Origin of the sequence: Psychromonas aquimarina ATCC BAA-1526 (assembly GCF_000428725.1) — a bacterium.
Taxonomy (GTDB): Bacteria; Pseudomonadota; Gammaproteobacteria; order Enterobacterales; family Psychromonadaceae; genus Psychromonas; species Psychromonas aquimarina.
Genome location: NZ_KE386792.1, coordinates 54234 through 111904 on the forward strand (window position 1 = coordinate 54234; position 57671 = coordinate 111904).

The following is a 57671-nucleotide window of genomic DNA, read 5'->3' on the forward strand; positions in this document are numbered from 1 at the left end:
TCGGTCACAAATTTATAGATACTGTAATCACGGATGACAGTCTTGATTATGATGTTATTACTTTTTCAGAAGAATCGCGCCTTGCTTATGATCGTGTGCAGCTGAGCGGGTTTTTCTCCGGTAAAACAGCTGATGATTTAGCACTTACCGATGCAGGTTATTACCAGGAGCACGGTATTAACTTTGTGCTGAATGACAAAGTTATAGAGCTTGATACTAATAATAACCGGGTTATCACCAGCAGCGGGCGTATTGAAAGCTACGATAAACTAGTTTTAGCAACGGGTTCTTACCCGTTTGTACCGCCTATTCCCGGCAGCGATCAGGCGCATTGTCACGTATACCGCACCATTGACGACCTTGAAGCCATTACTGAGTCGGGAAAAGTCAGTAAAACCGGTGTCGTTATCGGCGGCGGTCTGCTCGGTCTTGAAGCGGCCAACGCACTGAGCAACCTTGGCTTAGACACACATGTCGTCGAATTTGCACCGCGCTTAATGGCTGTGCAGTTAGATAACGGCGGCGGTGCATTACTGCGTCGTAAAATTGAACAATTAGGCGTTAAGGTTCATACCGAAAAAGCGACCAGTGAAATTACTGTCGGCGAATTCTGCCGTTACCGTATGAATTTCGCCGACGGCAGTTTTTTAGAAACTGATACCATTGTTTTTTCTGCCGGTATTCGTCCGCAGGATGAGCTTGCCCGTCAGTTTGGATTAGAAGTCGGTGAACGCGGCGGCATTGTTATCAATGATCAGTGTCAGACCAGTGTGCCTAATGTTTATGCCGTCGGAGAATGTGCTCTCTGGCAGGGGCAGATCTTTGGTTTAGTGGCGCCGGGTTATCAGATGGCTAAAACTGCCGCCTCTCATATTAAAGGTGAACAGCTGTCTTTCAGCGGTGCTGATATGAGTACCAAACTCAAGCTGCTCGGTATTGATGTTGCCAGCATCGGCGAAGTGCACGGAAATACGCCGGGCGCTCAGTCATATACTTTCAGCGATGAAATTGAACAGGTCTATAAACGCCTGATTATTTCACAAGACGGTAAAAAACTGGTCGGCGCAGTGCTGGTCGGTGATGCGCAGGCCTACGGGACATTACTGCAGCTTCTGCTTAACGATATGACTTTGCCTGACAATCCCTCTGTTCTTATTCTCCCGGATACGGGAGAAGAAAACAGTGCTGGTTTAGGCATTGAAGCTCTTCCCGACAGCGCCTCAATTTGTTCATGTTTCGATGTAAGCAAAGGCGATATTAAGCAGGCGGTGGCCGCCGGCTGCTGCACTATGTCTGATTTAAAGGAAACAACCAAAGCCTCAACGGGCTGCGGCGGCTGTTCAGCTTTAACCAAACAGGTATTAGATGCCGAGCTGGCCGCTTTAGGTTTTACCGTCAACAACCATATTTGTGAGCATTTCGCCTATTCCCGTCAGGAGCTTACTGACATTATCCGTATCAAAAAAATCAGCACCTTTGCTCAGCTTCTTGACAGCTGCGGTACTGGTTTAGGCTGTGAAATATGTAAACCTGCCGTGGGCTCGATTCTCGCCTCTTACTGGAATGATTATGTGCTTGAAGATGCACATATCGAGCTGCAGGACAGTAATGATCTGTACCTGGGTAATATCCAGAAAGACGGTACCTACTCAGTTGTGCCGCGGATTGCCGGCGGCGAAATTACCCCGGATAAACTGATCACATTAGGTCAGGTGGCCAATGAATTTGACCTGTACACCAAGATCACCGGCGGACAGCGTGTGGATCTGTTCGGTGCACAGCTGCATGAACTGCCGGCTATCTGGAAGAAACTGGTCGATGCGGGATTTGAAACCGGTCACGCCTACGGAAAATCAGTACGTACGGTGAAATCCTGTGTCGGCAGCACCTGGTGCCGTTACGGCGTTGATGACAGCATGGCGCTGGCCGTTAATATTGAGAATCGTTATAAGGGCCTGCGCTCCCCTCATAAAATCAAATTTGCGGTTTCCGGCTGTACGCGGGAATGCGCAGAAGCACAAACCAAAGATATCGGCATTATCGCCACCGATAAAGGCTGGAACATGTATGTCTGCGGTAACGGCGGCATGCGTCCGCGTCATGGAGATCTATTTGCTTGTGATCTTGATCAGCAGACCCTGCAGTCTTACATCGACCGCTTATTAATGTTTTATATCCGCACCGCCGACCGTCTGCAGCGCACCTCGGTATGGCTGGAGAACCTCGAAGGCGGACTGGATTATTTAAAAGAGGTGGTTATTGAAGACAAGCTGAATCTAGCCGCCGAACTTGAACAGGAGATGCAGAGCAATATCAACAACTACCAGTGTGAGTGGAAAACGACGCTGCAGAATCCTGAAAAACTCAAACGTTTTAAGCACTTTGTTAACAGTGACACAACAGACAGCCATCTGGCTTTTGAACTGGAACGCGAGCAGCGCATACCGGTAAAAAAAGTACAGCAGCAGAGCATTAAAATAATTGAACTGACTGAATAAGGGCCAGGGTTATGAGGTTATGGATAACCGTTTATAACAAATTAATGAAAAACCCTATGTTTGCCGCACTTGCTGATGATAAAGGCAGTAATTTGTCTTTTATCAGCGATCAACAGCAGGGGGTGAAAACCGATAACCACAATAAAAGAGTTAAATCACAACAAAAGAGGAGATCAAAATGAACCAGTGGACAACCATTTGTAAGCACCAGGAGCTTAGCGAAAACAGCGGCGTATGTGTTTTGTTTGAAGAGCAGCAGGTTGCCGTTTTTTACTGCAAACGCAGCGCAGCTCTGTATGCAGTTTCTAACTTTGATCCGATTGCTCAGGCTAATGTTATTTCTCGAGGCATTATGGGCTCAACTCAAGAGCAGACTTATGTGGCATCGCCTTTATATAAACAGCGTTTTGACTTAAATACCGGTATCTGCCTGGACTCACCTGAGTTTGCACTAAAAACCTTTTCAGTACGTGTTGAAGCAGAGCAGGTGCAGCTGAAAAAAGCTGGATAAAGTCTGCGTAACAGCAGCTCTGATTAAGCGCCGCCTCGGACGTTTAATAGTATTTTTTGTATTTAAGAAAGGACCAAATTGTGGATAAAACGGCATTTAACATATTCTCTTTTTCAGGAAAGATGAAAACACTGCATTTAAGCTGGATGGCATTTTTTATTACTTTTGCAGTCTGGTTTAACTTCGCACCGCTGCTGCAGGCGGTAAAAGAAACCTTGGGATTAAACACCGAACAGATAAAAACACTGCTGATATTAAATGTCGCCCTGACCATTCCTGCCCGGGTGATTGTCGGTTCATTAACCGACAAATATGGTCCGCGTGTGGTGTACTCAGCACTATTGGCGCTTTGTTCCATTCCCTGTTTTGTATTCGCTTTTTCGGAAACATTTTTACAGGCGGCTGTTGCCCGTTTTGCTCTGGGTTTTATCGGTGCAGGTTTTGTAATCGGTATCCGCCTGGTTTCAGAATGGTTTCCGCATAATGAACTGGGCACGGCTGAAGGCATCTACGGCGGCTGGGGCAACTTCGGCTCGGCAGCCGCTGCATTTACCCTGCCGACTATTGCACTGCTGTTCGGCGGTGAAGACGGCTGGCGTTATGCCATGGCGCTTACCGGTCTGATCAGTCTGCTGTTTGCATTTGTATTTTATGCCAATATCAGTGATACACCAAAAGGGGCAACCTACTTTAAACCGGCCAACCTGACAGCAATGGAAGTGACTTCAAAAGGAGATTTCTTTTTATTATTAATAATGAAAATTCCTATGTATGCCGCTTTAGCATTATTAGCATGGAAATTATCCCCTGCAGGCATCGCCATAATTTCCACTACCGTTACCTATACTGTGTACGCCGTCTTAGCGGCTGTTTATATATATGAATGGTCACAGGTATGGAAAGTTAATAAATCCATTTTCAGTACACCGGTGGCGCAGATACACCAGTACAAATTCAAGCAGGTGGCAGTACTGAATATCCTCTATTTTGCCACCTTTGGTTCAGAATTAGCGGTCGTTTCAATGCTGCCTTTGTTCTTTTCTGAAACCTTTGAACTGACACCGGTAGCTGCCGGCATGGTGGCATCTGCCTATGCATTTATGAATCTAGTTTCCCGCCCCGGCGGCGGCTGGATTTCAGATAAATTCGGACGTAAGTCTACGCTGGTCATTCTGACCGCCGGTCTGGCCTTAGGTTACCTGCTGATGGCGCAGATTACCGGTGAGTGGACTCTTTGGCTTGCAGTGGCAGCTGCCATGTTGTGTTCGTTTTTTGTACAGGCAGGCGAAGGAGCCGTTTTTGCAACGGTACCGTTAATTAAACGCCGTATGACCGGGCAGATAGCAGGCATGACCGGTGCTTATGGTAATGTCGGCGCCGTAGTTTATTTAACTGTATTGTCATTTGTTGATTACCAGACCTTTTTCTACGTAATTGCAGTGACAGCCTTTCTCGGTCTGCTTACACTAACCCTGATGACCGAACCTGAAGGACAGATGGCAGAGGTTAACCAGGACGGCACTGTGACCCTGATTGATGTCAGTTAGAGGTATTAAAAATGAAGTCCAGCAATAGTCGGAAAAAACAGCACAAAGCAGAGCTTGAACTATGTATCGGCGGTTATTCCAGTCCGGGCAGACGGCAAGTTAATCAGGATGCTTTTGCGGTAAAAAAACCGGCTCTTGCTTCAGAAAGGAAATATAAAGGTTTTACCGCCTGTATCGCTGACGGGGTCAACTGCAGCAGCAATGCGCAGCAGGCCAGTCAAACCAGCGTGACACAATTTATTGCTGATTATTACAGCACACCGCAAAGCTGGAGCGTGCAGAAATCCGCCGGAAAAGTATTAAATTCGCTTAACTCCTGGCTTTTTCAACAGAGCGGCCGCAGTGATTTACGTCATAACGGACTGATTACCACATTCAGTGCGGTTATTTTCAAAGCCGCTAAGGCTTATCTGTTTCATGCCGGTGATACACGCATTTATCGTTACCGGGCCGGCAGTCTGACCCTGTTAACCAAAGATCACAGCCGTCCCCAGTACGGTAAAAAAGATTTTCTTATCCGCGCCCTGGGCATGGACTGTCATTTAGATGTTGATGTTCAGACCATAAAACTGCAGATCGATGATATTTTCCTGTTAACCAGTGACGGCATACACGACAGTTTAACGAACCGGGTCCTGCTGGAGCATATGGAGGCTGTCAATAACAACACATGCAGTTCAGGTTCATTTGAGCAGTCAGCCGAAAATATCAGTGAGCAGGCGCTGATAAACGGCAGTAAAGATAATTTAAGCTGTTTAATTATCGCTGTTAAACATGTACCGCAGGAGGATGCCGTATCGCTCTACCAAAGCCTGAAGCAGCTGACCATTCCACCGGCGCTGCACAGCGGAAATACAATTGACTGCTTTGTTATAGAAAAAGTGCTGCACCAGGGAGCGCGCAGTCATATTTATCTGGCCCGCGACCAGCGGGATAAGCAGCAGTACGTATTAAAAATGCCTTCTTTAAATTTTGCCGATGATCCTGTTTATCTTGACGGTTTCAGCCGTGAGCAGTGGGTCGGCACAAAACTCAAAGATGCGCGGCTGATGAACATTTTACCCGCAATAGATAACTCCCCTTTTCTCTACCATATTTGTCAGTTTGTCCCGGGTATTACCCTGCGTCAGTGGATTTATGACAACCCAAAACCTGCACTGCAGAATGCCCGGGAAATCATCCGCAGTATAGTCAGTGCAGTAAGGGTAATGCAGCGTGCTGGTCTGGTGCACCGGGATTTAAAGCCGGAAAATATTATGATTGCTCCGGACAATTCGATCACCTTAATCGATTTCGGTACAGTAAAAATTGACGGATTAGATGAAATATCGCCCGCTTTAAGCGATAACCTGCCGCTTGGGGATCTGAATTATATGGCGCCGGAATATCTGCTTCAAGGCAGGGCAGACAGCCAGTCAGATCTGTTTTCTGTCGCTGTTATTGCCTATGAGCTGCTTTGCGCTGAACTGCCCTATAAAAAAATTAATACGCAGTCACTGCAGCGGGCGAAACAATCACACTGGAAATATCAGAGCATCAGCCGCTTTCGCGAGGATCTGCCGTTCTGGCTTGATTATGCACTGCACAAGGCACTGCTGCCGGACACAAACAAACGCTGCCAGGCAATGAGTGAGTTTGTTACTGATCTCTATACACCGAATCCGAAACTGCTTAAAGCCCATGAAAAAGCCCCTTTAATTGAGCGGAATCCGCTGCGTTTCTGGCAGTTATTATCAGCAGCCCTGCTCCTGACCGCATTTGCAGAGTTTATTCTGCTCCTGAGCTGATAATTTTCCTTTCTCTCACCACTGTACAGTGCGCTCTCAGAAACCTCAGGCGCACACAAATCTAAAAAAAGACCTAAATTTGACCTCTGTTGCAGGTATGCCCTAACCTAAGCCGCAGTAATGGCCTACTCTTATTGTAAATTATATTTTTTCGATATTTTTCAATACTTAATACTAATATCTTTAAGCTCTACAGGACAGTTACAGCTTCAACATAAAGGATAAATACACTATGAAATTAACGATTAAAGCCCGACTTATTCTCCTGGCACTGCTGCCGGTAGTGGTTATTTCGTCGATAATTATGACCTTTACTTATATTGAGACACATAAGTTAAGCAGTGCGCAGATGGAAACAACACAGGCGCAGATGATGGAAATGAAACGCGCGGAGTTAAAATCCTATATTAGTATTGCCGAAACAGCTATCACTCAGCTCAAACAGGATAATGCCCCGCTGGAAGAGGTGGTTAAAACACTGCGCAATATAAAATTTGGTAAAAGCGGTTATTTATTCGGTTACACCTCCGACGGCGTACGTGTTTTACTCGGCTCGAGCGATAAAGGCATCGGTGATAATTTTTACTCACTACAGGACAAAGAAGGTAATTACTTAATCCAGGATATAATCAAAACAGCACGCAGCGGCGATGGTTATTCCGTGTATTATTTTCCAAAACCTAATGGAAGTGTTGCCCTGCCAAAGCTCGCTTACAGTATCTACTTGTCTCAATGGGATTTAAATATCGGAACAGGTTTTTATACCGATGATATCGATGCAGTACTGGCGCAGATGCAGCTGCATGCAGACGAACAAATGCTCGGCAGTATGACCACCATCGGGCTGATAACAGTTGTTGTGGCGCTGATCGTTGCCGCACTAGGCATTACTATCAACAAAAGCATCACCACCCCGCTGGAGCAGTTTGATGAGTCAATCCGCAGTTTTGCCAGCGGCGATGCAGATTTAACCGCCAGGCTGCCGAGCTTCAACATCCCTGAGTTTAATAACTTAAGCCGTAACTTTAACAAATTTGTGGTTAAACTGCATGAAATCATCGGCCATGTATCACATGTCAGCGATCAGGTTGTCAATGAAACCTCACAGATGACCGAACGTTCGTCACAGGTAAACAGCCTGGTGACCAGCCAGCGTTCTGAAACCGAGCTGATATCAACAGCCATGACCGAGATGACCACTTCTGCACACGAAATATCACAAAATGCATCGCAGGCGGCCCATTCAGCACAGGATGCCGATACGAATGCGCAGACCGCAATGAGCACAGTTAATGAAGCATCTGAGTCAGTAAAAACACTGGCTGCAGAGCTTGATGAAGCAAGTGCAGTAATTGCCCGGCTTGAAGGAGATGTACAGAATATTGCCGGAACCTTAACCATTATTCAGGAGATTGCCGAGCAGACTAACCTGCTGGCATTAAATGCAGCCATAGAAGCAGCCCGCGCCGGCGAGCAGGGGCGTGGTTTTGCAGTGGTTGCCGATGAAGTCCGCAAACTGGCCAGCCGCACTCAGGAGAGTACTGCGCAGATTCATGAACGTATCAGCGCATTAAAATCAGGCTCGGACTCTGCGGTGCAGGTAATGGAATCCAGTAAAAACTTCAGTACGCTGACTGTTAATAAAGCCGTGGCGGCCGCCGAATCTTTAGTATTAATTATTGATTCAGTTGGTAATATTATGGAAATGAATACTCTGATCGCTACCGCGACTCAGGAGCAGAGTGTTGTCGGGCAGGATATTTCCAAACGTATTGTATTAGTTTCGGATCAGAGTGCCGACTCGGCGGCATTAGCTAATGAGAACCGCGACGGCAGCCTGGTATTAACAGAAAAAGCTAATGAGCTGTCAGACTTAGTGGAGCGCTTCAAAATTTAAAAAAACTGAGTTTAGTTTAACCAGCGCCTTGATGTTCATCCGCTGAATATCAAGGCGCTGTGAGAGACAACAAATTACCTGCTGATTAACCGAGCATGCACAATCAAACTGTCTGTATAACTGAAACCGTAACCAAAACCACCGTCTAAAACGGTACTGGCATGGTGCGAACCGGAAGTGACAGGGACTATCGATACAACTTCAAAACCCTCTTTATTGAGCTGTGCTACCACATCGGACAGATCCTGGCTAAGGCGCTTCGAATCAACCTGACAGTCAGACTGATATTTGGTTTCCAGCCAGATGGTTTCTTCGATGGTACTGCTCAGCTCACCGTCAGCATGCAGCTGTCCGGTGGGAATTTTCAACGTTTTTGATTTTAATTCGTGGCCGAGGTAGGCAGGTACCAGCACTATCTTATCCATAAGTTGATCTTCCCTAGCTGTCTTTATAAGATAAGTTTAGCCGCTAATTATATTTTTATTAACCATACAAAAAAGGCGCCTGAGCAGGCGCCTTTTTAAATTATATTAAAACTTCAATTACATTTAACCTTCAACCGGGTAGGTAATTTCAGCATCAGCCATCAGCTGTGTTACTAATGCCTGGTAGGTTGCTTCTGATGTTGAACGTTCAAGGAGCTGAGTAATCTGCTCTTTTACCTGATTATCAGCAGCTTCAGGTTCAACAATTTGAGACAGTTCGATAACTGCAAAGTCACCGCTAGCCGTTGTAACCCAGTCACGTGAAACTTGATCAGCAGCTGGTTTAGCTAGTTTAAAGAGCTTCTGCACTACCTGGTAATCGTAGCTGCGGTTATCACGACCGAATGTCAGGTTAGAGCTGAATTCAAGACCTTTAGCTGCTAAGTCATCGGCAATAGATTCCTGTGCATTTAACTTAGCCGTTAACGACTCAACAAATTCTTTTGCCTGTGCCTGTGATTTTTCATCTTTCAGCTGTGACTGGATCTGTTCAGACACTTCCGCTAACGGCTGTTTAGATGCTTCTTTATAATCACTGACACGCACGACAATCGCTTTATTATCACCAAGTTCAATCAGTTCAGAGTTCATACCCTCTTCACGGAAGTTAAGATCAAATACCGTCTGCTGTACTGACTTGTCTGCTAATACAGCCGGAGCCTGATCAGCGGAGAAGAATTCAGTCTGCAGCACATCAGAATTAACGACACCGGCAGCTTCTTCTAAGTTGTCCGGAGACTCAAAAGCAACTTCACTTAAACGCTGCTGCAGTTCGTAATAAAGTTCACTGGTTTTATCTTTCTGCAGTGCAGCTTTAACCTGAACTTCTACATCAGCCAGCGGCAGTGTTTCACTTTCTTCAACATCTAGCAGTTTAATAATATGGTAGCCGAACTGGGACTTAACAACTTCAGACAGAGGTGCTTCTTTAGTTAATAAAAAAGCAACCTGATCAAATGCTTCATCCATCACGCCGCGTTCAAACCAGTCCAGCTCACCGCTGTTTTTAGCAGAGTAAGTATCTTCTGATTTTTCTGAAGCAAGCTGAGCGAAATCAGCACCATTGTTAATTTCAGTTAGAATAGCAGCGGCTTTCTCTTTAGCTTCTTCATTGTCACCCTGTACTAAAATATGAGCAACTTTACGACGTTCAGTACGCTGGTAATCAGACTGATGTGTGTCGTAGTAGTTTTCGATATCCGCCTGGTTAATACTTACCTGGTCCGTTAATGCCGCACCGTCTAATAAGACGTATTCAACACGTACCTGTTCAGGGTTCTGGAAGAACTGGCTGTTATTATCGTAATAAGTCTGCACTTCCTGCTCGCTTATCTCACCGATATCTTTAAATTTATCAGCACTTACCATCAGCACTTTTGCTACACGCTTTTGTGCCTGCAGTTCATTGACCAGATCAACTTCTGCCGGCAGAACAAACTCGCTGCCCACTAACATCTGTAATAACTGGCGGCGTGCTAAATCCTGTTTTAAACCGGCACTAAAATTAGCGGGAGTATAACTTGCACGACGTAACAGAGCTAAATACTGCTCGTTGTTGAATTTGCCGTCAACCTGGAACTCAGCCATTTTACGAATTTCATTTTTAACCTGTTCATCACCAACACGTAAACCCATGTCGTTGATTGCCTGTGCAATTAAACGCTCTGAAATAAGTCCCTGGGTAGCTTGTGCTCGAACCTGCTGAGCAAAATTAGGGCTGGAAGCGATAAGGTCAAACTGTTCGCCGTACTGCTGCTGTAAACGCGCTCGTTCATTATTATAAGCTTGTTCAACACTTGCCTGGCTGATCTCTTCACCATTAACCTTTACAGCAACAGCGGTGCTTCCGCCGCCTAAATAACTGCTTACCCCGGCTAAAGCAAAAGATAAGATGATTACTATTAATACAACTTTTGCAGCAACCCCTTGTGAGCCTTCGCGCATTTTATCTAACATAAATACTCTTCTCTGAAAACTTATAGCAATTGATTAAACAAAAAAGCGCATCATATGACGCGCTCAATTCATTACTCAACAACCAAACGATTAAGCGTTGATTGCGTCTTTTAATGATTTACCAGCTTTGAATGCAGGTACTTTAGCAGCGGCAATCTGGATCGGCTCGTTTGTCTGTGGATTACGACCAGTACGTGCAGCACGCTCTTTTACAGAGAAAGCACCGAAACCGATAAGAGAAACATTGTCACCTTCAACTAATGCATTTGTTACGCTGTCAATAAATGCGTCAAGTGCACGGCCGGCAGCTGCTTTAGAAATATCAGCACTTTCAGCGATGTTGTCGATTAGTTGTCCTTTGTTCATTTTAATATCCCCATATAATAATTATTGTGTTCACCTTTAACCAGGTGTTAAACACGAGTTGAAATGTAGTGGCGTTAGGCTACGTTGCTATTTAAACTGGTGCAAGTAAATTCATAAAAAACTCTGCAACTAGCCCATATTTTATGCGGTTTATCACCTATTTTGGTGCTTTCTCCAGAGAAAACCCTTTCAGACTGTCCTGCAGGGCAATTTCTAACACTTCATCAATCCAGCGAACCGGTTTAATTTCCAGCTGATCTTTAATATTCTCAGGGATATCTTCCAGGTCACGCGTGTTCTCAAAAGGAATTAAAACAGTTTTTATTCCGCCGCGGCGGGCCGCTAATAACTTCTCTTTTAAGCCGCCGATCGGCAGTACTTCACCACGTAAAGTGATTTCCCCGGTCATAGCAACATCAGCACGAACAGGAATACCTGTCAGGCTTGAAATCAGCACGGTACACATTGCCGCACCGGCACTTGGACCGTCTTTTGGTGTTGCGCCTTCCGGTACATGTACATGAATATCGCGTTTTTCATGGAAATCCGCATTAATACGCCATTGCTCTGATTTGGCACGTACAACCGTCATTGCCGCCTGGATTGATTCTTTCATCACATCACCAAGCGAACCGGTATAAGTTAACTTGCCTTTACCCGGTACTGAGGTTGCTTCGATAGTCAGCAGATCACCGCCGACTTCAGTCCAGGCCAGCCCCGTTACCTGACCAACCTGATTGCTTGAATCCGCTTTACCGAAGTCAAAGCGGCGCACACCCAGATAATCTTTTAAGTTATCAATAGTGACGTTAACTTTTTTAAGTTTCTTATCCAGTAAAATCTCTTTTACCACTTTACGGCAGATTTTAGAGATTTCCCGCTCTAGAGCACGTACACCGGCTTCACGCGTGTAATAACGCACGATACCGATAATCGCACTGTCATCAATGCTTATTTCAGTGTCTTTCAGACCGTTACGCTTAACCTGTTTACTGGTTAAATGCTCCTTGGCGATATTCATTTTTTCATCTTCGGTATAACCCGATAAACGGATCACTTCCATACGGTCAAGTAACGGACCAGGAATATTCATTGAATTTGAAGTCGCAACAAACATCACATCAGAGAGATCGTAATCCACTTCTAAATAATGATCATTAAAGGTATTGTTTTGTTCCGGATCTAATACTTCAAGCAGTGCTGAAGCCGGATCACCACGCATATCCGATGCCATCTTATCGATTTCATCCAGTAAAAACAGCGGGTTTTTAACCCCTACTTTAGTCATTTTCTGGATAATTTTACCCGGCAGTGAACCGATATAAGTACGGCGGTGACCGCGTATTTCAGCTTCATCACGTACGCCGCCCAGTGCCATACGTACATACTTACGACCGGTTGAGCGTGCAATAGACTGCCCTAACGAGGTTTTACCTACACCTGGAGGCCCCACTAAACATAAAATCGGCCCTTTGAGTTTGTTAATACGCGTCTGCACCGCGAGGTATTCTAAAATACGCTCTTTAACTTTTTCTAAACCATAGTGGTCGGCATCTAACACTTCCTGCGCTTTAGCAATGTTCTTTTTAACCGGAGAACGTTTTTTCCAGGGCACATTCACTAAGCTCTCAATGTAAGTGCGGATAACACTTGCTTCCGAGGACATTGGCGACATCATTTTTAATTTTTTAAGCTCAGATACCGCTTTGTCACGCGCTTCTTCAGACATGCCTGCCTGTTCGATTTTTTCAGCAAGCTGATCATGATCATTAGGGCCGTCTTCAGAGTCACCTAACTCTTTCTGAATCGCTTTCATCTGCTCGTTAAGGTAATACTCACGCTGACTGCGTTCCATCTGTTTTTTAACGCGCGAACGGATACGTTTTTCAACTTTTAGAATATCTTCTTCGCTTTCCATCATCGCCATCAGATATTCAAAACGTTCGGTAATTGAAGTTAACTCCAATGCAGTCTGCTTATCTTCCAGGTTCAGCGGCATATGCGCGGCTATGGTATCGGCTAGACGCTCTGCTTCATCTATACCGTTAACCGATGCCAGCACCTCAGGCGGGATCTTTTTATTCAGTTTGATATAGGATTCAAACTGCCCCATCACGCTGCGCAGTAAAGCTTCTTCTTCCTGTGCATCAATCGCTTCACTTTCCAGCAGTTCAACTTCAGCAAAAAAGTAATCATCATTGTCGATATTATTGATCAGCTGTGCACGCTGCACACCTTCAACTAATACTTTAACGGTACCGTCTGGCAGCTTCAGCAGCTGCAGAATATTTGCCACAGTACCTATGGTGTACAGATCTTCCAGTTTAGGATCATCTAATGAAGCCTCTGTCTGCGCGACTAATAATACTTTTTTTCCCTGCTCCATGGCAGCTTCTAAACAGCTGATAGATTTCTTTCTACCAACAAACAGTGGAATAACCATATGCGGATATACCACTACATCGCGTAAGGGTAACACTGGCAGTGTCAACTGCAGGTCTGATTCAGTTTTCATAATATCCCCAGAAAAATATTCGTCTGCTTTATAAGATTTTAAAACAAACAAACTTTATAAAATCGTAGGGATTAATACTGGGGATTATGTGAAATTTTTCAAGGCCGTAAATGAAAAAAGGGAGCATAAAGCTCCCTTTCTTAACAATTAAATGTTTAACTGCTTATTTATCAGACGATACCAGCTTAGCCTGCTCTTCTGAATAGATCATTATCGGCTTTGATTCACCTTTAATAACATTTTCATCAACCACAACTTTAGTCACATTTTCAACTGACGGTAAGTCGTACATTGTATCCAGCAGTACTGATTCAACAATTGAGCGTAAACCACGTGCACCGGTTTTACGGCTCATCGCTTTTTTCGCCATAGCGATCAGTGCTTCTTCTCTAAACTCAAGCTCTACATTTTCTAAACCAAATAATGCAGCATACTGTTTAGTAATTGCATTTTTAGGAGCCGTTAGAATTTCAACTAATGCGGCTTCATCTAATTCAGTTAATGTTGCCAGCACAGGTAAACGCCCGATAAACTCAGGAATTAAACCATATTTAGTCAGATCCTGCGGTTCAACTTTTTTGAATGTTTCACTCAAAGAGTCTTTTGAATCACTGTCACGTACCGTTGCACCAAAACCAATACCGGCACCGGTATCTACACGCTGCTCAATAATGCTGTCTAAACCGGAGAATGCTCCACCACAGATAAACAGGATTTTAGAAGTATCAACCTGGATAAACTCCTGGTTAGGATGTTTACGCCCGCCCTGCGGCGGAATCGAAGCAACCGTACCTTCAATCAGTTTAAGCAGCGCCTGCTGAACACCTTCTCCCGATACATCACGAGTAATAGACGGGTTCTCTGATTTACGGGTAATCTTATCGATTTCGTCAATATAGATAATACCGCGCTGCGCTTTCTCAGGATCGTAATCACATTTCTGGAGCAGTTTCTGAATGATGTTTTCTACATCTTCACCAACATAACCGGCTTCAGTTAATGTTGTTGCATCAGCCATAGTAAACGGCACATCTAATAAACGCGCCATAGTTTCAGCCAGTAATGTTTTACCGCTTCCCGTTGGACCGATTAACAGAATATTACTTTTACTCAGCTCAACACCGTCAGCAACATCACCATGTTTTAAACGTTTGTAGTGGTTGTATACGGCAACAGCTAATACTTTTTTAGCCGTATCCTGACCAATCACATAATCATCTAAATTGGCACGAATTTCATGCGGTGTCGGTAATTTTTTACTTTTATTGTCCGATTCAGCAGCACTTGTTATTTCAGCAATCTCTTCTTTGATAATATCATCACAAAGATCAACACATTCATTACAAATATAAACAGAAGGGCCGGCAATCAGTTTTTTAACTTCATGCTGACTCTTACCACAAAAAGAACAATAAAGAAGGCTGTTGTTATCACCTTTATCGCCATGTTTATCTGTCATTTGGTACCCTTTTAATTATTTTCTCTGCGTCAGCACTGAATCAACAATGCCGTATTCAACCGCTTCATCTGCGCGCATAAAGTTATCGCGATCGGTATCCTGCGCAATGATTTCAATATCTTTACCAGTATGAAATGCCAGTAACTCATTCATACGGCGTTTAGTCGCCAGAATCTCTTTAGCATGAATCTCGAAATCTGACGCTTGTCCCTGGAATCCGCCTAACGGCTGATGAATCATAACTTTAGCATTCGGCAGACAATGACGCTTGCCTTCCGCGCCGCTTGCCAGAAGGAATGCGCCCATGCTGGCAGCCATACCCATACATACTGTGCTTACATCCGGTTTAATAAACTGCATAGTATCGTAAATCGCCATACCAGCACTAATTGAACCGCCTGGAGAATTGATATAGATGTAAATATCTTTTTCCGGGCTTTCAGACTCTAAAAACAGAAGCTGTGCGGCAATAACGTTCGCCATATGATCTTCAACCGGGCCTGTTAAAAAGATAACACGCTCTTTTAATAAACGAGAATAAATATCATAAGAACGCTCACCTTTTGCTGTTTGTTCCACAACCATAGGAATAAGCGCGTTACTAATTGGATCGGTGTTTCCAGCAAATGGATTTGACATGTTCTTTCCTAGTATATGTATATAAGTTTTAAATTAGTCGGCATTATACCCGAAAACTTTAATATGCAGGGCAGCCTGGGTATATAAATAAAAATGGCCCGAGTGAAGTCACCCGAGCCATTGAAATGCCTAACTAGTTGTATTAATAGTAATTAAACTATTAAGCAACCGTTTTGTTCATAACTTCATCGAACGATTTGTTCACTTCGGTTACTTTAGCTTTTTCAATGATAAAATCAACAGCTTGCTCTTCTAATGCTACATTTTCCATGTTCTGCATCATTTCTTTGTTGTTTTTGTAGTACTCAATTACTTCAGTCGGGTTTTCGTAAGCAGATGCAGCAGACTCGATAAGAGCAGTTACTTTATCCTGGTCAACTTTTAATTCGTTAACTTTGATTACTTCACCTAGTAACAGACCTACTTTAACACGTTTTTCAGCTTGTTCTGTGAACAGTTCAGCTGGAAGTTCAGGAAGGTTGTTAGGATCCATCTGCTTGCCGTAACGCTCCATTGCCTGTTTACGTAAAACATCAACTTCACCAGAAACAAGTGCTTTAGGCACTTCAATTTCGTTACCTTCAACTAACGCAGTTAATACTTTGTCTTTTGCAGTGTTTTTAAGTACCTGCTCAAGTTCACGAACCATGTTTTGTTTAACATCAGTTTTCAGAGTTTCTAGTTCACCGCTTTCCACACCGAATTTTTGTACAAATTCAGGAGTGATTTCAGGAAGAATCTGCTCTTCAACTTTGTTTAAAGTAATAGCAAACTGAGCTGCTTTACCTTTAAGCTGTTCTGCATGGTACTCTTCAGGGAAAGTTACGTCGATAGTAAACTCTTCACCCGCTTTTTTACCTACGATGCCAGATTCAAAACCAGGAATCATACGGTTGCTGCCTAGTACGATCTGGAATGCTTCAGCTTTACCGCCTTCAAACAGTTCACCGTCGATTGAACCTTCGAAATCAAGTGTTACCTGATCATCGTTGGCAGCTTCACGTTCAACACTGTTCCATTCAGCATGCTGCTTACGCAGTGTTTCGATCATTTTGTCAAGATCTGCTTCAGTTACTTCAGCAGACTCTTTTTCAACTGCTAACTCTTCAAGAGCGGCTAGTTTAACTTCAGGGTAAACTTCAAACGTTGCAGTGAATACAAAGTCATCACCTTTTTTACGCTCTTTTGGTGTTACCTGCGGGCCGCCGGCAGGGTTTAATTTCTCAGCCATTACAGCTTCGAAGAAGTTACGCTGCATAAGTTCACCGGCAACTTCCTGCTCTACAGCAGCGCCAAAACGTTTAGTAATTACAGATGCAGGAACTTTACCTGGACGGAAACCGTCAACACGCTGAGTTTTTGCTAGATGACGGATACGACCGTCAAACTCTTTATCAAATAAGTCTCCAGCAACAGTGATTGTTAATGTGCGTTCTAGACCTTGTGTAGATTCAACAGAAACTTGCATTTTATTTCCTTTATCTTGTACGTTAAAAATTTAAATTAGCTAATTAAGAACACCATTTACGGCATTATTAACTTCTAAGGTGTATTAGCTTTAATAAGCCAGATAAAAAAATAACACCTCAGAGAAATTCTTGAGTTTAATTTCTATGGTGAAATTTAAGACGCGCCATTATAGACACTGTTTTATCGATAGTCGAGTTTTACAAATCAGCAAATTTTACGTATCAAGCACAGTTTTGACAAATATTTTCCTGCTGCAGACAGCTTCTCGGGTTTATCGCTGTTTATACTAAGGTGTTTATATTGATAGAAAGAGCCTTAAAATGATCTGAAAAAGTCAACTCCCGCCTGCCCTTTTCCACTTCATTACCCTTTTAATCCACTTTATCGTAAAGCAGTTGCCTGCCCGGAAGTCTTTTACCTACACTCTTCTCATCAACATAACAGTAGATATTAAAAGGACCTTAAAATGAAAACAACAATGCTTAAAACCCTGCTTTCAGCTGTGACACTTTCACTATTAATCAGCACAGCGAGTTCTGCAGCCTCCGGTCAACAAACCTGGTCAGCACTGATGGAGCAGTACACACAAACCCAGAATGAACAGTTTAATGCACAGGATAATGTCGACAGCTTCGAAGCTTATCTGGCAGAGCATCCGGATCACGCTTTAGCTGAGCTGTACACCGCCAGCAGTTACTGCTTTATCGGTCGGGATGCCTGGATGCCCTGGAACAAGTTAGATGCGGCTAATATCTGCATCGACAGAATGGAAGCTGCTTTAACGAATGTACAGCAGCAGTACCCGGTTAACAGCGAAGAACGTTTACGCAGTTATTTAACCTTTGGATTAACCAGCGCCGCCCTGCCGGACCGTTTTCAGATGCGCCAGGCCAGCCGGGACACATTAAGCAAAGCGAAAAATCATCCTGCATTCAACCACCTTCCCGAAAACCTGCAGTTACAAGTATTTACCGTTTTAGCAGACAAATAGTAAGCGCTATATTTATTGAATAATAGATAAGGAAGAATATATGCAGGCCGTTATCAATGTTAAACAGATCGGCAGACAGTTTCTGCAGGGCACGCAGACAATCAACGCATTAACTGCGGTCAGCTTAACTATCTGCAAAGGTGAGTTTGTCGCCATTAATGGTTATTCCGGCAGCGGTAAAAGCACTCTGCTCAATATTATCGGCACACTGGATAAACCCGGCAGCGGTGAACTTGAACTGTTCGGCGCCCCGGTTGATTTTAATGATGACCGTTCATTACAACAGTTTCGTGCACAGAAAATGGGCTTTATATTTCAAAACTTTAATCTAAACCCGGTGTTAACTGCATTAGAAAATGTACAGATGCCGCTGCTGCTGACCGATCTCAACAGCAGACAACGGCGCGAAAAAAGTACAGCAGTACTGACTAAAGTCGGACTTGCAGAGCGGATTAACCACAAACCCGGCCAGCTCTCCGGCGGTCAGCAGCAGCGGGTTGCAGTCGCGCGGGCATTAGTTTCCGATCCGCTCCTTCTTTTAGCCGACGAACCAACGGCAAACCTTGACAGTGAATCAACCGAGCAGCTGATGCTGGTGCTTAAGGAGATGAATGAACAGTCGGGACTAACCGTCCTGTTTTCCTCCCACGACGAGCGTCTGTTAAAACATATCAACCGCACCATTACCTTAAATGACGGCATGCTAATAACTCCAGGGAGTCAGCTATGAAATGGTTAAAATTAAGCTGGTTAAATGTACTGCGCAATACCAGGCGCTCAATCATTGCCGTTTCAATTATTGCTTTCGGTAGTTTTTCACTGATAATCGCTTCAGGTTATGTCCTGGCTTCCTTTGAAGGGTTACGTGAAAGCACAATTCAAGGAGGACTCGGTCATCTGCAGCTTGCGCAGCCCGGAGCATTTACAGATAAAGAGATTGATCAGGGTGGTTTTACCCCGCAGAAAAAGCTGCAGCTGCAGCGTGATATTGAAGCTATGCCGGAAGTTCGCCTTACCACTGAGCGTATCCTTTTCGAAGGTTTAGCCTCCAGCGGGGATATTACCATCGCGGTGATCGGTAAAGGCGTCAATATCAATAAAGAGCGCAAAATAACCCTGTTTACGCCGATCATCGAAGGCGGCAATCTGCCGAATATTGATCCGAACAGTAAAACTGAAACAGCGGAGCAGATCTATACAGCTGTGATTGGTGAAATTCTTGCCCGCGACTTAAAAGTTAATGTGGGAGACTCAATAACATTATTAGCAACGACCAGTTATCAGGGGATCAATGCCATTGATGTTACTGTTGTCGGTATTAACCGCTCCGGTATCCCTGAATATGATCAGCGCAGTGTAATGATTCCCGTTTCTGCAGCAAAAATACTGCGCGACTCGGACACGGTTAACCGTTTAGTGATATCACTGCGTTCAACCGCAGATACCGGCTTAATCAGCAGCAGAATTCAATCCTCATTTGTAAATATTGAACAAAAAACCTGGCTGGAGCTGTTTCCTTTTTACAGCAATGTGGTGTCTCTTTATAAAAATATCTTCGGGGTAATGGGCTCGGTTATTCTGCTGGTGGTTTTAATGTCGGTAAACAATACCATGGTAATGGCGATTATGGAGCGTGTTGCAGAATCGGGCACCCTGCGCGCCTATGGATTTACCAGCCGCAGGATCAGCGGCCTGTTTGCTAGCGAAGGCATGATTATGGGACTGTGCGGCGCGCTGCTGGGCACGGTCTTGGCGGCACTAGTTATAATCTTTATTAATGTCAGCATGTTTGAAATGCCGCCGCCGCCGGGAAGAAGTATCGGTTATCCGCTGGTTTTAAACTGGAATATTTATGCCGTTACCCTGATCAGTCTGGCGATGATCATCAGCTGTACGGCCGCAGCCTGGCTGCCGGCGAGAAAGATGCTTAAAAAGAACATTATCGATGCAATAAATCATCATTAAGAAAGGAATCAAACATGCACTATTCAGTATATTTAGTATTAGCTTTGCTTACTACACAAGCCGGTGCACAAAATACAGCGCCGGAGTATTCCCAAGCGCAGGTTAAAAACTGGCTGATTAAAGCGGACAGTTATCGTCAGCCCTTTAAAAGCGGTGAACTTAAAACATCACTGACTGTGTATAAAGAAAATAAGCAGGCAGAAAGCAGCAGTTTCTTTGTGCAGCTCAATGAATCCGGCGATTCACGTGTCACCATGTTAGATACACGCAGTAAAGGACAGAAAGTGCTGCTCACTGAAAGCGCCATGTGGCTGTATATACCGCGTACCCGCAAAGCGATCCGCATTACTCCGATGCAGCGCCTGATGGGCCAGGCAAGTTACGGGGATGTATCATCATTAAGCTGGCAGCATGAATATCAGTGGGATAACAGCCCGGTAATAGAGAAGCAGAGTAATAACACAATAAGTATCTGCTTCAGAGTGCAGGCAGCACGTAAATCTGCGACTTACCGGTCTATCAATTTGTGTTTAGATAAAGACTCTTTACGCCCGGTTAATGCGGACTTTTATCTGGCCAGCGGTAAGTTAATGAAACAGGCTGTCTATCTGAGTTCCAGTGATACACCCGATATGATTGATCAGACTAAATTTATGCAGCCCGGCAAAAGTAATCAGCATACCATGATGAAAAATACAGACTACTTAGAAAAGCAGCATAAAAAGAGCATTTTCACTCGTCAGGGTTTTATTAAAAAATAACGGATCACCAACAGCTATGCTTATTCGTCAGCAGTTATGGTTTTTAATATTATCTATTCCCACGCTGTGCAGTACTGCGCAGCCGGTCTTCTGGGATGAACTGGATAACCGCTACACACTTGCCAGTCGTTTATTCACTTTTGATCACAGCCAGCACAGAGGTGACTATTTAAATGAGAATGCTTTTCTCGCTTATCATAGTTATCAGGAGTGGGTGCTGGCATGGCGTGTCGATAACCAGATTTATCAGGCGCCCGCTGATGATCATTTAAGCGCTGAGACACAGTTTGAATTAAGTGAATTATCCTGGTCGCATAGCTTTTTAAGCAGTGAAGATGATTTATGGCAGGTAGGAAAATTCAATCTGCCGCTGGACCCCGGTTATGCATTTCAAAGCACCGCTTTCTTCGAATCAACTGCTGACCCTTTTGATGACTTTGCTTCCAGTGAAGGTATTAACATGCTCAGCGGCTCGTTATGGATGCGGGATTATTATTTAACTGCCGTTTTTGCTTTGGCGGGACAAGATAAAACTTATCAGGATAAAAAACAGTGGGCCGTGATAGCGCAGCGCGATTTTGACGCTCTGTCCAGCAGCTTTATACTGCAGCAGTACCAGGACAGTAATCCTGGTGCCGGTACAACATTCACCTATGTTAACGGTGAAAGCTGGGAGCTGCACGGCAGCGCTTTTATACGCAAAGGCAGCTTATGGTTAAACTCATTCCGGGAAGCTGTACCCGATGGTGCAGATATTGAAGATGATTTCAGCAGCAGAGAGAATCAGTGGCTCCCGGAAATTATGCTCGGCAGTGTATGGTCCGGTCTGTCACAGCAGTTTTTAGTTGAATGGAGTTATCAGAAAGAGAAGCTTTCAGCAGCCGAAATAAACAGCCTTTATCAGCTCAGCAGCAGTCCGAGAACAGAGACAGATACTAACAGCTCCCCTTTTAGTAAAGAGGTTAGCGGCCTGTACCAGCAGCGTTATCAGCAGCAGTATCTGTTCCTGCAGTACCAGTATACCGTGACAGATCACACTATTACGGCTAACTCGTTGATAGGGCAGGATCAAAGTGCATTATCACAAGTGAAGTATGAATATCTGCCGAATCTAGATATAAGCCTGTGGTTAGCTGTTGAGCTGACTTCCGGCAGCGGACAGACGGAATTCACTCAAATCCCCTGGCAGAAAAGTTTACAGGCAGGTTTACAATGGAAAATATAATCGTCAGCAGAGAGGATCTGCAGGAAGTTGTACAGTCAATCAAGATTACCTTTGTTATCAGCAGTCTGATTGCGGCTTTTAACAGTCTGCTTATTGCCGGAACGACTTTTATTACGCAGTTTTTAGCGGCTCAAAGTATCGGTTTAACGATTGTCAGCATCTATGGTATCGCTAATATCCTTTATCCGCCTCTGATGAAAAAATTTATATACCAGTATTATTTTCTACCCTTTCCGGTGTTAATTGCCGCATTAATCGGTATGAATTTTCTGCATGAATACAGCACTTTTTTGCAGCTGTATACCTTGATTCTGATCGTCAGTTTACCCGCCCTGCTGGTTTTTCATTATCGAAACACCAATAAAACTGCAGCAGCTTCGCTCAAGGAGGAAAAACAAAAAAGAGATATCAGTGAGAAGCAGCTCCTAGAAAGCAAATTACTGTTATTACAGGCACAGATAAACCCGCATTTTCTTTTTAATACCCTGGCTAATATCGACGCTTATATTGATTACTCACCTGAGCAGGCAAAAATGTTGCTGCAGAATTACACCAATTTTTTACGTCAGAGCCTAAGAACAACACAAAGCATGCAGGGCACACTAGTCGATGAAATCAACCTGATTAATGCTTATATGAGTATTCAGCAGACCCGCTTTCCGCAAATTCAGTTTTTTGCAGATATAGAAGAAAATCTGTTAAACAGCCCTGTTCCGCCGCTGCTTATCCAGCCGCTGATTGAAAATGCCATTATTCACGGCCTGGCTCCCAAAGGTAATCAGGGCCTGATCACTTTAGAGATTAAAAAGATTAATCAGCACATTATTATCAACGTCAGTGATAACGGTGTCGGCCTGAGTTCAGATAAAAGCACTAATAACGGTATTGCTTTAGAAAATATCAAAGAGCGCCTGCGCCTGTATCAGGGGAAAGCGAGCTTCACTCTTACACAGAGCCCATCAGGAGGTGTTAATGCACAACTTAAACTGCCGCAGTGAAAGCGGCAGAAAATACCGCGCGATCATTGCCGAAGATGAAGCGCCGCTGGCACACGTATTAGCCAAAGCTTTAAATGAATTATGGCCGGATCTGGAACTGGTCAAGATATGCAGCGACGGCAGTCAAGCCCTTAGCCTGTTAGAAACAGAGTCCTTAGACATCGCATTTTTAGATATCTCTATGCCCTATAAAACCGGGATAGAAGTTGCGCAGCAGTGTCTTGCTGAAAAAATTCCGACACTATTAGTATTAGTTACTGCCTACCCGGATTATGCACTGCAGGCATTTGAGTTTAATGTCTGTGATTACCTGGTAAAACCGCTTTGCCGGGAGCGTTTAGCTGAAACTATTAAACGCCTGCAGGATCGTTTACAAAGCCCTTTACCAGACACTGCTCCTGAGCCGAAACATTTACAATTTCTGGCGGTACAAAAAGGGGCTGTTAATCGTTTAATTTCTGTTGATGATGTCTGCTATTTTGCCAGTGATCAAAAATACGTACAGGTAGTCACCAAAGATGATTCATATTTAATCAGCAAAACCCTGGCTGAATTAGAAAAAGAGCTCGATGACAAGCAGTTCTGGCGGGTACACCGCAGCAGTATCGTTAATATCAGGCAGATAGAACAGAGCAGGAAAACCCTCACCGGACGCTTAGAGTTAACGCTGAAAGAGTGTCAGGATCACCTCACGGTCAGCCGTAAGTATCTGCATCTGTTTAAAGCAATGTAATCCTGCTAATTCAATAGAGTACATATCAAACTCTTCAAAAAAACATAAACAAAACATTTCACCGCTGATAGGATAACCTTGTTATTCAGGAAGTTATTTTGTTCAACTAACAAATATAATAAAGGTAGAATATGAAAATAAGAAACATGTTCAGCAGGGGATCCGCAGCGGCTGCTCTGCTGCTTAGTTTAGCAGCCTGCTCCAGTAATACAGAACAGGCTAGTGATAACTGTGAACAAGCCGCAGGAATCTGGACAGTACAGCAAGTCATCGATGACACTCAATGCGGCGGTATGGGTATAATGGAAAAACACAGTTATACGGTCAGCCAGGTGAGCTGTCAGATATCGATAGCAGAAAATGGAGCAGTCGGGCAGATGATCGGCTCCGAAGTTCACTGGCCTGCTTACTCTTACCCGATTAACGGCGGCACTACTTATATTGCAAAATCAATCACCAGAGTTGACGACGACAAATTAACCGGGCAGAGCCACTGGACTTGGAGTAACGGAACTCAGGAGTGTTCAGGAACAAGCGAAATGAACGGATATATGAACCAGGCTGACGGACAAAATACAGCTGATAAGAATAATCCTCTGCTCTCCCCGGCAGAGGGCACTTTTGAGCACATTTTTTCTGTAAATGCACCAAATGCCAAGCAGGTCTATCTTGCCGGTGAGATGACCGACTGGCAGCCTAATATACTTAAAATGAAAAAAGGCCCCGACGGTGTATGGTTTTTACCTGTGTATCTGGAGCAGGGAGCCTGGCAGTACAAGTTCGTTATTGACGGACAGTGGATCTATGACAAAGCCAATCCGGTCACCACGGACGATGGGTTTGAGGGTTACAACTCAATTATTATATTAGGTGAAGAGGATGCTGACTCTAAGGCAACTGCTAATATTCCTCACGGCACAGTGGAAAAAGTTAATATACAAAGCAAAGCCTTAGGAACAAACAGCCCGTTTATGGTTTACCTTCCACCGGGATACTCGCAGAACAGTGAAAAAAACTACCCGGTTTTGTTTCTGCTGCACGGTTATGGAAATAATGAAGGACAGTGGACCCGCGACGGAAAAATCCACAACTTTATGGACAACTACCTGGCTCAGGGCTGGATCCAGCCTTTTATTCTTGTGATGCCCTTCGGTGATACCAGCATGTATGTGGGAGACTATGAAACACATATTTTAAAAGAAGTGAAGGCTTATGTGGACAGCAGCTACCGGGTGAAAACAGGCAAAGCTTCCACGGCTGTTTCCGGCATGTCCATGGGAGGATTCGGCGCTTTTTATCTCGCACACCGTCATCAGGATGTGTTCGGTTTATCAGTTCCTCTCAGCGGCTATTTCGATATGAGTTTATATCCGGAGCTGGGCAAAAGTGAAAAAATAACCATGGACTCTGAACTGCATTTTTACTGTGGTGAAGACGATACCATCAGCTTTGCTTCCAATGAAGCCTTAGTAAAAAGACTGCAGAAAAACCATGTTAACTTCACTTATCAAACAACAGCCGGCGGTCACACCTGGCGGTACTGGAACGGCATCAGTAAAGACTTTTTAAAGGTGGTTTCTGACTACTTTGATAAGTCGTGAATACGCAAAGAGTCTGCATATAACACAAGAGCAGGAAAGCAAAATTTTCCTGCTTCAGCCCAGCTCAAAAGTAGTAATCCCGTAGATCTTATTGTGCTCAATATCCGGAAGCCCTTTTTGATACATACGCATAGTCGCAAATACCTCCTGCATGGCGTTTTCACGGGCGAGCGTCATGGCGGCAGGGTTGTTTTCCGGAACGTCCAGAATCACTATCTCCCCATGAATGTCCTGCTGCAGCGCCTTGAAAAGCTCACGGGCTATATGGATATTATCTGCAAACAGCGGACCTATCTTATATCCCTGCTGGCATTTTCTGCGCACAGCAAAACCTTTTATTTTTCCCTCAAAGCTATAAAACAAAGCTCTGCCTTCCGGCTGCTGAATCCATTGCCGTAAAAAGATCTCTCGCTTAGCCGGAAAACACTGGCGGTCATAGTTAATAATTTCAGTTATGTGCTCCTCAGAGATCTGCTCAATAGATTTGTTATCAAAATCCTGCACAGAGGCTTCCGTTTGAAAGCGGTGATTCATATAAAAGGGTTTATAACCCACCCGCTGATAAATCTCGACGTTCTCCAGCACCCCGTCAATGCCGATATTGCGATCCCCGCACTGCTCAAGACGGGCTTTGGTCAAAGCAAGCCCTAAACCGCGCCCTCTAAACTCTGGAGCAACAATATAAAGACCGCAAAAAGCGTAGCTGTTGTCATAACATACGGCACTGCCCACTGCGGCAATGCGTCCGTTTATCTCTCCGGCAAAAAATCCCTGTGCATCTGCGTTAAAAAACAGCTCTGCGTCATGCAGACCTGGATTCCAGCCTTCTTTAGCGGCCCAGTCAACGGCCAGCTGCAGTTCATCTTTACTCATCTTCCTGATACGGTAATTATCCATGCTTAATCCTTAACTGCTTTGTTCCTGTCCTGCTAAGCTGTGCTTCATCCATTAACAGAATCTCAGCATCAGTACATAAAGCCCGGGCAAGCAGCCGGGCATTAATCAGGCTTACAGTTCAGATAACGCCTGTTTCACTTTTTCTGCAGTTTCAGGGCTAACCCATTTTAACCAGATATCTTCATTGTTGAGCAGAAACTCTTCCGCGGCTATTTCACCATCGGCCTGATTATCCTCCATCCAGGCCAGCAGCCCGTTCATCTGAACATTAGTGTAAGAACGGGCAGTTATATAAGCAAGAGCTTCAGGCGCTCGTTTAGCAAAGCTTTCTGTCACAATCGTACTGACTTTTGAAGGCGGGAACATGGTCGGTTTCGGATCCATACAGTCTGCCTTGGTGATACAAGCACGATAATGGGCTTCATCGGTACCTGAGCCAAAATCAACCTTTACCATTTTATATTTTCCAAGTACACCTGTCGGCGCCCAGTAATAACCCAGCCATGGCTGCTTACGTTCATAAGCTTTAGCAATCGAGCCGGCAAGGCCCGCACCTGAGCCTGGATCAATTAATTCAAAACCGGCATCTTCTAAGTTCATCGCATCAAACAGATGACCGGTAGTGATCTGGCAGGTCCATCCGGCAGGACAGCCCATAACGGCTGATTTATCCGGATCTTCAGGGTGTTTAAATAGTTTTGCCTGCGCTTTGATACCTGCAATGGTTGCCAGTGACGGATCTTTTTCAACCATATATTCCGGTATCCAGAAACCTTCCTCGCCGCCGTCAGACAAACTTACTCCCGCGTAACGGATTCGCCCCTCTTTCACACCGGCATCGAGCGATTTTTTCGCCGAATTACTCCACAGCTCAGGTGCAATATCCGGTTCACCTTTCTCAACCATGGAAGTGCCCGTCGGCATCGTATCCCCCGGCACGAGCTCGGCTTCACAGTCATAACCGTGTTCAAGAATGAATTTATCAACGTTAGCGATCAGCGTCGCAGAGTTCCAGTTCATATCTGCAATAGTCACTTTACCGCATTCACTGCCCGATGCAGAAAATGAGACAGACGCAAGCATAAGTGATGCAGTGAGTATTTTTCGCATATTTATATCCCTAATAGTTTTTGTTCCGTTAGCAGTAGAATCAAGGTCACATACCGTTAACAATTTTGTTTTTCGTATACTAAGTAATTATTGCTTTAGTTGCAAAAATGACTATCCCAAAATCAATAAGTTATCCTATTATCCGAATTTAGGCTGTTTAATGTTCTCATTTCTGCCGGTTATTTTTCATCACTTGTTCCCATGTTCGAGCAAGGTTCACTGCACATATGTAGAAATAAAAGATTAACCATAGACAGCCGGCAGTCAGCTATAGTATTTCAACTGCACTTGTGCGAACAAAAATGTAATAGTTGAAAATTCACAGCAGCACTTTGTTAAACCTGATTAGGCAGAGAGTTAACTTTAAAAAGAGAAGCGGCTCAAAAAATAGTTTTTTTCGAAAATATACAATCACACTCCCTTAATACACTAGAAAAAGGAATGCTTATGTCTGCCCATAAAAAAATAAACTATTTAGAATTTCCCAGCAGAGATTTATCTAAAACCAAGTCTTTTTTCAGCACGGTTTTTAACTGGCAGTTTGAAGATTACGGGCCTGAATACTGCGCATTTTCCGGCGAGGATGCAGGTATCAACGGCGGTTTTTATCTGTCGGAGCTTAGTTCAACTACAAAAAACGGCAGTGTTTTAACTGTGATTTACAGCAGTAACATTAATCACACAGAGCAGAAAATAAAGCAGGCCGGCGGCTTAATTATTAAACCTGTTTTTGCCTTTCCAGGCGGAGTGCGTTTTCATTTTGAAGATCCAAACGAAAATGAATACGCGGTATGGTCAGAAAAGCAGTAACTAAACAGCAGGCTGCTGTCATTTTATTTAAAACCTGCAAACGGAAGTAATAATCGGATTCAACGGTTACCACGAAGTTTGAAAAACATAAACACGGCCAGCCAGGCCATAAGCAGACCGGCCAGCGGTCTGCCGATATGCTCTAAATGAATGCCGTTCACTAATACAGCTTCTTTGGGTTTATCCGGATTAACATAAACCGTAACCGCTGTGCCCGCAGGAAAGCTATCCACCCAGTCCTGGGCGCCTTGCCGGTTGTTTTGGCATTGATAGCCCGAATAGAGCAGATCACCATTAAGCTCATAGCCATTTAAAGAATAGCGGTAAAAAATATCAGCGCGGTACTCTTTGGAATTCAGCCCTTGACCACGCCCGCAGGAACGAACTTCAGAAGAGATAATAACCCCCTCTTTTTCATCCCAAAGATATGATTTAAGACCCGACCAGGCATCCACCAGCCCGACTCCCGTCAGTATCAAACCACCGGCAAAAAAAATGGCGGCCATTAGCAGCTCTGATTTTTTACCCACTATGTCCTCCCTGGAAAATGGAATTTAACGGCTTAAAACAGAAAACCTTTAATACCGGAAAATATAATCTGTGCGCCGATCGCCGAAACAAATAAACCGGTTATTTTAGGCAGTACCGCTAACCCCTGCTTACCGATTAAATGCTGCAGCTTATTAGAAAGCAGCAGCACACCAGCCAGCGAGATAACTGCGGCTAACAGTGACAGAACAACTATCAGCGTGCCGACAATGGTGTTTACCTCAGCACCGATCACCATCAGAATACCTATCATACCCGGGCCGACCGTTATCGGTATTGCCAGCGGTACAATTGCAAAATCACTGCCTGATTCGAGTTTCTCCGCAGGCACCTCGCGGCCGCCGCGGATCATATCCAGCGCACTTAAAAACAGTACAGTTCCCGCACCGATCTTAAACGCATCTAAGGTAATGCCGAACAGGTTGAATATATATTTACCAAACAGTAAAAAGATCAGACTTGAGATAACAACAGCAACTGACAGCTTGAAAATGACGCTCTTTTTCTCTGGTTTGGTAAGGTTTTTACTCAAACTAAGAAACACAGACAGCACAAAGAACGGAACCATCATAAAAAACAGTTTTAAATACAGGGTAAAAAACTCTTCCAACATCTCAGCATCACTTTCAGGTTAATTAAAAAACGTGATGCTAACACACTTATTCAGCGTTTAAACAGCAAATAATCATTAACTTTTACTGCGCCAGAACAGGCGCAGAAACAAAGGCTGCTCAGAGACATAATTCAACAGCAGATGCATTTAATACACGTATTAAATCCTGCGGATTTAACTCAATATCCAGCCCCCTTTTACCGGCGCTGACATAAATACTCGGCAGCCCCACTGCACTGATATCCAGCAGCGTTGTCAGACGTTTTTTCTGCCCTAAGGGGCTTACTCCACCAAGTACATATCCGGTAGAACGCAGCACATCATTTTTATCTGCCATCTGTGCTTTTTTAGCACCGGCGGCTTTAGCAGCATGTTTCATACTGAGTTTTTTATCTACAGGTAATAACGCCACAACAAGCTGCTTTGTATCTAAACAGACAACTAATGTTTTAAATACCACTGAAGCCGGTAACCCCAACTTTTCAGAAGCCTCTAAACCATAAGATTCACTTCCTGGCTGATGATCATACTCATGTACCTGATAGGGGATTTTTTGTTTTTTGACAAAATTAACTGCCGGGGTCATAGATATTTAACCTTTTAATGCGTATTGAACTGCGCTGTGTGCATGGATTGCAGTGGTATCGTATAAAGGCACTGTTGTGTCGCCCTCTTTTACTAATAAAGCAATTTCAGTGCAGCCGAGAATAACCGCCTGCGCCCCCTGTTTAAACAGCTTGTTTATTATCTGCACATACTGGCCGCGTGAAGAGTCAATAATGTGGCCGTTACATAATTCATTATAAATAATGTCATGCACTATGGTCTGATCCGATTCGCAGGGCACAACAACATCAATCGCAAAATTATCCGTTAAGCGCTTTTTATAAAAATCCTGCGCCATGGTAAAACGCGTACCCAGCAGTCCTACTTTAGTTATATTATCAGCCACGAGCTTAGATGCAGTGGCATCAGCTATATGTAAAACAGGGATATCAATACAGCTGTCAATTTCTGAGGCTACTTTATGCATAGTGTTAGTGCAGATCATTAAAAAGTCTGCGCCCGCATGCTGCAGTGATTTTGCGGCTTCGCTGAGGATATCCGCCGTCTCATTCCATAACCCTGCATGCTGAAGCTTTTCTATCTCTGCAAAATCCACACTGTTAAGAATAATTTTAGCAGAGTGTAAACCGCCTAGCTGCTCGTTCACCCCCTGATTAATTGCCTGATAATAACTTACTGTTGACTGCCAGCTCATCCCGCCTAATAAACCTATTGTTTTCATTGTATACCCATCTTGTATTCGACAACGCAGTTGCGTCCTTTCTGTTTTGCTTTATATAACAGTTTATCCGACAACGCAGTTGCGTCCTTTCTGTTTTGCTTTATATAACAGTTTATCCGACACGCAGTTGCGTCCTTGCTGTTTTGCTTTATATAACAGTTTATCCGACAACGTAGTTGCGTCCTTGCTGTTTTGCTTTATATAACAGTTTATTCGACAACACAGTTGCGTCCTTTCTGTTTTGCTTTATATAACAGTTTATCCGACAACGCAGTTGCGTCCTTGCTGTTTTACTTTATATAACAGTTTATCCGACAACGCAGTTGCGTCCTTGCTGTTTTGCTTTATATAGCAGTTTATCCGACACGCAGTTGCGTCCTTTCTGTTTTGCTTTTATATAACAGTTTACCCGACAACGCAGTTGCGTCCTTTCTGTTTTGCTTTATATAACAGTTTATCTGCCCGTTTGACCAGCTCATTGATACTTTCATTAGCCGTTAACTGAGCAACACCAATACTGATGGTAATACTGTCTCCCTCAACGTTGAGGTTTGACTGAATATGCCCCCTAATACGATCACAGACAAGCAGTGCTGTTGGTAAATCTGTTTCAGGTAACAATATAATAAACTCTTCACCTCCCCAGCGGTAAATCATATCAATATTACGCGTAATATCAGTAAAAAGGCTGACCAGTGATTTTAAAACCTGATCCCCGACATCGTGTCCAAATTTATCATTAACGGCTTTAAAAAGATCGATATCAACAAAAGCAAGGCACAGGTTACGCTGATGGCGAAGATGACGTTCCCGTTCCAGATCCGCATTAGTTTCAAATTTTCGGCGGTTTCCCGCCAGAGTTAAGGGATCATGCAGCGCTGCATCTTCGGCCTCCTGGCGTAATAACTCGGTTAATGAGTTTGCGGCCTGCAGTGCATCTGCCCGCTGTTCAATTTCACTTTCAAAGCGGCGCTGCAGCAGCCACAAATATGCCAGAACAAAAGCCAGTGAATAAGCCATTAGAACCAGCATAGTGAACTGATGTAAAAGGCCGGCGTAGGCAAAATCTGAACTCACCATTCCAGCGGCAGTCACTACCGCACGCAGAACCATAAAACCGGTAAACAGCATGATCAGGCCGGCAGTGTATTTATTCTCAATCGCCGATGAATTGCTGTGCACCGGTTTAACCAGATCATTGACGCTGAGAATTGAAAAAAATGTAACATACAATGAAAAAATAATAACCCGTATATCGGTATCAAAATAGATGTAGGTAAAATAAAGAGATAAGCAGATAAATACAAACAGTGCACCTAATACTTTCCAGACCGGGAAAGCTAACCTTTGGAAATCACGTATTGCCCGCCACAGGAAAACCACCCATAACAAAAAAGCCGTATTAGCAATAATAATGGAGGAGAAATAGGGCAGGGAATCGCGGGTTGAAACTAAGAATGTCCCGAGAGACTGGCAGGCGAATGCCAGCGCAATCCAGCCCAGGCTTAAGCTGGATTTTTGTGTACGCCAGATAACAAACATTACCAGGGCAATAATGAATGTTTCTATGGTATTAATGATAAACAGCGTATGAATATCCAGATTCATATGTTTACCTTCATGGTTACAGAAGAAGGACTCTCTGAATATGATTATAGCCGTCAAATATCATTAGCATAAATATCAGGAGCAGAAAGCTGCTGATATATTCTATAAATCTGCAATAGAACGGCTTTTAATACCGTCATCTACCTGCTTTATAAAAGAGCTGTCCGCACCGGTATTCTCAGCAATCTCCTTGCCGAAGGATATTTTCATAGCCTCAGGCCAGGTATCACTCTGCCATGTTTTACTGCGCAGCAGGGCTTTACCACAATGGAAATAAGCATTATTCACCGTTACTTCCATCACCAGCAGTGCATTGTGCGACAGCGAGGCCATCTGTTTGCAGATAAGCTCACCGCTTAGCAGACGGCAGGTTCCATGCACTCTTAATGTTTCAGTGGTACCGGGCAGAATAAAAATCAGCGCCACTTTATTATGTTCAAGGATATTAGTTAATGAAAATGCCAGCTTGTTACCCCGTAATTCAGGAATGAGCAGCTTATTATCCTGGGTAACTTTCACAAAACCGGGTTTATCTCCTTTCGGAGAAATAGTCGGAAAACCGTTTTCATCAAGGGTAGACAGCATCAGCAGCGGAGACTTGCAGATAAAACTTTTCATGTGCGGATTAAGGTGATCATAAATCTTCTTGGCCGCAACAGGATTAGGCTTTCCAATCGTTTCTCTTAATGTTTTCTGGCTTTTAATCTGCTGCATGACTATTTCTCTTTAGCGTTTTGTAAACGCTCAACTAAACGACTGAAGCGCTGTGTTTTATTGCGGATCGCACTGGCCGTTAATGACAGATCTGCAAACAAAGTCAGCTCTTTTTTAGCGCGGGTGATACCGGTATAGATCAGCTCGCGAGTCACAACCGGTACCGGAGTTTCAGGCAGGGACAAAACGGTATGCGCAAACTCAGAGCCCTGGCTTTTATGCACCGTCATCGCAAACACGGTTTCGTGGCTAGGCAGACGGCTTGGCTGAAAATCTGCAACACTGCCGTCTGCCATCTGGAAATACACACGCAGCTGATTTTTTTCATCACTCAGACATAAACCAATATCACCGTTATATAAACCCAAGTGGTAATTATTCTGGGTGATCATTATAGGACGGCCCACATACCAGGTGCTCAGTTCGCCAGCCGTCTGAGAAGACAAGCTGTCTATCAGACCGGCTTTGTGCAGTACTTTCTCACAGCGCTGGTTTAATCCGTTAACACCCCACTCGCCTTCACGAATCGCACACAAAATTTTAAACTGGTTAAACAGCTTGAGCAGATTTTTGGCACTGTCACGGTTGTCTGCACCGATCACGCATAAAGCTTGTAAATAAGGCCGGTAACCGCTGAGCATCAGTTTCTCAACAGCCGGAAGACCCTGCTCATTATTCGTATAATGCTGCAGATCCGCATAATCACTGCACAGCTGTACAAGCTGTCTGCCTCCGGCCCGGCCGCTGTTAATCGCTTTGGCTAAAAAACCAATACCTGAATACTGATCAAAACGATAACTTTTGCGCAGCAGACACAAATTATCCGCCATCGTCTCACTGCTGTGCCTGTCTTTCAGCAGAGATGAAAAACCCGTGAGCTCAGATAACTGCCGCGCTTTTTCAGCACTGTATCCGGACTCAATAAAAGAACAGATATCCCCAAGAACAGCGCCGGCTTCAACCGAGGCTAACTGATCTTTGTCGCCTAATAAAATCAAACGCGCATGATCCGGCAGCGCCGTCAGTAATTTTGCCATTAACGGTAAATCTACCATTGAGGCTTCATCCACCAGGAGCAGATCTAAATGTAATTTTTTATGCTGGTCATGGCGAAAATGGTTACTGTTAGCTTTCACGCCGAGCAGACGGTGAATGGTACTAGCTTCACTGGGAATTTTATCTTTTAAACTCGGATCAATATTGAGTTCGTTCAGCGCACTGCTGATAGACTCAGTTAAACGCGCGGCCGCTTTACCGGTCGGTGCGGCCATTTTTATCAACAGCTCGGGCTGCGCATTTATCAGCAGCGCCAGCAGTTTAGTTACTGTGGTTGTTTTACCCGTGCCCGGACCGCCGGAGATAACACAGCGTGCAGAGCTCAGTGCCAGGGCCGCACTCACTTTCTGCCAGTCACAGCGGCAGCTCTCCGGAATTAAGATCTCCAGCGCCTGCAGCACATCACTGTTCTGTGCCTGCTTAAACAGGGTTTCCACCGGTCCCCAGTCAATCGGAGCAGATTCCACAATATCCAGATACTTCTCACATAACAGAGACACAGACTGACTTTTATCTGCGCACCATGCCTGCCAGATATATTCATAATTAACCGCAAATAAAGCGTCCAGCTGGCCTTTAACATTACCGCTTAAAATAACCTGCGGCTGATGCAGCAGTTTATCGGCAATCAGCTGCTCAAACTGCGCGTAACGGGCAAGATACAAGGCATTAAACTGTAACTGCAGCGGTGCATTTTCACCGACACACAGCGAGTCACTCAACAGCGCATGGGCCTGTTCATTATTCTGCAGTAGACAGTCAATATCATGCTTCTGACAAAACTCCGGCAGATTTATCTCCGATATCAGACACTTTTCATTAAGGTGTGCGGCTATCTGATCAACAGGCAGACAGATATGGCCAAGCCCTAAATACTCACTGGTAAAAGCAGCACATAACTGAGTCAGGGGATCCGCCCCTAAATCAGCCGTAAATTTTGCAAAATGATAATCAATTGAGCGCAGTAAGCCCTGCTCTTTCCACTGTTTAAGCTGCTCTAACATAGCGGCTCCTGTTGTACCTGTGCTGTGCTGTTTTGTCCGGAAAAGAGCTTATCAAGGCCGTCGATTAAAGCAAAACTAGGTTTATTAAAATATACACCGAACTCGTTTTCTCCCTGCATACCGCGCAGGAAAGTATAAATAACACCGCCAATATGCTTGTCATAATCATAATCCGCTAAACGCGACTTAAGCAGGCGGTGCAGTGCTAAGGTATAGAGCTGATATTGAAAATCATAGCGGTGCTCAATAAGGGCATTTTTAATATTTTCCTGACTATAATCCTGTAAATTATCACCGAGATAATTCGATTTATAGTCCAGTACATAATACTTCTTATCCGCCACAAAAGTCAGATCGATAAAACCTTTTAAGAATCCCTGAACTCTATGGAAGAGCAGCTCTCCAGCAGCAGCCGATAACGGATCGTGCTGCTGAATCAGTTTATTAACCGCACCGGCATGCACCGGCGCCATAGGAATAAAGAACTGCATTTCGACCTTTTTCTGCTCTGGAGCTAAGTGTCTTAATTTCAGCTCTGGACTTAACTGCTGCCCTGCTGACAGATCATGCTCTAAAATCTGTTCAAGCCAGTTTCCTAAAACCGGAGCCCACAGCTCGCTCTGCTCATAATGGCGTTTATCTAACTGCTCAACTAACCACTCATTTAAAGACTCACTGTCTGCAGATTCAAAATCAATCTGCTCAAACAGCTCATGCAAAAATGTCCCGTGTTTAGCGCCCCGCGGGAAACTAAAGGGGGTCTGCTGCGGTGCGCCTGCTATTACCGGCAGATTATCTAAAGCCTCTAGTTCAGATTCGACCTGCGGCTCGGACTGCGGTGCAGGAGCATGTAAACGCGACAGCGAGGAATAACTGCTTATCCACCAGTTTTTTTCCACAGCGCCCGCAAAAACCGGCGGCGCCTGCAGTATCTGTTCGCCACGCTGCACCACATAGGGTATCTCATTTAAAAGCGGCGTGCTGCGCACCGAAATATTATTCGATGTTTTACACATTTTTTCGAGATGACTGTTCAGCAGTTCAGTATTACCGGCAAGCAGATCTTTCCCTCCCTGCAGACAGATATAACCAAGCGCACTTTTGGCCAGCGGACTGTTTTTTACCCGTCCGGTTTTATAACTGGAAATACCGATATAGCAGCGGTAAACACTGCGGGTCAAACCCACATATAATAAACGCAGATCTTCTGCCAGCTGCTCTTTTTCTGTTAATTCAAAATGACTTTTACCGCCCTGCAGATCATAAACAAGGCGATTATTTTTAGCCGGATCATGATATAAACACTGCCTCGCTTTCTGATATAAGCCGGTAAAGGGCATAAATACAATATCATATTCCAGCCCTTTAGATTTATGCAGCGTACTGACCTGCACCAGATCTTTTTCGCTTTCTAAACGCTGCTTCTGTTCGCCAGGATCCCCGTCGGCCTGTTTCAGCTGTTCACTGAACCAGCGCACTAAAGCAAAATCACCGTCATAATCTACGCTGTTTTTCTGCAGTAATTCAGCAAGATGAAGCAGATCTGTAAGCAGACGTTCGCCCTGCATATTCTGCAGTAAATAGCTGCTTATACCCTGTTGGTGAAATAATTTATGCAGCATTGCCAAAATACCACTTTTTGCCCAAAGCGCGCGATACTCAATAAACTGCCCGATTTTTTCTTCCCATAAACGCGTATCCAGCAGCAGCTGATGAACCTGATAAGGGCTTAAAGCAAACAGCTTACAGGCGACTGCGGCACGTAATAAACGTTCATTTTCAGGGTGCAGACAAGCCTGCAGAATACGCAGCAGATCCTGTGCAAGCGGGGTTGCGTAAACACTTTCTTTGAGTGATAAATAAACACTGTTAATATTTTCTTCAAACAGTGCTTTACGGATCAGCTGTGCTTCTTTACCGGTGCGTACCAGCACCGCAATATGATTTGCACGGACTGCAGTCTGCCCGCCGTCTTGATCTTCAAGATAAGCTTTACCCTGCTGCGCCAGGAGCAGTATATTTTTTATTTCATTCACGCAGCCCCGGGTTATTGAGTCTTTAAATCCCTGCACATTTTCACCGCCGACCGGATGAATAAACTGTAAAGCGGTCTGCGCGCTGTCATCGCGGTTGGCAATCACCAGCTTTTTACGTTTAATATTAGGTGCTTCTACCCTGGAAAAAGGAATATCGTCTTCGTAGATAAAAGGCGCCGGACAAAACTCAAAAAAGGCATTAGCGGCATTTATCATTTGCGGCGAGGAGCGGTAGTTATAATCCAGGCTGTAATGCGCACTGACATTCTTTCTCGCCTGCATATAAGTAAATATATCTGCACCACGAAAACTATAAATAGCCTGCTTAGGATCGCCTATCATAAACAGGCCGGCACTTTTATCTGCCTCAGCCTGCTCTTCAGTCTGTTCGGCCTGCTGATAAATAGTCTGGAAAATACGATACTGCACCGGATCGGTATCCTGAAACTCATCAATCAGGGCAATCGGGTAGGCAGCTTTAATCTGCTCTGCCAGATGGTTATCCGGCGAATTCTGCAGGGCATCATCTAAGCGCGTAAGCAGATCATCAAAACCTAACAGCATGTGCATTTTTTTACTCTTGCTCAGATGCGCACGGATCCAGTTGGTAGCTTTAATCAAAATCGTATTCTGCAGCGATAAATCCTGATCAAGGATTCTCTCAACCGCAGTAAATACCGGATGGCTGGGAATAGCCCCCTTCGGCGTTTTCTCATCTAGGGTCTTCTGGGAAAACTTCACCAGGTTTTTAGGCAGATCTAAAGAGTGACCGGACTGATTCGCCCACTGATTAATTTCAGTTAACCAGTTTGGCAGATTCTTCTTGGTATAACTGCGTTTTGATACATCGGAATGACTGATAATATCAAAATAGTCATCGGCATCCTTCAGCCAGCTCTCTTTTAACTCTTCAATTGCCTGCAGGCTGTTTTCATATTTTGCTTTAAAATCAAAGTCCGTAATCTCAGGAATAAAGGTCAGATCATTACGTGATAACCAGCCGCGGAGCTCATTCTTTAACTGCTCAGGGTTCTGCCAGTAACTAAAAATCAGCTCAGTCAGCGGCGTGGATAAATCATAGAAAAAAGTACGCCAGAAATCATTACAGGCCTGCAGCAGAAGATGGGCATCATTTTCCAGCAGAGTCTGCTGAAAAAGACTGCCCGATTCAAATGCATTCTGCATCAGCATACGCTGACAGAATCCGTGAATAGTATAAACAGCGGCTTCATCCATCTGCAGTTCGGCAAAACGTAATAAGCGGATAACACCAGGGTGATCATCACTTTGATTAATCAGTGTCTGGGTAAAAGGGTCGCGGCTGCTGCCCTGCACAAAATCTAAACGCACCAGCTGAATACGCTCGCGGATCCGCGAGCGCAGCTCTGCGGTGGCGGCTTCGGTAAAGGTCACCACCAGAATTTTATCCACAGTTAAGGGCTGCTGATGGGCATTACTGCAGGCACCATGCTCGGCATTAGCCAGACGGTCACCGTGACCTAATAACAGACGAATAAATAAACTGGCAATGGTATAGGTCTTGCCGGTACCGGCAGAGGCTTCAATTAAACGCTGGCCGTATAAGGGAAAGGTTAATGCGTCCAGCGGCTCAGCCGCGGCGCTGTTTTGCTTGTTTGTATTCAATTGTTCCATTACTCTTCACCATCCCATGCGCTGTATTCGATGGTTGATATATTGCTTAAAACAGGTTTAAAAATCTGCATCGCCAGCGTTTCAAACTCTAACCAGTGATCTTCAAGGTTTTCATAAATACGGGTGATATAGGGATCTTTACCTTCGGCATAGCTGCGCTCATTGGCAAAAATATCCAGGGCGGCTTTCTGTGCTTCAGCGCGTGTATCAAACTCTACATCCTCAAGCACAAAACACTCCGGCTGCTGATAATGAACTAAGGTGCTCCATGCAAATGCACTCTGGATAAAGAAAGGCAAAGGAAACTGCAGCCCCTGCTCATATAAAGCAATTAACTCTGCAATTGTCCGATAAGCAAAATCGGCGGGCACCTCTTCAAAATAGATACCGTTATCCTGACCAAATAAACTGGAGTTTAAGTTCTGCCCGTGTGCAATACAGTAACAAAGGTGCTCTAACCATAAAGATAAAATATCCTTGCCTTTAATACCGCCGGTTTTAACCCGCACTAAACCGTTTTCACAGTGATCGCTTAATTCACCTGTTAAGCGCTTTTCGGCAAATTTAATATCAATACTGATAGTTTCTATTTCACCAATAAAATAACTCGCGGTTAAATCCGCAAGATCCTCCATGGCCTGCAGGTCTTTATTAAAGATCAGAGGTGCAAATTCACCCAGGGGCAGTTCTCCGCCGGCTTTAATTTCAACAAACAGTTCATCCAGCGATCTGCCCTCTAAGGCATATTCAAACTGCTGGCTTTTAAGGTGATAATGCTGCAGATTATCCAGTGAAAACGGCTCATCATTATCCTGTTCACTGTCGTCAATTTCAAAATAGACATCTAAACGCTGGTTGAAAAAAGCTTTGCAGGGATGCTTAAGAAACTGTTTAAGCTGGATCAGCTGTACTTCCAGCAGGGGTTCATCAAGGGCTACCGGCGAGCTGCTGTCGGACAGTTCGGTTTCACGATTATTTAAAGCCAGCCACCAGTTACGGTTATAGGTTTTAACATCCTGCAGATAATAAGAGTCACTGAAACTCTGCATCGGATAACTGTGTTTAATAAAGTCCAGCAGCGCTTTTTCAGCTGCATTAGCCGTATCTTCACGGTTCTTTTGTAAAACAAAACTCTGCTGACAGTAATTAAGCAGTTCCGAAACTAATACCGAGGCCGTTTTTTCGCTGTTATCGTTAATATCCCGACCGATATAACTGATATAGAGATTATCCTGTGCCGAGAGCAGTGCTTCTAAAAACAGATAGCGGTCTTCTTCACGGCGGGAGCGGTCACCGCGATGACGATGACCGACCATCAGATCAAATCCCATGGGTACAATACTGCGCGGATACTGACCGTCGTTCATGCCTAATAAACACACCACTTTAAATGGAATCGAGCGCATCGGCATCAGAGTACAGAAGTTAACCTGTCCGGCTAAAAAACGCTGGCTGTTAGACTGAGCGGAAAGGTGATTTTCCAGGTGCTCAATCAATACAAAGAGTGACAGCTCCTGCTCAAATTCAGCCTGCTGGGTATGCTCTAAAAGAATATCAAGCTGTTCCCGGATCATGCTTAATACCGCAGAATTGTCATCATCTTCAAGGTAAAAATCATCAACCAGCTGATAAACAAATGCCTGCCACTGAGCCGCGTTGTAGGATTTTTTCAGCTGTGTTTCCAGCTCAGTCAAGGCATCAATAAAATCGATAAAACGCCCCAGCAGATCGCCCTGCAGTCCCTGCACTTCATCGTAGGGAGAAATACCGGCAAACATGCTGTCACCCATGGCATAACCCAGGAGCATACGTCTTAAACCAAATAACCAGCTGTTCTGTGATAAGTTCGGCAGATCCCACTGGGCGGCGCTTTTCTCATGCAGCCCCCAGCGGATACCGCTTTCATTGATCCACTTCTGGAGCAGAATAAAATCATCCTGATCCAGTTTAAAACGCTGCAGAATAGCCGGGACTTCTAGCAGGGCAAGGATATCTTCACGAGTATAACGGCTCTGATTTAAATTCAGCAGCTGCAGAAAACTCACCAGAATCGGATTTTCCTGCTGCGCGCTGACATCTGAAATACTGAACGGGATATAACGGCTGCTTTCCACGCTGGCAAAAACCGCCTGTACATAGGGAGCGTACTGATCAATATTCGGCACCATCACGATAATATCTTTTGGTGTTAATGCCGGATCCGCTTCAAACATAGCTAACAGATTATCGTGCAGAATTTCCACTTCACGCATCACGCTGTGCGCAAGGTGCACAGTTAATGACTGATCATCAAGATCAACAGCAATACGCTGTGAAGCATCTAAACTCAACACCTGACTGCTGTCCTTAAGGTCTAAAATATCCGCCTGAATATTATGCAGCAGAGTGTCGCGGTGAATATCAACAAAGGCATCCACCTCCTGCTGCTCTAAGGAATACAGCTGATATAAAAAGTCGCGCCCCATTTTTCCCATGGAAGCTAACAGAGGATTACCTACTTCACTGTCAACGTCCTCACTGACTGCCCATTTAAGATGCTGTTCATCTTTCTGCCAGCTGGAGTCCGCGAGGTTTTTCACCTGACCTTTTTCTACGGCGAGCTTAGGACGGCTCTGCGCAAAACGTTTGGCCAGCAGTTTAGGATCAACAATATCCCCCCAGTAATAGCGGCAGGGATTGGTTAATAAAAAATGCACATCACAATGTTTAGCTAAACCTAATAATGCCTGTAGGTAAGACTCAGGAAGTGCAGATATGCCGAATACAAAAATACGCTTAGGCAGATGGCTTAAGTTTTCCTGTGTACTGAGTTTTTCCAGAAAATCTTTATACAAACCGGCCCGGTGATAAGCTTTACCATGCTCGGCAAAGCTCTGCTCAATGGTTAACGTCAGTTTTTTCCACAATTTGGCCTGCCAGCGCTGCTCGTCAATCCACTGCGGCACGGACTGGCTGTTTTCGCTGTTCCAGGAGCTGATCTCCTGCTCATCGGCATTCTGCCAGGTCTCAACCCAGTCCGGCCGGTAAACTAAATACTGATCAAAAATATCGGCTATTTTCTGGCTGAGCTGAAAGCGTTTGCGTAAATCAGCATCATCTTCAAGGTAGTGTAATAACGAAATAAAATCTGGATCCTGCAGACACTCCGGCAGCAGCTTCATAATCTGCCAGGTCATGGACATCTTGTTAAACGGGCTTTTATCAGGCACATCCTGCAGAACATGTTTAAACTGCTGCCAGATAAAACTGGCCGGCAGCGGGAAGTCAATATTGGCACAGATCCCGGTTGACTGTGCAATCTGCAGCTGCAGCCACTGTGCCATGCCCGGACTCTGTACAAGAATGGTTTCATTTTCAAAGGGATCTTCCAGCTTATCGCCCTGCATGAGCGCAGCTAAAAGATCTTTTAAAAGCTCAAGCTGATTAGAATGATATACCTGAAACACAAACGCCTACCTTTTTCTTATAATTTACAGCCATAATACTTCAAGATACAAAGTCAGCAAGACAAACTGCCTGATATAAGACAGGATGACTTTTATCTGCCCGTATTGCTTTTATTTTGCTTAATTTTTAATAGTATAGCGCTGCTTAGAGCTTTTATTTACCAGTCATTTCACAAAATGGTTGTTATAAAACCAGTATAATCATTCATCTTATTTAACTGCATATTCAAAAGGAGGTGAGGATGCTGCAGAGATTTCTTTATATTTTACAAATTTTTTTATTACTCTTCACCGTTCCGTTTTCATCTGCAGAATACAGCCTTTATGAAAGTTTCAAGGTTGTGGTTTCCAGAGATGTCAGAGATGACTATTTTCGTTTTATAGCCGGACGAGATCCGCTTTCTGTCACGGATTTCTCCGGTGCTTTCAGCCGCCGCGATGTGGTTGAACTGGTACTGCTGCAGCAGGCGCTGCATTTGGGCGGTAACAAATATCCTTATCAGTTAATCTCTGTTGACTCAGACCACACTACCATTGATTACCTTAACAAAGGGGCAGTATTATTAACCGGCACCTCAGTATGGCAGTCCATGTTCACCATGCAGAATGAAATCTATTTTTCTATTCCAATTATTAAAAACGGGCAGTTTGAAGCGGGTTTATATACCCGCCCCGACAATGCAGAGATGCTTAAGGTTAAAAACAAACAGCAGTTACGCGCTTTCAGCGCTGTATCAAACAGAATATGGACAGCGGACTGGTTAACACTACAGTCATTAAAAATCAGCAATGTTAAACATACCGATAAATGGGCATCAATGGTCGATATGGTACACAGCGGCCATATCGACTTTTTATTAGCGCCTTTTCAGTCAACCGAAGATCTTTCATTAACCTATAACGGCATTAAACTTATCCCGGTGCCTAACCTGAAAGTCGCGCTGCACGGTACCCGCCATTTTGCCATATTTAAAAAATCTAAACATTCCAAGCGCATTCTGCAGCAGTTAAACAGCGGCCTCACACAGCTGCAGGCCAGAGGCATTATCGATAAAGCCTACCGTGAATCCGGTTTTTTTAATGACCAGGTAAAAAACTGGAAACGTCTTAACTAATCGGGCCAACTGCGTCAGCCCGGCTTATTCATTTCCTTACAAACCTTTCTGATACTGACTGTTAGTTGTCTGCCCAAGCATATTATGGAGCCGCTCAGCCGCGTCCACCTGCCCCTCAATCAGCTCCCTAAAGCCTCTTATAATCGAAGTTTTATCTTTTTCGCGCGCCTCTGTTATACCGATATCAGTTAAATCGATAAAGAAAGCGCTGAACTGCTCCGGTGCATCACTAACAATATCCGTATTAAGAAAATGCTCATTGCTGTACATATTCACATAATCACCCTTTTGTTTATTAATAGCAAAAGAGGTGCCTTTAAGATTAATAATAGAGGCCGACTTTTCACACTTATCCAGACACTTGGCGTCCATAGCGGCTTTTTTACAGCCGACCGTCTGATGAAACAGACACTGCCTGCTGCTGAGCAGTAAAAGCGGGTGGTAAATACTGTAATAGAGCTGGACATTTTCCGGGCTGCGAACGGCTTTTATCTGCTTTTTATTAATCTCATTAGAGATAAATGCACCGCTGCAGTTAAACTTCTCTTTAAGGCAGGCCAGACTGAAGGAGTTAGTAATATTCAGGTACGGCCCGGCAGTCCAGTCGATGCCCAGCTGATAAGCCAGATAAGCAATACCGGTATTATTGGTAACAATTTTTTTCGGAGACAGTTGTTTAAGCAGCTGTGCAGCCGCCTCATAATCAGCGCCGATCAGAACTGACGGAAACCAGGGGATCAGTCCTTTATTATCAGCAAACAGATCCACATATTCCGCGCAGCCCTTTCGGAAACTATCCGGCAGCTTATAATAAACATCGACTCCATCTACACTGCACAGAGGCAGATCCTGCTTACTAGAAATCAGAACCGATAACTTCGCTTTAGCTGTCTGCGGGGGTGCATAGTTTAAAACAGGAAGTTCAACAGGTGAAACAGCTTCTTTTGCACCGTTTAACTGATATAAGATGCTGTTTTTTATAACGGTGAGCTCTTTAAAGGGAATAAACAGATCGGCATCCAGGCAGCGCATGCAGATAGACTCGATGCAGGTTAATGCATTATTCAGCCCTTTCCATCTTTTATCTATCGCGCTTCGATTAAGCGAAGCATTTTCTGTATGAATAAGCTTACTTTGCGAGCGCACCATAAATACACACTCAGGCGTGCTTACCGACACGCATAACGGTTGACCGGACTGACCTGAAAGTGTAATGGTTAAAGGTATTTTATCCGTGTTTAAGTGCTTAATTTTTTCTGCAACCTCTGCCGCCATCGCAGTTTTCTGATCATAAAGGTCCTGTTTGGCCTGCTCAATCTGCAGATGACTTAAACCCGCATTACTCTGCTCAACATGTTTGAGGGTATTATCTCGCGGGTTATCGATAAACATCAGCTTATTGATGGTGCCCTTTAAATAAGAGTTTGAGAAATCACGGTTAAACACTTTATAAAGCGCAGAGTTATCCGAAAGTAATTTTCCCTGCGAAGAATAACTCAGCAGCTGCTTTTTCCAGCTGCTGACTACGGTGTGAACGTAACTCGGCCCTTTTATCCGCCCTTCTATCTTTAATGAATAAACCCCGGCATCAATCAGTTCTTCAAGATCAAAAAATGCCGAATTATCTTTAAGATTCAGCGGATATTCTTTACCGGCATCGGTCGGCAGATATTTATCCCTGCACGGCTGACTGCATCGTCCGCGGTTACCGGAGTTGCCGCCGTGAGCAGAGCTTATATAACACAAACCGGAAAAACCGATACAGTATGAGCCGTGCACAAAAACTTCTGATAAAACATTTCGCTCAAGCCCGAACTGAGTTAAGGATTTTATCTCCTTAATATTCAACTCGCGCGATAAATTAACCCGGGAAGCACCGAGTTTATTTAAAAACTCTATCTGTCCCCGGTTATGGGTTGTGACCTGCGTGGAGGCGTGGATATCAAGGCTTGGAAAGTACTCTGATAATAGATAAAAAAGCCCTAAGTCCTGAACAATCACCCCGTCAACAGCAGTGTTAACCAGTTTATTGAGTAAAGTCAGCAGCGGTTTTATCTCATTTTCTAATATGATGATATTAAGCGTCAGAAAAATTTCGCAGTTATGCTGATGAGCAAGCTTTATCACCCGGTTAAAATCATCAAAGCTTAAATTAACGGCGCGCTTTCGCGCATTAAAACTGTCCAGACCGCAGTAGACAGCATCCGCGCCGGCGGCAATCGCAGCCTTAATAGAGTCAAGATCACCGCCGGGTGCCAGTAATTCAATTTTTTTGTTCATAACCTGTTTTTCAGTTTTAGTTTTTAATGGCCGGATTTTAACTGCCTTTCTTATAAAAAGACAGGATAAGCGAGCCGGTTAACATTTCCAAAATTACAGCAGAACATATGCGCATTAGATAAGTTAACAGTTACTTTATGTGTTTAATGCATAGATTAAATGATTAAGTTTCACTTTTATCATAATCAATTCAGCACTACACTGCTGTTATTAAAACATCCCTATATATCTCTCGGAGACTCCTTATGTTTAAAGCGCTTATTCTGGATCAGCAAGACAAAAAAACAACCGCAGAAATTCGTCAAATCGATGAATCACTGCTGCCTGAAGGTGAAGTATTAATTGCTGTTGATTATTCTTCTTTAAACTATAAAGACGGTTTAGCGATTACTGGTAAAGGCCGTATTGTCCGCCAGTTTCCTATGGTTCCCGGTATTGATTTGGCGGGCAGCGTTATTGAATCAACAGATTCTCGTTACCAGGCTGGTGACAATGTAGTACTAACCGGCTGGGGAGTAGGCGAAGGTCACTGGGGCGGCATGGCAGAAAAAGCCCGTCTCAAAGCAGACTGGCTGGTTCCCCAGCCGCAGGGCATCAGCAGTAAACAGACAATGATGGTCGGCACAGCGGGTTTAACCGCCATGTTGTGTGTGCAGGCATTAGTTGATGCCGGTGTTAAACCAGAAAGCGGTGAAATCTTAGTAACCGGCGCAAGCGGCGGCGTCGGCTCGGCTGCAGTTACTTTATTAGCGCAGCTGGGTTATAAAGTTGCAGCTGTCACTGGACGTGCGCAGGAAAACGGCCCGCTGTTAAAAACACTGGGTGCACAGTCTATTATTGAACGCAGTGAATTTGAACAGCCTGCCCGTGCTTTAGAAAAACAGTTATGGGCTGGTGCAGTTGATACTGTCGGCAGCAAAGTACTGGCCAAAGTATTAGCACAGATGGATTACAACGGCGCTGTGGCGGCTTGTGGTTTAGCAGGCGGCTTTGATCTGCCGACTACAGTTATGCCGTTTATTTTACGCGGCGTTAAATTATTAGGTGTCGATTCCGTTGCATGTCCTTATCAGAAACGTGTTGATGCCTGGGATCGTTTAGTAGAACTGCTGCCACAGAGTTTTTATCAGCAGGCCTGTCGTGAGGTTGGTTTAGAACAGGCGGCAGAATGCGCTGAAGCGATTACCCTGGGTCAGGTAACCGGCCGTACCGTTATTAAATTATAATAACTGATTTATTCTGTTGATGAGAGGCCTGCTTATGCAGGCCTTTTGTAATAACAATAAAAATTAGTGCTCATTCAAAGCTGGAATACGGGCCGCTGTTATTTTAAAAACCAGCGCCATAATCTGCTTCCTTTCCTGAGCAGATAAAGCAGATAAAAACTCCTCATTACAGGAGCCGGCAATAGCGGCGGCCTGTTTTTCCAGCTGCCGCCCTTTCTTTGTTAAATAAATCAAATGCACTCTTCTGTTAGTCGGATGCGGCCGCCTTTCAGCCAGCCCTTTACTTTCCAGAGTATCCAGTACACGTGTTGTTGTATAATTTGCCGTGCCGCACTGCTTAGACAACTGTGCCTGAGTCAGTCCCTCTTCTTCCCACAGTGCAAACAGTGTCGGCCATAGCCCTATATGTAAACCTATCTCTTTCAGTCTCAGGTTAAGCGACTCAGTCATATCCGCCCCCAGCACTGCAATTAACCAGCCAAAACTTGTATGCCTAGGTAATTTCGGTTCGTTTACATCTTTCACCAGTTTCTTCCTTTTTAACGAGCTGTACCGCCGCAATCAACAGCAAAGCTGAATAACATCCTGATTCACCAAACATAAGGCGAAGTATTAATTGTAACAGACCGCCGGCCGACATCTACCCTGTAACTATAAATATCCATAAAGTAATACGGGACAGACTGCTGTGCAGAAATATCAATTTAACAACGTTTATCACCACGCAGTCATAATAATAGCAATTACAACCTTAGCAATTGCAATAATATCATTTGCAATCTATGATGCGCGCCAGTTCAATCCGGCAGCAGAAACTGCTGGATAATCCGCGCCCGCCGATCAGCCAGTGCTGCTCTGCAGACAAATCGGGCGTGATGTTTTTAGATATTACAAAATATTAGCGATAGAGAAACATATGAAACAAATAAAATTAGCGGCGGCGGCCGCCGCGGCGGCTGTATTAATCAGCGCGTGCGGCAGCGGCTCTGAAAGCAGCACCGCCGGCGGTTCAACGGCTGGTACATCAACAACAGGCACATCAGAGACAACAGCAGCTGTAAAAAACAGCTACGCAGATGTGCGCTATGACTTGTCACAGGCTTTTAAAGACTTCAGTCAGGCGGCCGCCAAACTTGATGTATCTTTTGATAACAACGGCGCAGTATACAATGACCGTCAAAAATTACTGATCGATAAAGAGGGAAGCCTGGTAGATTTCATTATCCACAGTGAACCGGCAGATCTCAGCTCAAGCTGTATTCTCAAGCCGATCAAGCCGTCACTGGATGAAAACCTTGATAATCTAGAACTACTACGTATCAGCAATGCGAATTTATATCTGATGCATATAGAGGGCTTTCCTGCCCAGTTTAATGAGCAGAGCTGTCAGTTCAAAGAAAACGACAGCAGTAAAGAAGAGACTGTACTGGTTAATGAAAACGGCGATATTACCAGTCTGGATTTTACTATAGACACTCTTATCCCATATTCACAATATACGCGTAACTATGATGCGAGAACACTGGCTATAACTGAACAAGGAGATGTTTATCGTTTTGATTTAGATAATGATACCAAGCTGCCAAAGGTAACTAAAATTGCATCGACAGATAACAGCGAATGGTACTACCACTCCTTTGAACTGCTTGCGACCAAAGCAAAGGACGGGCTGCGCTTCAATATCTACGACCTTGCCGGCAAACAAAGCTATGACTATATTTCCAAGGTCGCAATCAAAGAGCAGGGTGTGGGATACAAAGGACGATTATATTTCTCCACCTGGGATGACCAGTATTATATTCTGGAAGTTGAACCTAACTTTCATATGGTGATAACAACCGCTGTTGAGCGCTCAGAGATTCTTGATCCGCCGAAACAGGCTGCTTATGAACTGCACGATGAATGTAAATTCACTAATAAGAATGTGGCAGATGAAACTATCTACCACTGGAGAGATGAAAGCTTATTTGAGAGTGTTCCGCAGGAGCTGAAATCACAGGAGATTTTCGACAGCCGAGGCCAGACTAATTTCCTGACCTGCCGTTCTTATAACGGCCAGTATCTGGCAGCACTTAATGTACAGAAGGTTGGTTACGGCATCTATGATTTTGCTATGCAGACTCTTTACCGCACACCAGATACACAGTTAATAGCGGGCTCGCTTTATACTAAAGCCGGTGAGAATGCCTACAATACCAGCCGTCAGAAAGTATTTAAACTGGTTGAAGAAGGCAATCAGATTATTGACTTATCAAAACAGTATGAATTACCAGAAAATAAATGGGTTTCCGGGATCCAGTCACTGGATTTCTAAGAATACAATTTAAACTACAAGCAGCCGTCCCAGGCTGCTTTTTTAATATTAACAAGCTCAACATCAGCCTGCCCCCTTAACCTTCCAGACGCAATTCAAGACTCTTTTCTAAGATTATCTCCGCTGTCAGCAGTACAAAATACCAGCATAAACAGCTGTATTTCTAACGCTGCAGCTGAACTTTTAAACAGCTAAAAATTGACCATTGAATGATTTTTATTCAGTTGAAAATCAATCAATTAGAGCAAACATTAAACACGCATCACATTAAACATTGAGATATTCAAAAAAACATGATTATTATGACATTAAAAGCTCATAACGTGATCTGTATCACTTTAAAAATTTCGTTTTATTAATTTTTAAGGTCAAAATCCAGACCAACTTATTTAGCCGGATCACAGGAGCGTGACCCTTGTAATTTTAATTGTAAACTTATGCACACATAGTTTTGCGTGCATTTAAAATAATAAAGAAACAGCATTATGAAAAAACAAAAACCACAACTTAGTTTCTGGCAGATCTGGAATATGAGCCTCGGCTTTATGGGCATCCAGTTCGGCTTTGGACTGCAGAACGCCAATGTCAGCCGTATCTTTGAAACACTAGGTGCGAGCATCGAGCAGATTCCAATATTATGGTTAGCGGCACCGGTAACCGGTTTACTGGTACAGCCGATTATTGGTTATATGAGTGACCGCACCTGGAATTTTCTCGGCCGCCGTCGTCCCTACTTCCTGATCGGAGCAGTTCTGTCATCCCTCGCACTGATTATTATGCCGAACTCGCCGCATCTATGGATTGCAGCCGGCATGTTATGGATGCTTGACGCGTCAATCAATATTTCCATGGAACCGTTTCGCGCTCTGATAGGGGATAATCTGCCTTCACAGCAGCGCACCCAGGGTTTTGCCGTACAGACCTTCTTTATCGGTATCGGCTCGGTTGTTGCCTCCTCAATGCCCTACATCTTAACCAACTGGTTCGATATTGCTAATACAGCACCGGCAGGAGTCATCCCGCCGTCGGTTAAAATTTCCTTTTACGCCGGCGCTGCTGTCTTCTTCGGCGCAGTATTGTGGACAGTATTAAAAACCCGCGAGTACAGCCCTAAGGAACTGCACGAATTTGACGGTACTCAGGAAATAATAAAAGAGCAGGCGGCGCAAAGCGGTCTGCGAACTATGATTAATGATATCAAACTGATGCCGAAAACCATGAAGCAGCTGGCATTTGTGCAGTTTTTCTCCTGGTTTGCCCTGTTTGCTATGTGGATTTACACCACCTCGGCGGTAACCAGTCATATCTACGGCTCTGCAGATGCCTCTTCAGCCCTGTATAACGAAGGCGCAGACTGGGTCGGGTTATGCTTTGCTATGTATAACGGTATCAGTGCGCTGGCGGCCTTTGCGCTGCCCTGGCTGGCGGCGCGCAGCAGCCGTAAAATGGTTCATGCTGTGTGTCTGACTATTGGCGGCATAAGCCTGGCGGGCATGGCATTAGTTGAAGATCCGGCTCTATTAATGATTAACATGGTCGGTATAGGTTTTGCCTGGGCAAGTATTTTATGCATGCCTTATTCAATCCTTGCCGGCTCACTGCCAAGCAGCAAAATGGGCTTCTTTATGGGAGTGTTCAACTTCTCTATCGTGATCCCGCAGATTCTGGCTGCCGGTGTTTTAGGTTACATTACTCAGACATTCTTCGCCGGCAATGCCATGACAGCCCTGATACTCGGCGGCGCCTCTATGGTTATAGCAGCAGGTTTAACTCTGTTTGTTACGGATCAGGATGATCCTCAGGAAATTAACAAACCGGCAGCCGATACGGCGGCAGCTTAAGCCTTCATCATAAACAAGACTACTGGTGCCTGTCAGCAGGCACCAGCATTCATAGCAGTCCCATATCCTCTACCCGTTTATCAATCAGCCTGCCGCACTGCTCTTTTAATAAATTACGCAGCCAGTTATGCGGTGCAGAATGCTGGCAGCGGGGATGCCAGATCAGTGAATACTCAAAAGGTTTAAACTCAAAGGGTAAAGGTTTCACAATCAAGTTGTGCTTTTCTGCCACTAAATAGGCTAAATCTGCAGGTACGGTAATAATCAGCGGCATTTTATCAACAATCGCTAAAGCGGCTTCTAAATGATATGCCCGAAGTACGGTTTTAGGTGCAGGATGACCGCTAAGCGCATCCTCAATCAGCGCTTTAACGCCGTCACTAATCGCAATTAACGCATGCGGATAAGCAAGGTAATCTTCTAGAGTTATCTCTTTCTCGGCCAGCGGGTGAGATTTTGACAGCATGCAGAATACACTGACTAAACCGAGTTTTTCCTGCTGCAGAGGTTCAACCTGCTGAGTCGGACGGCAGATAGCCATATCACAGCCTTCAATACTCAGCTGCTTAAACATCTGCTCATGCTGCAGCGGCGGAAACTCCAGGGAAATATTCGGCGCTTCTTCGTAAATACGCGGCAGCGCATAGGGCAGAATGGTCTGCATTGCATAATCCGTAGTAGCAATCGCAAAATGCTGTTTACATAACTGCGGATCAAAATCAGTCGGCGAAAGCAGGATACGCAGCGACTCCAGCGGATCATTAAGCGCCAGACTTATCTCAACAGCACGCTGTGTCGGCAGCAGCCGCTGCCCCTGACGAATAAACAGAGGATCATCAAGCAGTTCCCTTAACCTGCCTAATACACGGCTCATCGCCGACTGACTTAAATTAAGCCGAACAGCACTGCGGCTGACACTGCCCTCTTCTATCAGTACCTGCAGCGCCACAAACAGATTTAAATCGCGGCGGTAAACCTCTTCCAGTTCCATATTCGAATCCACAGTATAAACAATGATTTATTATGACCAACAACGGACATCACATCCAGAGCTATTAACACAGAGTAAAGATTAACGGCATACTGCAGCCTCATTATCACTGCGTTATCTTGAAAGGATCTCGTTAAATACAAGTAAAATTCACTCTTTTTAAGAATAATTCACACCTTTTCACTTTCCTGTATCTGTCTGATTTGTAAATATTAACATCTGTTTAACAATTACATCTGCCGCAATGAAATCTTTTAAAATGTTTCAAAGCAATAGGTAGTAAATGCGTTTTACTATTATTTTCCCAACAGGAGTTTATCAATAAATGAAATTTGCCAAAAAAGCACCTATTACCCAGTACAACAGAAAAGCAGCTCTAGGACTGTGTAAATTAGGGTCTGTATTATTACTCGTTTCCAGTTCTGGTCTATCGGCTCATGGTTTTGTTGACGGTCCAGAAAACGGAGCCGGTTTACAGTCTCGCGTTGATTTATGTGTAGCAGGAGGACCTAATGACGGCTGTGGTAATATTCAATACGAACCGCAAAGTTTAGAAGCTCCCTCAGGTTTTCCTAACGACGGACCACAAGATGGCCAAATAGCCAGCGCCAATGGTGTCAGAGGTTTTGAGTTAGACATACAGACAGCTGACCGCTGGTTTAAAAACCCAATTACTGCGGGACAAAACCTCTTTGAATGGAAAAAAACAGCCCCGCATGTAACAGCTGAATGGCGTTATTATATAACTAACCAGGACTGGAATGTGAATGAAGCGTTAAGCAGAGATTCATTTGATCTAACGCCTTTCTGCACTGTTGACGGCGGGATGGTACAGCCTCCTCATAGAACAGTTCATAATTGTGAAGTCCCCGAGCGTACAGGTTATCAGGTAATACTGGCGGTATGGCAGGTTGGTGATACGACTAACAGTTTCTACAATGTTATTGATGTGCAGTTTGAAGACAGCCCCACTGCCCCGCTTCCTGGCATAACTGATGCCGGCACCATCCATCCGTCGAAAAACTTAGATGCAGGTGACAAGGTTATGACACGTGTCTTCGATGCTGAAGGTGAACTTCCGGAACTGCAGACAGTTCTTACGATTGCTAATAAAGCACAGGGCGTTGCTGAAGTATGGAGCCATGATCTTGCTGAAAAAATCAATCGTGAACAGCCGAATATTAAAGCAGGTCAGGCAAAAGTATCAGGGAAAACTCCATCTTTTTCTCCAGTTTTCGGCACTAACCCTGTCTATACCAGAACAGCAAGCGGCTTAGTCAGAGTTGAAATCGATTTCGACGAAGTACCGGAGCCGGTTGTGGACGGTATTGAAGTGACTGGACTTGAATCCCAGTATTCACTTAATGATAATAATGAAGTAACGATTGATTTTGATGTCACTGCAACGGGTGAACTGCTGGTCAGCAATACCGTTTACGACAGCAGTAACAAAGCTAAAGGGCATGCACAGGAAGAAGTTCACAACAGCACTGAAACTTTCTCAATGCAGTTAGATGATATGACACCTGGCGTGCATACACTGGTTACTATCGGCGATGATAAAAATGGTAATTTAATACAGGAAAGCAGCCAGTTCACCGTAGTCGAAACAGCTGAGCATGATTATGTATTCCCTGACGGTCTGAGCTCGTACACAGAAGGAACAAGAGTACTGCAGAGTAAAGACGGAAGTGTTTACCAGTGTAAGCCCTGGCCGAACACTGGCTACTGTCAACAATGGACCGAGACAACAACGCAGTATGAACCTGGTGTGGGCAGCCACTGGCAGGATGCATGGGATAAAGTACAGTAACCCTTTAAACAAGTAAGCTGAAAACAGCTGACAAGGTAAATGGAATACACTTACCTTGTCTGCATATTCTAAGTATATTGTTTTAAAATCATCTCTACAGCCGTCTGTGCAACCAGTGCGCTTTTCTGCTCATTAGGGAACTCCTGCCCCTGCACCAGCTGCGGCCAGAAACAGAAACCTTTAATTACAGCAATAAACTGGGTTACCACTATCTCCGGATCTGCACACTTAAGGACACCGGCTTGATATGCTTCGTTAAACCAGGCGGCTAAAGGCGACTCCTGTTTATTAAAGGTCTGCATAACATTTGTCATCAGCTCAGGAGAGTGCATTAATTCACCGAGAATCACTTTTGCCGTCGGCAAAAAACCGTCGGCTTTAAGCAGTGCTATTTCCTTATCAGCTAAACTGCGCAGCTGCACTTCAAGGGGAGTAGTGAGTGAAAAAGGAACATGCTCAAAAGCACATAACATAGTCAGCATCTCTTCTAAAATTGCCTCAAACAGCAGCTCTTTACTTGCAAAATGGTTATAAACAGTACGCTTGGAAACCTCGGCACGTTTGGCAATATCATCCATGCCGGCAGCTTTAAAGCCCTTATCCTGAAACTCCAGCATAGCAGCCCGGATTATTGACGCATGTTTAAACTGCGAGCGGGTTAATTTTTTTTCTTTCATTTTCAATTTCTTATATATAGAGAACCGGAATATATGAACGGCACAAAGCATAATATTTAGACAAAACTACACTTTACAGTTTACTTTTAATAAAAACGGCATAAACTACACTCACAAGTTTACTTCAAGGTTAGTAACAATGAAACGAATTATCACATTATTAATACTTCTGCTGGGAGGCACAATGCTGCTGATGAAAACACAAGAAACACAGTCACTCACTGCATCAACAAATGTATTAAAAAATCACCACAAAAGCGGTGGTGGTTTTACTAATACAACCGCCGATTTTACTAATGATACAGCACTGTTAGGACTTATCGGCCGCTATATCAGCGAATCACGCACCGATGCATCTCCTGTGGATGCTCTTCCAGTAACCCCGCTCAACAGCACGCAGCTGAATAACCTGCCTGCAGATAAAGATGTGGTGATCCGCCTGGGACATTCTAGTATTTTTATGCAGGTAAGCGGACAGAAATGGCTTATCGATCCGGTTTTTAGTGAGCGCGCTTCGCCGTTCAGCTTTGCCGGGCCGAAAAGATTCCATCAGCCCCCTATTACTCTGCACTCCTTACCTGATATCGACGGAGTCTTAATTTCACATGATCATTACGACCATCTGGATAAAAACAGCATTAAGTATCTAGCAGACAAGGTGACACATTTTGTAGTGCCTTTAGGTGTTGAGCAGTATCTGCAGGACTGGAAAGTGGCACCTGAAAAAATTCACAGTCTGGACTGGTGGCAGTCTGTCAATATCGAAGGCCTAAGCTTAACGGCAACACCCGCACAGCATTTTTCAGGGCGAGGTTTATTCGACAGAGATAAGACTCTATGGGCCTCTTATGTGATTGAGTCGAGTGATAGTAAACTATTTTTCAGCGGTGATTCAGGCTATTTCGGCGGCTTTAAAGAGATAGGTGAACGTTTCGGCCCCTTTGATTTAACTCTGATTGAAACCGGCGCTTATGACCGTGACTGGCCGACTATTCATATGACACCGGAACAAAGTCTACAGGCGCATATTGATCTGAAAGGTAAGCAGATGATGCCGATTCATAACGGTACTTTTGATCTGGCATTTCACAGCTGGCATGAGCCGCTGCAGCGGATCAGTGAATTAGCGCAAAAATCACAGGTTGCCCTGCTCACACCGGTAATGGGACAAATCATCACACTCGACAATATACCCGCCACCTATTCCTGGTGGCAGAACAAAGAGCAGCTGGAAAGTGAGCGCCAGGCTGTTGCAGCATTGTAGGTGATGCAGTGCAGCTGCAGTAAAAAAGCCGTCAAATGACGACTTTATTGTATCAGTCAAAATCACTATACAGGCGAAGCGTACCTGGCGGAATTTGGATAGGCTGCCAGCGATCGCTGAAGGTATATTTGAGATACACCATAAAATGGTCAGGCTCATAGAACTCGGAACGCTGCAGGTCTAAAGAAGCGCCTAAATACCAGCGTTTATTGACCCGCTTTTCTACTGCCGCCTGAAAACTGTAACCGAAGCCGCCGCCGTCGCCTGCTTCGCCTGTAGAAAGGTACGGCGCATCTTCCTTGCTCCATGAATTTGACAGCGAACCACTGAGCGCATATGACCAGGTATTACCATAACGTGCGTAATAGTTCACCGGCAGCGAAACCGAAAAATAACTCTGCGGACTATAATAAGCCCCATGCCCGTAAGTATACTCACCGAGGTTTTTCTCATAACCAAGGTACATCAGGTTCATGCCGACACTCAGGCGCTCATCGTCGGCTGCGGTTAACTTATAATAGCCGCCCCCAAGCAGACCTAATCTTGTATTGTCTTCAACGTTAACGCCGCTTAACTGGTGGTACTGCAGACTGCTCCAGAAACCAACTGGACCGCCTAGATCATGGCTCGCACCGAGTTTAACTCCGGCTCTAACCACCCCACCCCACTGATCACCTTGAGTATCGCCGCCGATACTGCCGGGAACGGTTAAACCCGAGTATGAAAGTATACTGCTGGTTTCAGGCCGGCGAGAGATAGCTGCACTCCAGCCAAAATCCTGCAGTTTGCCATTGACAGTAAAACCACCTACCCATGTTGAGTGGTCAAAACCCAGCGGCGTGCTGCCTATATCAGCACTCCATGATTCAGCCTGCCAGCCCACACCTAATGCAGTACCGACGGCATGCTCATCAAGCGGCACTCCTGAGTCTGCCGCATTCTCTTTATCGTAGTAACTCAAATCACCAGAGCGGATATTAACTGTATCCGCGCGCAGCAGTAAGTGTCCTTGCAGCTCTTCAAAGGGAATTCGAGCTTCAACAGGTACTTGCGAAGTCTGGTTTTGCCCGTCATGTGAGCTGTAATCAAAACCAATAATCACATGACCATCGCGGCGGTCATGAAGAGTATCAATATCCGACTTCACATTTCTGGTTAACCAGTAGTCATCAGCATTATTGTACAAAGTCCGCAGTGCAGGTGTTTCTACCATTGCAGCGCCGCGGTCGTCACTCTTGGCAATACGATCAGCATTTAATGCTTGATAAGCGCGATTTTCAGCAAGCTGCCACTGCTGATTATCCATCGCAAGCGCCATACTGTCGCGGTAATCCAATTCATCCGCATCAGGTTTACTTGCTAATAAAACGTTAAGCGCATTAGCCTGCTGTTCAAAACCTAACTGGTTGAACAGCGCCGCAGTCTGCATCAACTGCCTTGCGGTTAACTTGTGCTGCTTATAATAAAGAATCACTGACAGCTCCTGCTGCTGCTGAGAGCTGCCGCTGTGAACACTTGCGCTTAAAGCGCCTATTTGCCCTTGTGTTTGATAGGGTTCTTTTTCTTTGGCAGCTTGACGGTACAAGTTATCTGCCAGCTCCCAGTCACTTTGGCGCATGGCAAAATCAGCCTGAGCCAGGTCACGTCGAATCGTCAACTCATCAAGAGCAGTCAATTCAGCAGACGACAGCGGCTGACCAGCAGCACGGTCTTTAGTTTCTGCAGCCCATTGATCAAATTCACTAAACAACCCTAGCTTAACCATAAGATTTCCATACGCTAGTCTGCTTGAAAAAGGCCAGTCATCACTCGGCTGCATTGACAGATAAATAGTATTCGCCCGCTCTATTTCACCAACATCAAACCAGCTCGATGCCAGACGAGCTGACGCCTGCGGATCATCTGCGTACTGCAGCGTTAACTTTTCTAACTGCGCGCCGGCCTGCTGCGGATCCGCAGAGT

General features: G+C 44.5%; 44 protein-coding genes (1 of these 44 only partly in view). 21 read left to right on the forward strand and 23 right to left on the reverse strand.

Annotated features, from left to right (window positions below):
* From nirB to G337_RS0121905, 6 genes are all read left to right on the forward strand, one after another.
* Positions 1-2498, forward strand: a 2498-nt coding sequence (gene nirB / locus G337_RS27090; protein WP_037028421.1) for a nitrite reductase large subunit NirB, incomplete at its 5' end; no start/stop codon positions are given.
* Between the two features lie 11 nt (positions 2499-2509).
* A complete protein-coding gene (locus G337_RS28790) occupies positions 2510-2680 on the forward strand; it encodes a hypothetical protein (RefSeq protein ID WP_157619436.1) in 171 nt (56 codons plus the stop codon).
* On the forward strand, positions 2677-3009 hold the full coding sequence (gene nirD, locus G337_RS0121890) for a nitrite reductase small subunit NirD (RefSeq protein WP_028865744.1): 333 nt from the start codon (positions 2677-2679) through the stop codon (positions 3007-3009). The genes G337_RS28790 and nirD overlap by 4 nt, the downstream gene beginning before the upstream one ends.
* 122 nt (positions 3010-3131) lie before the next feature.
* Complete coding sequence (locus tag G337_RS0121895; protein WP_425414449.1) at positions 3132-4556, forward strand: NarK family nitrate/nitrite MFS transporter; 1425 nt, start codon at positions 3132-3134, stop codon at positions 4554-4556.
* Positions 4557-4567: 11 nt separating this feature from the next.
* Positions 4568-6343 (forward strand): bifunctional protein-serine/threonine kinase/phosphatase, encoded by a 1776-nt coding sequence (locus G337_RS0121900; RefSeq protein WP_028865746.1) that lies wholly within the window; start codon positions 4568-4570, stop codon positions 6341-6343.
* A 232-nt stretch (positions 6344-6575) separates the two neighbouring features.
* Positions 6576-8240 carry a methyl-accepting chemotaxis protein gene (locus G337_RS0121905; protein ID WP_028865747.1) on the forward strand — a complete coding sequence of 555 codons (1665 nt, stop codon included), beginning with the start codon at positions 6576-6578 and terminating at the stop codon, positions 8238-8240.
* Positions 8241-8314: 74 nt separating this feature from the next.
* On the opposite strand, the gene G337_RS27095 is transcribed toward G337_RS0121905, so the two are convergent.
* The 7 genes from G337_RS27095 to tig form a co-directional block, all read right to left on the reverse strand.
* Positions 8315-8665, reverse strand: coding sequence for a hypothetical protein (locus G337_RS27095; protein ID WP_051303511.1), 351 nt, complete (start codon positions 8663-8665; stop codon positions 8315-8317).
* 123 nt (positions 8666-8788) lie between these two features.
* Positions 8789-10681 carry a SurA N-terminal domain-containing protein gene (locus tag G337_RS0121915; protein WP_028865748.1) on the reverse strand — a complete coding sequence of 631 codons (1893 nt, stop codon included), beginning with the start codon at positions 10679-10681 and terminating at the stop codon, positions 8789-8791.
* A 90-nt stretch (positions 10682-10771) separates the two neighbouring features.
* Positions 10772-11047 (reverse strand): HU family DNA-binding protein, encoded by a 276-nt coding sequence (locus tag G337_RS0121920; protein ID WP_019612725.1) that lies wholly within the window; start codon positions 11045-11047, stop codon positions 10772-10774.
* Between the two features lie 157 nt (positions 11048-11204).
* Positions 11205-13562 carry an endopeptidase La gene (gene lon, locus G337_RS0121925; protein WP_028865749.1) on the reverse strand — a complete coding sequence of 786 codons (2358 nt, stop codon included), beginning with the start codon at positions 13560-13562 and terminating at the stop codon, positions 11205-11207.
* 163 nt (positions 13563-13725) lie between these two features.
* Positions 13726-15021, reverse strand: coding sequence for an ATP-dependent protease ATP-binding subunit ClpX (gene clpX / locus G337_RS0121930; RefSeq protein WP_019612727.1), 1296 nt, complete (start codon positions 15019-15021; stop codon positions 13726-13728).
* A 15-nt stretch (positions 15022-15036) separates the two neighbouring features.
* Positions 15037-15660: an ATP-dependent Clp endopeptidase proteolytic subunit ClpP gene (clpP, locus tag G337_RS0121935; protein ID WP_028865750.1), complete on the reverse strand. Its 624-nt coding sequence runs from the start codon at positions 15658-15660 to the stop codon at positions 15037-15039.
* A gap of 160 nt (positions 15661-15820) precedes the next feature.
* Entirely contained in the window at positions 15821-17128 is a 1308-nt protein-coding gene (gene tig / locus G337_RS0121940) for a trigger factor (protein WP_028865751.1), read from the reverse strand.
* Positions 17129-17596: 468 nt separating this feature from the next.
* Here tig and G337_RS0121945 point away from each other — a divergent pair, with 468 nt between their 5' ends.
* From G337_RS0121945 to G337_RS0121980, 8 genes are all read left to right on the forward strand, one after another.
* Complete coding sequence (locus G337_RS0121945; RefSeq protein WP_028865752.1) at positions 17597-18121, forward strand: hypothetical protein; 525 nt, start codon at positions 17597-17599, stop codon at positions 18119-18121.
* A gap of 40 nt (positions 18122-18161) precedes the next feature.
* On the forward strand, positions 18162-18851 hold the full coding sequence (locus G337_RS0121950) for an ABC transporter ATP-binding protein (RefSeq protein WP_028865753.1): 690 nt from the start codon (positions 18162-18164) through the stop codon (positions 18849-18851).
* Positions 18848-20086 carry an ABC transporter permease gene (locus G337_RS0121955; RefSeq protein ID WP_028865754.1) on the forward strand — a complete coding sequence of 413 codons (1239 nt, stop codon included), beginning with the start codon at positions 18848-18850 and terminating at the stop codon, positions 20084-20086. Before G337_RS0121950 ends, G337_RS0121955 begins: the two co-directional genes overlap by 4 nt.
* A 14-nt stretch (positions 20087-20100) precedes the next feature.
* Complete coding sequence (locus tag G337_RS27100) at positions 20101-20847, forward strand: outer membrane lipoprotein-sorting protein (protein WP_051303513.1); 747 nt, start codon at positions 20101-20103, stop codon at positions 20845-20847.
* Between the two features lie 16 nt (positions 20848-20863).
* On the forward strand, positions 20864-22072 hold the full coding sequence (locus G337_RS0121965) for a hypothetical protein (RefSeq protein WP_028865755.1): 1209 nt from the start codon (positions 20864-20866) through the stop codon (positions 22070-22072).
* Positions 22060-23070, forward strand: a complete 1011-nt coding sequence (locus G337_RS27105) for a sensor histidine kinase (RefSeq protein WP_051303515.1) — start codon at positions 22060-22062, stop codon at positions 23068-23070. The genes G337_RS0121965 and G337_RS27105 overlap by 13 nt, the downstream gene beginning before the upstream one ends.
* A complete protein-coding gene (locus tag G337_RS0121975) occupies positions 23045-23803 on the forward strand; it encodes a LytR/AlgR family response regulator transcription factor (protein ID WP_051303518.1) in 759 nt (252 codons plus the stop codon). Before G337_RS27105 ends, G337_RS0121975 begins: the two co-directional genes overlap by 26 nt.
* Positions 23804-23934: 131 nt before the next feature.
* Complete coding sequence (locus G337_RS0121980; protein WP_028865757.1) at positions 23935-25404, forward strand: alpha/beta hydrolase-fold protein; 1470 nt, start codon at positions 23935-23937, stop codon at positions 25402-25404.
* A gap of 54 nt (positions 25405-25458) precedes the next feature.
* On the opposite strand, the gene G337_RS0121985 is transcribed toward G337_RS0121980, so the two are convergent.
* Both G337_RS0121985 and G337_RS0121990 read right to left on the reverse strand, forming a co-directional pair.
* Complete coding sequence (locus G337_RS0121985; protein WP_028865758.1) at positions 25459-26301, reverse strand: GNAT family N-acetyltransferase; 843 nt, start codon at positions 26299-26301, stop codon at positions 25459-25461.
* Between the two features lie 111 nt (positions 26302-26412).
* Positions 26413-27411: an ABC transporter substrate-binding protein gene (locus tag G337_RS0121990; protein ID WP_028865759.1), complete on the reverse strand. Its 999-nt coding sequence runs from the start codon at positions 27409-27411 to the stop codon at positions 26413-26415.
* A gap of 447 nt (positions 27412-27858) precedes the next feature.
* Between G337_RS0121990 and G337_RS0121995 the strand changes: the two genes are divergently transcribed.
* Positions 27859-28221: a VOC family protein gene (locus tag G337_RS0121995; protein WP_028865760.1), complete on the forward strand. Its 363-nt coding sequence runs from the start codon at positions 27859-27861 to the stop codon at positions 28219-28221.
* A gap of 59 nt (positions 28222-28280) precedes the next feature.
* On the opposite strand, the gene G337_RS0122000 is transcribed toward G337_RS0121995, so the two are convergent.
* The 9 genes from G337_RS0122000 to recC form a co-directional block, all read right to left on the reverse strand.
* Entirely contained in the window at positions 28281-28751 is a 471-nt protein-coding gene (locus tag G337_RS0122000; RefSeq protein ID WP_028865761.1) for a DUF3592 domain-containing protein, read from the reverse strand.
* Positions 28752-28783: 32 nt separating this feature from the next.
* Positions 28784-29383, reverse strand: coding sequence for a MarC family protein (locus tag G337_RS0122005; RefSeq protein WP_028865762.1), 600 nt, complete (start codon positions 29381-29383; stop codon positions 28784-28786).
* A 118-nt stretch (positions 29384-29501) separates the two neighbouring features.
* Positions 29502-29969 (reverse strand): Cys-tRNA(Pro) deacylase, encoded by a 468-nt coding sequence (gene ybaK / locus G337_RS0122010; RefSeq protein ID WP_028865763.1) that lies wholly within the window; start codon positions 29967-29969, stop codon positions 29502-29504.
* Between the two features lie 6 nt (positions 29970-29975).
* Positions 29976-30671, reverse strand: coding sequence for an aspartate/glutamate racemase family protein (locus tag G337_RS0122015; RefSeq protein WP_028865764.1), 696 nt, complete (start codon positions 30669-30671; stop codon positions 29976-29978).
* A gap of 405 nt (positions 30672-31076) precedes the next feature.
* Positions 31077-32279, reverse strand: a complete 1203-nt coding sequence (locus G337_RS0122025; RefSeq protein ID WP_028865765.1) for a GGDEF domain-containing protein — start codon at positions 32277-32279, stop codon at positions 31077-31079.
* Between the two features lie 102 nt (positions 32280-32381).
* Positions 32382-32993, reverse strand: a complete 612-nt coding sequence (locus G337_RS0122030; RefSeq protein WP_028865766.1) for an MSMEG_1061 family FMN-dependent PPOX-type flavoprotein — start codon at positions 32991-32993, stop codon at positions 32382-32384.
* 2 nt (positions 32994-32995) lie between these two features.
* Positions 32996-35053: an exodeoxyribonuclease V subunit alpha gene (gene recD / locus G337_RS0122035; RefSeq protein WP_028865767.1), complete on the reverse strand. Its 2058-nt coding sequence runs from the start codon at positions 35051-35053 to the stop codon at positions 32996-32998.
* Positions 35047-38742, reverse strand: coding sequence for an exodeoxyribonuclease V subunit beta (gene recB / locus G337_RS0122040; protein ID WP_037028425.1), 3696 nt, complete (start codon positions 38740-38742; stop codon positions 35047-35049). The genes recD and recB overlap by 7 nt, the downstream gene beginning before the upstream one ends.
* Entirely contained in the window at positions 38742-42188 is a 3447-nt protein-coding gene (recC, locus tag G337_RS0122045; protein ID WP_028865769.1) for an exodeoxyribonuclease V subunit gamma, read from the reverse strand. The genes recB and recC overlap by 1 nt, the downstream gene beginning before the upstream one ends.
* A gap of 242 nt (positions 42189-42430) precedes the next feature.
* Between recC and G337_RS0122050 the strand changes: the two genes are divergently transcribed.
* Positions 42431-43303, forward strand: coding sequence for a hypothetical protein (locus G337_RS0122050; RefSeq protein WP_028865770.1), 873 nt, complete (start codon positions 42431-42433; stop codon positions 43301-43303).
* Positions 43304-43339: 36 nt separating this feature from the next.
* Here G337_RS0122050 and G337_RS0122055 read toward each other — a convergent pair whose 3' ends face one another.
* Positions 43340-45583, reverse strand: a complete 2244-nt coding sequence (locus G337_RS0122055) for a peptidase U32 family protein (protein WP_028865771.1) — start codon at positions 45581-45583, stop codon at positions 43340-43342.
* 245 nt (positions 45584-45828) lie between these two features.
* On the opposite strand from G337_RS0122055, the gene acuI reads away from it, so the two are divergent.
* Complete coding sequence (acuI, locus tag G337_RS0122060; RefSeq protein WP_028865772.1) at positions 45829-46809, forward strand: acrylyl-CoA reductase (NADPH); 981 nt, start codon at positions 45829-45831, stop codon at positions 46807-46809.
* A gap of 63 nt (positions 46810-46872) precedes the next feature.
* Here the strand turns inward: acuI and G337_RS0122065 are convergent, their stop codons facing one another.
* A complete protein-coding gene (locus tag G337_RS0122065; RefSeq protein ID WP_037028428.1) occupies positions 46873-47334 on the reverse strand; it encodes a MarR family winged helix-turn-helix transcriptional regulator in 462 nt (153 codons plus the stop codon).
* A gap of 391 nt (positions 47335-47725) precedes the next feature.
* Between G337_RS0122065 and G337_RS0122075 the strand changes: the two genes are divergently transcribed.
* Together G337_RS0122075 and G337_RS0122080 are read left to right on the forward strand one after the other, a co-directional pair.
* The gene (locus tag G337_RS0122075) at positions 47726-49123 is read left to right on the forward strand and encodes a hypothetical protein (protein ID WP_028865774.1); all 1398 of its coding nucleotides are present in this window, start codon (positions 47726-47728) and stop codon (positions 49121-49123) included.
* A 485-nt stretch (positions 49124-49608) separates the two neighbouring features.
* The gene (locus G337_RS0122080) at positions 49609-50964 is read left to right on the forward strand and encodes an MFS transporter (RefSeq protein WP_028865775.1); all 1356 of its coding nucleotides are present in this window, start codon (positions 49609-49611) and stop codon (positions 50962-50964) included.
* A gap of 49 nt (positions 50965-51013) precedes the next feature.
* Here the strand turns inward: G337_RS0122080 and G337_RS0122085 are convergent, their stop codons facing one another.
* A complete protein-coding gene (locus G337_RS0122085) occupies positions 51014-51955 on the reverse strand; it encodes a LysR family transcriptional regulator (protein ID WP_028865776.1) in 942 nt (313 codons plus the stop codon).
* A 325-nt stretch (positions 51956-52280) separates the two neighbouring features.
* Between G337_RS0122085 and gbpA the strand changes: the two genes are divergently transcribed.
* Positions 52281-53768, forward strand: a complete 1488-nt coding sequence (gene gbpA / locus G337_RS0122090) for an N-acetylglucosamine-binding protein GbpA (protein ID WP_051303520.1) — start codon at positions 52281-52283, stop codon at positions 53766-53768.
* A gap of 68 nt (positions 53769-53836) precedes the next feature.
* On the opposite strand, the gene G337_RS0122095 is transcribed toward gbpA, so the two are convergent.
* A complete protein-coding gene (locus tag G337_RS0122095; protein WP_028865778.1) occupies positions 53837-54445 on the reverse strand; it encodes a TetR/AcrR family transcriptional regulator in 609 nt (202 codons plus the stop codon).
* Between the two features lie 139 nt (positions 54446-54584).
* Here G337_RS0122095 and G337_RS27110 point away from each other — a divergent pair, with 139 nt between their 5' ends.
* Entirely contained in the window at positions 54585-55709 is a 1125-nt protein-coding gene (locus tag G337_RS27110) for an MBL fold metallo-hydrolase (protein ID WP_245597699.1), read from the forward strand.
* 52 nt (positions 55710-55761) lie between these two features.
* Here the strand turns inward: G337_RS27110 and G337_RS0122105 are convergent, their stop codons facing one another.
* A protein-coding gene (locus G337_RS0122105; protein WP_037028431.1) for a cellulose synthase subunit BcsC-related outer membrane protein crosses the window boundary here: on the reverse strand, positions 55762-57671 show its 3' portion. Its footprint extends 1867 nt past the window's final position; only the last 1910 of its 3777 coding nucleotides appear in the window; its start codon lies off the right edge, out of view; it ends in the stop codon at positions 55762-55764.

Bases quoted from the DNA above. Each gene is read 5' to 3' on its own strand.
- G337_RS0121895 (WP_425414449.1), top strand. From the start codon at position 3,132: ATGAAAACACTGCATTTAAGCTGGATGGCATTTTTTATTACTTTTGCA.
- recB (WP_037028425.1), bottom strand. From the start codon at position 38,742: ATGGAACAATTGAATACAAACAAGCAAAACAGCGCCGCGGCTGAGCCG.
- G337_RS0121975 (WP_051303518.1), top strand. From the start codon at position 23,045: ATGCACAACTTAAACTGCCGCAGTGAAAGCGGCAGAAAATACCGCGCG.
- clpX (WP_019612727.1), bottom strand. From the start codon at position 15,021: ATGACAGATAAACATGGCGATAAAGGTGATAACAACAGCCTTCTTTAT.
- G337_RS28790 (WP_157619436.1), top strand. From the start codon at position 2,510: ATGAGGTTATGGATAACCGTTTATAACAAATTAATGAAAAACCCTATG.
- G337_RS0122085 (WP_028865776.1), bottom strand. From the start codon at position 51,955: ATGGAACTGGAAGAGGTTTACCGCCGCGATTTAAATCTGTTTGTGGCG.
- G337_RS27100 (WP_051303513.1), top strand. From the start codon at position 20,101: ATGCACTATTCAGTATATTTAGTATTAGCTTTGCTTACTACACAAGCC.
- acuI (WP_028865772.1), top strand. From the start codon at position 45,829: ATGTTTAAAGCGCTTATTCTGGATCAGCAAGACAAAAAAACAACCGCA.
- clpP (WP_028865750.1), bottom strand. From the start codon at position 15,660: ATGTCAAATCCATTTGCTGGAAACACCGATCCAATTAGTAACGCGCTT.
- ybaK (WP_028865763.1), bottom strand. From the start codon at position 29,969: ATGACCCCGGCAGTTAATTTTGTCAAAAAACAAAAAATCCCCTATCAG.
- G337_RS0121950 (WP_028865753.1), top strand. From the start codon at position 18,162: ATGCAGGCCGTTATCAATGTTAAACAGATCGGCAGACAGTTTCTGCAG.
- G337_RS0121980 (WP_028865757.1), top strand. From the start codon at position 23,935: ATGAAAATAAGAAACATGTTCAGCAGGGGATCCGCAGCGGCTGCTCTG.
- gbpA (WP_051303520.1), top strand. From the start codon at position 52,281: ATGAAATTTGCCAAAAAAGCACCTATTACCCAGTACAACAGAAAAGCA.
- G337_RS27095 (WP_051303511.1), bottom strand. From the start codon at position 8,665: ATGGATAAGATAGTGCTGGTACCTGCCTACCTCGGCCACGAATTAAAA.
- G337_RS0122025 (WP_028865765.1), bottom strand. From the start codon at position 32,279: ATGAATCTGGATATTCATACGCTGTTTATCATTAATACCATAGAAACA.
- G337_RS0121995 (WP_028865760.1), top strand. From the start codon at position 27,859: ATGTCTGCCCATAAAAAAATAAACTATTTAGAATTTCCCAGCAGAGAT.
- G337_RS27110 (WP_245597699.1), top strand. From the start codon at position 54,585: ATGAAACGAATTATCACATTATTAATACTTCTGCTGGGAGGCACAATG.
- G337_RS0122030 (WP_028865766.1), bottom strand. From the start codon at position 32,993: ATGCAGCAGATTAAAAGCCAGAAAACATTAAGAGAAACGATTGGAAAG.
- G337_RS0121915 (WP_028865748.1), bottom strand. From the start codon at position 10,681: ATGTTAGATAAAATGCGCGAAGGCTCACAAGGGGTTGCTGCAAAAGTT.
- G337_RS0122080 (WP_028865775.1), top strand. From the start codon at position 49,609: ATGAAAAAACAAAAACCACAACTTAGTTTCTGGCAGATCTGGAATATG.
- G337_RS0121955 (WP_028865754.1), top strand. From the start codon at position 18,848: ATGAAATGGTTAAAATTAAGCTGGTTAAATGTACTGCGCAATACCAGG.
- G337_RS0121965 (WP_028865755.1), top strand. From the start codon at position 20,864: ATGCTTATTCGTCAGCAGTTATGGTTTTTAATATTATCTATTCCCACG.
- G337_RS0122095 (WP_028865778.1), bottom strand. From the start codon at position 54,445: ATGAAAGAAAAAAAATTAACCCGCTCGCAGTTTAAACATGCGTCAATA.
- G337_RS0122015 (WP_028865764.1), bottom strand. From the start codon at position 30,671: ATGAAAACAATAGGTTTATTAGGCGGGATGAGCTGGCAGTCAACAGTA.
- tig (WP_028865751.1), bottom strand. From the start codon at position 17,128: ATGCAAGTTTCTGTTGAATCTACACAAGGTCTAGAACGCACATTAACA.
- G337_RS0121985 (WP_028865758.1), bottom strand. From the start codon at position 26,301: ATGGATAATTACCGTATCAGGAAGATGAGTAAAGATGAACTGCAGCTG.
- G337_RS0121990 (WP_028865759.1), bottom strand. From the start codon at position 27,411: ATGCGAAAAATACTCACTGCATCACTTATGCTTGCGTCTGTCTCATTT.
- recD (WP_028865767.1), bottom strand. From the start codon at position 35,053: ATGTTAGAGCAGCTTAAACAGTGGAAAGAGCAGGGCTTACTGCGCTCA.
- G337_RS0121900 (WP_028865746.1), top strand. From the start codon at position 4,568: ATGAAGTCCAGCAATAGTCGGAAAAAACAGCACAAAGCAGAGCTTGAA.
- nirD (WP_028865744.1), top strand. From the start codon at position 2,677: ATGAACCAGTGGACAACCATTTGTAAGCACCAGGAGCTTAGCGAAAAC.
- G337_RS0122055 (WP_028865771.1), bottom strand. From the start codon at position 45,583: ATGAACAAAAAAATTGAATTACTGGCACCCGGCGGTGATCTTGACTCT.
- G337_RS0121905 (WP_028865747.1), top strand. From the start codon at position 6,576: ATGAAATTAACGATTAAAGCCCGACTTATTCTCCTGGCACTGCTGCCG.
- G337_RS0121920 (WP_019612725.1), bottom strand. From the start codon at position 11,047: ATGAACAAAGGACAACTAATCGACAACATCGCTGAAAGTGCTGATATT.
- lon (WP_028865749.1), bottom strand. From the start codon at position 13,562: ATGAAAACTGAATCAGACCTGCAGTTGACACTGCCAGTGTTACCCTTA.
- G337_RS0122050 (WP_028865770.1), top strand. From the start codon at position 42,431: ATGCTGCAGAGATTTCTTTATATTTTACAAATTTTTTTATTACTCTTC.
- G337_RS27105 (WP_051303515.1), top strand. From the start codon at position 22,060: ATGGAAAATATAATCGTCAGCAGAGAGGATCTGCAGGAAGTTGTACAG.
- G337_RS0122075 (WP_028865774.1), top strand. From the start codon at position 47,726: ATGAAACAAATAAAATTAGCGGCGGCGGCCGCCGCGGCGGCTGTATTA.
- G337_RS0122005 (WP_028865762.1), bottom strand. From the start codon at position 29,383: ATGTTGGAAGAGTTTTTTACCCTGTATTTAAAACTGTTTTTTATGATG.
- G337_RS0121945 (WP_028865752.1), top strand. From the start codon at position 17,597: ATGAAAACAACAATGCTTAAAACCCTGCTTTCAGCTGTGACACTTTCA.